The 57,008-nt window shown below is 62.1% G+C and carries 51 protein-coding genes (1 of these 51 cut by a window edge); 19 read left to right on the top strand and 32 right to left on the bottom strand.

Annotated features, from left to right (window positions below; genetic code table 11):
- A protein-coding gene (locus G7A66_RS08265; RefSeq protein WP_174295203.1) for a hypothetical protein crosses the window boundary here: on the top strand, positions 1-7 show its 3' portion. Its footprint begins 206 nt before the window's first position; the window shows 7 of its 213 coding nt (coding positions 207-213); its start codon lies off the left edge, out of view; the stop codon is at positions 5-7.
- Here G7A66_RS08265 and dnaE read toward each other — a convergent pair.
- The 6 genes from dnaE to G7A66_RS08235 all read right to left on the bottom strand — a co-directional run bounded on the left by dnaE (position 4) and on the right by G7A66_RS08235 (position 6,738).
- Positions 4-3,477: a DNA polymerase III subunit alpha gene (gene dnaE, locus G7A66_RS08260; RefSeq protein WP_174295202.1), complete on the bottom strand. Its 3,474-nt coding sequence runs from the start codon at positions 3,475-3,477 to the stop codon at positions 4-6. The two genes, G7A66_RS08265 and dnaE, sit on opposite strands and share 4 nt — an antisense overlap.
- An 81-nt stretch (positions 3,478-3,558) precedes the next feature.
- On the bottom strand, positions 3,559-3,924 hold the full coding sequence (locus G7A66_RS08255) for a hypothetical protein (RefSeq protein ID WP_174295201.1): 366 nt from the start codon (positions 3,922-3,924) through the stop codon (positions 3,559-3,561).
- Positions 3,917-4,420 carry a glutathione peroxidase gene (locus G7A66_RS08250; protein ID WP_174295200.1) on the bottom strand — a complete coding sequence of 168 codons (504 nt, stop codon included), beginning with the start codon at positions 4,418-4,420 and terminating at the stop codon, positions 3,917-3,919. The genes G7A66_RS08255 and G7A66_RS08250 overlap by 8 nt, the downstream gene beginning before the upstream one ends.
- A gap of 39 nt (positions 4,421-4,459) precedes the next feature.
- The gene (locus G7A66_RS08245; RefSeq protein WP_174295199.1) at positions 4,460-4,738 is read right to left on the bottom strand and encodes a hypothetical protein; all 279 of its coding nucleotides are present in this window, start codon (positions 4,736-4,738) and stop codon (positions 4,460-4,462) included.
- 61 nt (positions 4,739-4,799) lie between these two features.
- Positions 4,800-5,504, bottom strand: a complete 705-nt coding sequence (locus G7A66_RS08240; RefSeq protein WP_174295198.1) for an ABC transporter ATP-binding protein — start codon at positions 5,502-5,504, stop codon at positions 4,800-4,802.
- Complete coding sequence (locus G7A66_RS08235; protein ID WP_174295197.1) at positions 5,497-6,738, bottom strand: lipoprotein-releasing ABC transporter permease subunit; 1,242 nt, start codon at positions 6,736-6,738, stop codon at positions 5,497-5,499. Before G7A66_RS08235 ends, G7A66_RS08240 begins: the two co-directional genes overlap by 8 nt.
- Before the next feature lie 231 nt (positions 6,739-6,969).
- On the opposite strand from G7A66_RS08235, the gene purF reads away from it, so the two are divergent.
- From purF to G7A66_RS08220, 3 genes are all read left to right on the top strand, one after another.
- A complete protein-coding gene (purF, locus tag G7A66_RS08230) occupies positions 6,970-8,442 on the top strand; it encodes an amidophosphoribosyltransferase (RefSeq protein WP_174295196.1) in 1,473 nt (490 codons plus the stop codon).
- Positions 8,443-8,451: 9 nt separating this feature from the next.
- Positions 8,452-9,165 (top strand): SDR family NAD(P)-dependent oxidoreductase, encoded by a 714-nt coding sequence (locus G7A66_RS08225; protein WP_174295228.1) that lies wholly within the window; start codon positions 8,452-8,454, stop codon positions 9,163-9,165.
- A 100-nt stretch (positions 9,166-9,265) separates the two neighbouring features.
- Positions 9,266-9,649 (top strand): PilZ domain-containing protein, encoded by a 384-nt coding sequence (locus tag G7A66_RS08220; RefSeq protein WP_174295195.1) that lies wholly within the window; start codon positions 9,266-9,268, stop codon positions 9,647-9,649.
- A gap of 26 nt (positions 9,650-9,675) precedes the next feature.
- On the opposite strand, the gene G7A66_RS08215 is transcribed toward G7A66_RS08220, so the two are convergent.
- From G7A66_RS08215 to G7A66_RS08205, 3 genes are all read right to left on the bottom strand, one after another.
- On the bottom strand, positions 9,676-10,872 hold the full coding sequence (locus G7A66_RS08215) for a serine hydrolase domain-containing protein (protein ID WP_174295194.1): 1,197 nt from the start codon (positions 10,870-10,872) through the stop codon (positions 9,676-9,678).
- A gap of 27 nt (positions 10,873-10,899) precedes the next feature.
- Positions 10,900-12,213, bottom strand: coding sequence for an SAM-dependent methyltransferase (locus tag G7A66_RS08210; protein ID WP_174295193.1), 1,314 nt, complete (start codon positions 12,211-12,213; stop codon positions 10,900-10,902).
- A 67-nt stretch (positions 12,214-12,280) separates the two neighbouring features.
- On the bottom strand, positions 12,281-13,717 hold the full coding sequence (locus tag G7A66_RS08205) for a cryptochrome/photolyase family protein (protein ID WP_174295192.1): 1,437 nt from the start codon (positions 13,715-13,717) through the stop codon (positions 12,281-12,283).
- Between the two features lie 133 nt (positions 13,718-13,850).
- Here G7A66_RS08205 and G7A66_RS08200 point away from each other — a divergent pair, with 133 nt between their 5' ends.
- Positions 13,851-14,513, top strand: coding sequence for a phosphatase PAP2 family protein (locus G7A66_RS08200; protein WP_174295191.1), 663 nt, complete (start codon positions 13,851-13,853; stop codon positions 14,511-14,513).
- On the opposite strand, the gene G7A66_RS08195 is transcribed toward G7A66_RS08200, so the two are convergent.
- From G7A66_RS08195 to G7A66_RS08185, 3 genes are read right to left on the bottom strand one after another with little or no spacing between them, the layout of a single operon-like run.
- Positions 14,470-15,381 (bottom strand): metal-dependent hydrolase, encoded by a 912-nt coding sequence (locus G7A66_RS08195; protein ID WP_174295190.1) that lies wholly within the window; start codon positions 15,379-15,381, stop codon positions 14,470-14,472. The genes G7A66_RS08200 and G7A66_RS08195 overlap by 44 nt on opposite strands.
- Before the next feature lie 23 nt (positions 15,382-15,404).
- Positions 15,405-16,451: a 2-oxoacid:ferredoxin oxidoreductase subunit beta gene (locus G7A66_RS08190; RefSeq protein ID WP_174295189.1), complete on the bottom strand. Its 1,047-nt coding sequence runs from the start codon at positions 16,449-16,451 to the stop codon at positions 15,405-15,407.
- On the bottom strand, positions 16,448-18,406 hold the full coding sequence (locus G7A66_RS08185; RefSeq protein WP_174295227.1) for a 2-oxoacid:acceptor oxidoreductase subunit alpha: 1,959 nt from the start codon (positions 18,404-18,406) through the stop codon (positions 16,448-16,450). Before G7A66_RS08185 ends, G7A66_RS08190 begins: the two co-directional genes overlap by 4 nt.
- A 194-nt stretch (positions 18,407-18,600) precedes the next feature.
- Here G7A66_RS08185 and G7A66_RS08180 point away from each other — a divergent pair, with 194 nt between their 5' ends.
- A complete protein-coding gene (locus G7A66_RS08180) occupies positions 18,601-19,557 on the top strand; it encodes an alpha/beta hydrolase (RefSeq protein WP_174295188.1) in 957 nt (318 codons plus the stop codon).
- Positions 19,554-20,027: an RNA pyrophosphohydrolase gene (locus G7A66_RS08175; protein WP_174295187.1), complete on the top strand. Its 474-nt coding sequence runs from the start codon at positions 19,554-19,556 to the stop codon at positions 20,025-20,027. Before G7A66_RS08180 ends, G7A66_RS08175 begins: the two co-directional genes overlap by 4 nt.
- A 30-nt stretch (positions 20,028-20,057) precedes the next feature.
- Here the strand turns inward: G7A66_RS08175 and G7A66_RS08170 are convergent, their stop codons facing one another.
- The 5 genes from G7A66_RS08170 to G7A66_RS08150 all read right to left on the bottom strand — a co-directional run bounded on the left by G7A66_RS08170 (position 20,058) and on the right by G7A66_RS08150 (position 25,656).
- Positions 20,058-20,561, bottom strand: a complete 504-nt coding sequence (locus tag G7A66_RS08170) for a hypothetical protein (protein WP_232366748.1) — start codon at positions 20,559-20,561, stop codon at positions 20,058-20,060.
- A 58-nt stretch (positions 20,562-20,619) separates the two neighbouring features.
- Positions 20,620-21,801: an RsmB/NOP family class I SAM-dependent RNA methyltransferase gene (locus G7A66_RS08165; protein WP_174295185.1), complete on the bottom strand. Its 1,182-nt coding sequence runs from the start codon at positions 21,799-21,801 to the stop codon at positions 20,620-20,622.
- A 21-nt stretch (positions 21,802-21,822) separates the two neighbouring features.
- Positions 21,823-23,277 (bottom strand): IMP dehydrogenase, encoded by a 1,455-nt coding sequence (guaB, locus tag G7A66_RS08160; RefSeq protein ID WP_174295184.1) that lies wholly within the window; start codon positions 23,275-23,277, stop codon positions 21,823-21,825.
- Between the two features lie 101 nt (positions 23,278-23,378).
- Entirely contained in the window at positions 23,379-24,791 is a 1,413-nt protein-coding gene (locus G7A66_RS08155; protein ID WP_174295183.1) for a M28 family metallopeptidase, read from the bottom strand.
- A 109-nt stretch (positions 24,792-24,900) separates the two neighbouring features.
- Positions 24,901-25,656: a 3-hydroxybutyrate dehydrogenase gene (locus G7A66_RS08150; RefSeq protein WP_174295182.1), complete on the bottom strand. Its 756-nt coding sequence runs from the start codon at positions 25,654-25,656 to the stop codon at positions 24,901-24,903.
- A gap of 128 nt (positions 25,657-25,784) precedes the next feature.
- On the opposite strand from G7A66_RS08150, the gene ypfJ reads away from it, so the two are divergent.
- A complete protein-coding gene (ypfJ, locus tag G7A66_RS08145) occupies positions 25,785-26,651 on the top strand; it encodes a KPN_02809 family neutral zinc metallopeptidase (protein WP_174295181.1) in 867 nt (288 codons plus the stop codon).
- An 81-nt stretch (positions 26,652-26,732) separates the two neighbouring features.
- On the opposite strand, the gene sdhA is transcribed toward ypfJ, so the two are convergent.
- Genes sdhA through sdhC form a run of 3 tightly spaced genes read right to left on the bottom strand, consistent with a single transcriptional unit; the run spans position 26,733 to position 29,440 of the window.
- A complete protein-coding gene (gene sdhA, locus G7A66_RS08140; protein WP_174295180.1) occupies positions 26,733-28,601 on the bottom strand; it encodes a succinate dehydrogenase flavoprotein subunit in 1,869 nt (622 codons plus the stop codon).
- On the bottom strand, positions 28,601-29,017 hold the full coding sequence (sdhD, locus tag G7A66_RS08135) for a succinate dehydrogenase, hydrophobic membrane anchor protein (RefSeq protein ID WP_174295179.1): 417 nt from the start codon (positions 29,015-29,017) through the stop codon (positions 28,601-28,603). The genes sdhA and sdhD overlap by 1 nt, the downstream gene beginning before the upstream one ends.
- 42 nt (positions 29,018-29,059) lie before the next feature.
- Entirely contained in the window at positions 29,060-29,440 is a 381-nt protein-coding gene (gene sdhC, locus G7A66_RS08130; protein WP_174295178.1) for a succinate dehydrogenase, cytochrome b556 subunit, read from the bottom strand.
- Between the two features lie 148 nt (positions 29,441-29,588).
- On the opposite strand from sdhC, the gene G7A66_RS08125 reads away from it, so the two are divergent.
- Genes G7A66_RS08125 through G7A66_RS08115 form a run of 3 tightly spaced genes read left to right on the top strand, consistent with a single transcriptional unit; the run spans position 29,589 to position 31,870 of the window.
- Positions 29,589-30,299, top strand: a complete 711-nt coding sequence (locus G7A66_RS08125; protein WP_174295177.1) for an SDR family NAD(P)-dependent oxidoreductase — start codon at positions 29,589-29,591, stop codon at positions 30,297-30,299.
- A 6-nt stretch (positions 30,300-30,305) separates the two neighbouring features.
- Positions 30,306-31,211, top strand: a complete 906-nt coding sequence (locus G7A66_RS08120) for a 50S ribosomal protein L11 methyltransferase (protein ID WP_174295176.1) — start codon at positions 30,306-30,308, stop codon at positions 31,209-31,211.
- Positions 31,184-31,870 (top strand): TIGR02117 family protein, encoded by a 687-nt coding sequence (locus G7A66_RS08115; RefSeq protein WP_332310520.1) that lies wholly within the window; start codon positions 31,184-31,186, stop codon positions 31,868-31,870. The genes G7A66_RS08120 and G7A66_RS08115 overlap by 28 nt, the downstream gene beginning before the upstream one ends.
- Here G7A66_RS08115 and ligA read toward each other — a convergent pair.
- From ligA to proB, 4 genes are all read right to left on the bottom strand, one after another.
- Positions 31,867-33,948, bottom strand: coding sequence for an NAD-dependent DNA ligase LigA (gene ligA, locus G7A66_RS08110; RefSeq protein WP_174295175.1), 2,082 nt, complete (start codon positions 33,946-33,948; stop codon positions 31,867-31,869). The genes G7A66_RS08115 and ligA overlap by 4 nt on opposite strands.
- Positions 33,945-35,609 (bottom strand): DNA repair protein RecN, encoded by a 1,665-nt coding sequence (gene recN / locus G7A66_RS08105; RefSeq protein ID WP_174295174.1) that lies wholly within the window; start codon positions 35,607-35,609, stop codon positions 33,945-33,947. The genes ligA and recN overlap by 4 nt, the downstream gene beginning before the upstream one ends.
- Positions 35,610-35,697: 88 nt before the next feature.
- Complete coding sequence (locus G7A66_RS08100) at positions 35,698-36,537, bottom strand: outer membrane protein assembly factor BamD (RefSeq protein ID WP_174295173.1); 840 nt, start codon at positions 36,535-36,537, stop codon at positions 35,698-35,700.
- 72 nt (positions 36,538-36,609) lie between these two features.
- Positions 36,610-37,773 (bottom strand): glutamate 5-kinase, encoded by a 1,164-nt coding sequence (gene proB, locus G7A66_RS08095; RefSeq protein ID WP_174295172.1) that lies wholly within the window; start codon positions 37,771-37,773, stop codon positions 36,610-36,612.
- Between proB and G7A66_RS08090 the strand changes: the two genes are divergently transcribed.
- Positions 37,664-38,848, top strand: coding sequence for a pyrroline-5-carboxylate reductase family protein (locus tag G7A66_RS08090; RefSeq protein ID WP_332310519.1), 1,185 nt, complete (start codon positions 37,664-37,666; stop codon positions 38,846-38,848). The genes proB and G7A66_RS08090 overlap by 110 nt on opposite strands.
- 39 nt (positions 38,849-38,887) lie before the next feature.
- Complete coding sequence (locus tag G7A66_RS08085) at positions 38,888-40,156, top strand: glutamate-5-semialdehyde dehydrogenase (protein WP_174295171.1); 1,269 nt, start codon at positions 38,888-38,890, stop codon at positions 40,154-40,156.
- Positions 40,157-40,231: 75 nt separating this feature from the next.
- Here the strand turns inward: G7A66_RS08085 and lepA are convergent, their stop codons facing one another.
- The 3 genes from lepA to G7A66_RS08070 all read right to left on the bottom strand — a co-directional run bounded on the left by lepA (position 40,232) and on the right by G7A66_RS08070 (position 47,009).
- Positions 40,232-42,049 carry a translation elongation factor 4 gene (gene lepA, locus G7A66_RS08080; RefSeq protein ID WP_174295170.1) on the bottom strand — a complete coding sequence of 606 codons (1,818 nt, stop codon included), beginning with the start codon at positions 42,047-42,049 and terminating at the stop codon, positions 40,232-40,234.
- Between the two features lie 129 nt (positions 42,050-42,178).
- A complete protein-coding gene (locus tag G7A66_RS08075) occupies positions 42,179-44,401 on the bottom strand; it encodes a putative bifunctional diguanylate cyclase/phosphodiesterase (protein WP_174295169.1) in 2,223 nt (740 codons plus the stop codon).
- 37 nt (positions 44,402-44,438) lie between these two features.
- Positions 44,439-47,009, bottom strand: a complete 2,571-nt coding sequence (locus G7A66_RS08070) for an EAL domain-containing protein (RefSeq protein WP_232366746.1) — start codon at positions 47,007-47,009, stop codon at positions 44,439-44,441.
- A 385-nt stretch (positions 47,010-47,394) separates the two neighbouring features.
- Between G7A66_RS08070 and G7A66_RS08065 the strand changes: the two genes are divergently transcribed.
- Complete coding sequence (locus tag G7A66_RS08065; protein WP_174295168.1) at positions 47,395-48,711, top strand: FAD-dependent oxidoreductase; 1,317 nt, start codon at positions 47,395-47,397, stop codon at positions 48,709-48,711.
- Between the two features lie 35 nt (positions 48,712-48,746).
- Here the strand turns inward: G7A66_RS08065 and dnaN are convergent, their stop codons facing one another.
- The 4 genes from dnaN to G7A66_RS08045 form a co-directional block, all read right to left on the bottom strand.
- Positions 48,747-49,871, bottom strand: coding sequence for a DNA polymerase III subunit beta (gene dnaN / locus G7A66_RS08060; RefSeq protein ID WP_174295167.1), 1,125 nt, complete (start codon positions 49,869-49,871; stop codon positions 48,747-48,749).
- 179 nt (positions 49,872-50,050) lie between these two features.
- Positions 50,051-50,803, bottom strand: a complete 753-nt coding sequence (gene fabG / locus G7A66_RS08055; RefSeq protein WP_174295166.1) for a 3-oxoacyl-[acyl-carrier-protein] reductase — start codon at positions 50,801-50,803, stop codon at positions 50,051-50,053.
- A gap of 24 nt (positions 50,804-50,827) precedes the next feature.
- Positions 50,828-51,763, bottom strand: coding sequence for an ACP S-malonyltransferase (fabD, locus tag G7A66_RS08050; protein ID WP_174295165.1), 936 nt, complete (start codon positions 51,761-51,763; stop codon positions 50,828-50,830).
- A gap of 36 nt (positions 51,764-51,799) precedes the next feature.
- Positions 51,800-52,630 carry an LD-carboxypeptidase gene (locus tag G7A66_RS08045; protein ID WP_232366745.1) on the bottom strand — a complete coding sequence of 277 codons (831 nt, stop codon included), beginning with the start codon at positions 52,628-52,630 and terminating at the stop codon, positions 51,800-51,802.
- Between the two features lie 78 nt (positions 52,631-52,708).
- Here G7A66_RS08045 and G7A66_RS08040 point away from each other — a divergent pair, with 78 nt between their 5' ends.
- The gene (locus G7A66_RS08040) at positions 52,709-54,178 is read left to right on the top strand and encodes a glutamate ligase domain-containing protein (protein WP_232366744.1); all 1,470 of its coding nucleotides are present in this window, start codon (positions 52,709-52,711) and stop codon (positions 54,176-54,178) included.
- Complete coding sequence (locus tag G7A66_RS08035; protein WP_174295162.1) at positions 54,175-54,450, top strand: hypothetical protein; 276 nt, start codon at positions 54,175-54,177, stop codon at positions 54,448-54,450. The genes G7A66_RS08040 and G7A66_RS08035 overlap by 4 nt, the downstream gene beginning before the upstream one ends.
- Before the next feature lie 19 nt (positions 54,451-54,469).
- Here the strand turns inward: G7A66_RS08035 and G7A66_RS08030 are convergent, their stop codons facing one another.
- The gene (locus G7A66_RS08030) at positions 54,470-55,417 is read right to left on the bottom strand and encodes a DUF808 domain-containing protein (protein WP_174295161.1); all 948 of its coding nucleotides are present in this window, start codon (positions 55,415-55,417) and stop codon (positions 54,470-54,472) included.
- Between the two features lie 220 nt (positions 55,418-55,637).
- Between G7A66_RS08030 and rpsF the strand changes: the two genes are divergently transcribed.
- From rpsF to rplI, 3 genes are read left to right on the top strand one after another with little or no spacing between them, the layout of a single operon-like run.
- A complete protein-coding gene (rpsF, locus tag G7A66_RS08025; protein ID WP_174295160.1) occupies positions 55,638-56,003 on the top strand; it encodes a 30S ribosomal protein S6 in 366 nt (121 codons plus the stop codon).
- On the top strand, positions 56,003-56,227 hold the full coding sequence (rpsR, locus tag G7A66_RS08020) for a 30S ribosomal protein S18 (RefSeq protein ID WP_170004691.1): 225 nt from the start codon (positions 56,003-56,005) through the stop codon (positions 56,225-56,227). The genes rpsF and rpsR overlap by 1 nt, the downstream gene beginning before the upstream one ends.
- A 13-nt stretch (positions 56,228-56,240) precedes the next feature.
- Positions 56,241-56,867: a 50S ribosomal protein L9 gene (gene rplI / locus G7A66_RS08015; RefSeq protein WP_174295159.1), complete on the top strand. Its 627-nt coding sequence runs from the start codon at positions 56,241-56,243 to the stop codon at positions 56,865-56,867.
- The last annotated feature ends 141 nt before the right edge of the window (positions 56,868-57,008 follow it).

The following is a 57,008-nucleotide window of genomic DNA, read 5'->3' as shown; positions in this document are numbered from 1 at the left end:
CGATTAGGCGACGAGGCGCAGATGGGCGGGTCCACGCTTGGTTGACAGCGAGACATTCTCCAGCCCGTCAATCTCGACCAGCCGTTCGGCCAGTTCTCCATCCAGGGCATAATCGCTGCCGAGGCGGAGGCTCGGTCGTTCTCCGCCGCTGGCTTGCAAGGTGATCGTCACTTCGCCCATGCCGGGGGTTCCTGGTGCAAGCGCGTCGCGCAGAGCCAGCAAAGCCGCTTCGTTGCGAACCTCCATCGTCAGCGCCATGCGCGATCTGCTCTTCACATCCTCCAGCGGACGGGCACCACGAACGGTGATGCGCGGCGGTTCGTCGGGGCTTGGGCTGTCGAGTTCTACATTAAGCAATACGCACACGCCTTCCGCCGCCCATTTCTGGAACTGTTCTACCAACCCTTCCTCAAAACAGGCGGCGCTGAACTGTCCGGACTGGTCGGAGAACTCCGCCCGGATGAAGTCGGCACCGCGACGCGTCTGGCCACGCTTCACGCTTTCGACCATCGCCGCCATGACGGCGGGTGCCCTGCCCCCCGGCGCGCCGCCTTCCATCAGGCTGGCATAGCTGCGGGCACCGTTTGCCGATGCGACCACGCGATATTGCTGCACGGGATGGGCGGAAAAGAAGAAGCCGAAGGTCTCCCGCTCGCGGTCCATCCGTTCGGGCCGGGTCCATTCCGGCGTGTCTTTCAGCCGCAGGGCCGCGTCCTGCTTGTCGTCACCGCCGAACAGAGCCACCTGCCCGCTGTTGCGCTCCCGCTCGGCAGCGTCGGCGACGGCGAGTAGCATCTCGACATTCTCGAAGACCTTGGCGCGGTTCGGCTCAAGCCGGTCGAAAGCGCCTGCACAGGCCAGCGCCTCCATCTGGCGGCGGTTCATCGATCCTGCCGGCAATCTTTCGCATAATTGCTCGAGGTTTTCGAACCATCCTGCCGCCTCGCGCTCGCCGACGATACTCTCCATCGCCTTTTCGCCGACATTCCGCAGCCCTGCCAGCGCATAGCGCACGGCATAGCCTTCATCCGTCTGTTCGACGGTAAACTCCGCCTCACTGCGATTGATATCGGGAGGCGTGACTTCGATCCCGGCCCGCCGGGCATCGTCGACGAAAATCGCCAGTTTCTCCGACTGGTGCATGTCGAAACACATGGATGCGGCGTAGAATTCGTGCGGGTAATGCGTTTTCAGCCAAGCCGTCTGATAGGCGAGCAGGGCGTAGGCAGCGGCGTGCGACTTGTTGAAGCCGTAGCCTGCGAACTTGTCGATCAAATCGAAAAGTTCGTTCGCCTGCTTTGCCTCGATGTTCGAAACTTGGCGGCAGCCGTCGACGAAGCGCTGGCGCTGCGCATCCATCTCGGCCTGAACCTTCTTGCCCATGGCGCGGCGCAGAAGGTCGGCATCGCCCAGCGAATAACCCGCCAGGATCTGCGCCGCCTGCATCACCTGTTCCTGATAGACGAAGATGCCGTAGGTTTCCGCCAGAACGCCTTCCAGTCTGCCGTGCGGATAGGCGATCTCGACCTCGCCATTCTTGCGTTTGCCGAACAGCGGAATGTTGTCCATCGGCCCGGGCCGGTAGAGCGACACGAGCGCGATGATGTCCCCAAAATTGGTCGGCTTCACCGCTGCAAGCGTGCGGCGCATGCCTTCGGATTCAAGCTGGAAAACGCCGACCGTGTCGCCCCGCTGCAGCAATGCGAAGACGGTCTCGTCCTCCATCGGCAGGTTCGAAAGGTCGATCGGGATGCCGCGCTTTTCCAGCAGATCCACCGCCTTGCGCAGGACCGACAGGGTCTTGAGGCCCAGGAAATCGAATTTCACGAGGCCCGAGGTCTCGACATATTTCATGTCGAACTGAGTGACCGGCATGTCAGATCGCGGATCACGGTACAGCGGCACCAGCTTCGCCAGCGGCCTATCGCCGATGACGACGCCCGCCGCATGTGTGCTGGAATTACGGGGGAAGCCTTCAAGCTGCATGGCAAGGTCGACAAGCCGCTTCACGTCATTGTCATTGTCATATTCGCGCTTGAATTCCGCCGAACCGTTCAGCGTCCGCATCAGCGTCCACGGATCGGTCGGATGGTTCGGGATCATCTTGCAGATACGGTCGACATGGCCGTAGCCCATCTGCAGGATGCGCCCGCAGTCGCGCAGCACGGCGCGCGCCTTCATCTTGCCAAAGGTGATGATCTGCGCAACGTGATCGTCGCCATATTTCTTCTGCACGTAGCGAATGACCTCGCCCCGGCGGGTTTCGCAGAAATCGATGTCGAAGTCCGGCATGGAAACGCGTTCGGGGTTGAGGAAGCGTTCGAACAGCAGCCCCAGCCTGATCGGGTCGAGATCGGTGATGGTGAGCGCCCATGCCACCAAACTGCCTGCACCCGAACCACGGCCCGGGCCGACCGGAATGCCGTTGTCCTTGGCCCATTTGATGAAATCGGCAACGATCAGGAAGTACCCTGGAAAGCCCATGCCGGTAATCACGTCGACCTCGAACGCCAGGCGCTCGTCATAAACCTTCCGCTCCTTGGCGCTCAGTTCACCGTATGGGGCAAGCCGCGCCTCCAGCCCTGCCCGGGCATCCTCGGCCAGCATCCGCGCTTCGCCTTCCAGATCGCCAGCGAGGCTTGGCAGAATGGGTGCGCGGCTGGGCGGCGCGAAGGCGCAGCGCCGGGCGATGGTCAGCGTGTTTTCGATGGCCTCGGGCAGATCGTCGAACGCTTCGACCATGACATCGGCGGTCTTGACGTAGCTTTCGGGATTGGAGCGGACGCGGTCGTCGGCATCGATCTGGCTGGAATTCGCGATGCAGAGCATGGCATCGTGCGCGGCATGGAAATGCGCCTCCGCGAAATTGGCCGGATTGGTGGCGACCAGCGGAAGATCGCGGGCGTAGGCGAGGTCGACCAGCGCTTCCTCCGCCCTGTCCTGCACCGGATTGTCGCGGCGTGATAGTTCAACATAGAAATTGCCGGGGAACAGCTTCTGCAAGCGGTCGCACATGGCCTCCGCATCCTTGCGCTGACCTTCAGCGAAAAGGCGGGACATAGCCCCTTCGCTGCCTCCACTCAGCGCGATCAGCCCGTCGGTTCGGCCATCGAGATCGGCAAGTGCTACATGTGGTTCGAACTCAAGCGGGCGGTCGAGATGCGCCTTGCTCACCAGGTGGCAGAGGTTGTCATAGCCGGCCTCGTCCTGTGCATAGAGCGGCAGGTAATCGACCTGCTTGCCCGCAGCGTCACGCGCCACGCCCAGCAACGTGCCGATGATCGGCTGCACGCCTTCCTTGAAGCAGGCGGCGGCGAAAGCGACTACGCCGTACAGGCCGTTGCGGTCGCAGATGGCCACGGCGGGAAAACCGCGCTTTTTTGCCAGTTTTGCGATGTCCTTCGGGTCAATCGCGCCTTCCAGCATCGAATAGGACGACAAGATGCGAAGGGGGACGAAAGGAGCGTGTCTGGCCATTCGCACAAAGTAGGGAATTGCAGGCGAAGGGCAATCCGGCAGACGCCACCGGGCTTCCGGTTTGCACAGGTCTGTCGACAGTTACGGAAGCTTGTCGTCCTGCCGCATGGATCCTTCAGCATCGATCTTCGCTGCCGCCATCTTGGCGCGCGTGTCGCGAATGGTCGTGAACGCGCCCCAGGCGACAAGCAGGGCCAGGAACAGCCAGACCCAGAGCGGAATATTGCGCCCTGCTATGGCGAGATAAAGATAGGCTGAAACAAAGAAGAAACCGGCCAGCATCGCCGGGGCGACGGTGGACTGCCCTGCCCGTGCGCGGCGCACCAGCCAAGCAATTGACAGAAGGAAAAACGGTATCGCGCCGATGTAGATCGCGCCGAAGATCCAGGGATTGACGCCGTATTCGGTGCCAAGCGACAGGAACCAGGCTTGCGCACCCTCAATCATCTGATCGACCCGATGCCTTCAGTTCTCGCTCGATATCTCCAGTGATCGACTCCGGCTTGTCTGCAGGCCCGTAACGCCGCACGACTTTCCCGCCTCGCCCGATGAGGAACTTGGTGAAGTTCCACTTGATGCGCTTGCTCCCGAGCAGGCCCGGCGCCTCCGCCTTCATCCAGGCGAACAGCGGGTCGGCTCCGTCTCCATTGACGTCGATTTTCGCCATTAGCGGAAAGCTGGTGTCGTAATTCACCCGGCAGAACTCGGCGATCTCGTCGGCATCGCCAGGTTCCTGTCCGCCGAACTGGTTGCAGGGGAACGCGAGCACCGTGAAGTCGGCATCGCCGAAGCGCCGCTGCAACTGCTCCAGACCCTCGTACTGCTTGGTAAAGCCGCATTGGCTGGCCGTGTTTACGGCCAGGACTACCTTGCCCGCATAGTCGGAAAGACTGCGGCTGGTGCCGTCCGGCAGCCTGGCGGAAAAATCAGCGATGCTCGTCATGGCGCGGATCCGATCGTGGGCCGGGCAAAGCGCCCTTGCCTACTTTAGCGGAAAGTCGTCCCGCGACGCCAGCGCCATGATCTCGGCATTGCCCAGCTTGTGGTCGCCCGCTTTCTGGATCACATATTTCCGGCGCTCTTCTTCCGGCATGGACGCGACCTGCGCAACGAGTTCCGCCAAGGATCCCCGGCGAAGGCCCTTCATGGAATCAAAAATTCCTTGCCCGTCATGTGCAATATGCAGGGAAGCGCGGTCGTCCCACTGGACGCCCTCACGAAAAGTGTCGTCGGCACTGTAGGTACTGGGATGGTCGGTCATGTAGATGGTTCCCGAAATTTGGTTCTTTCCTCATCAACCGCGGCGACCGCCCTGCGGTTCCTTATTCGAGCAAACCTTCGTGCAGGCGCACTACCCGGTCCATTCGGGCAGCGAGCCCTTCGTTATGCGTGGCAACGAGCGCGGAACTACCCTCTTCCCGCACCAGTTCGAGGAACTGCGCCAGGACGCGATCCGAAGTCTTTTCGTCCAAATTGCCGGTAGGTTCGTCAGCCAGCACCAGCTTGGGCCGGTTGGCAACGGCGCGGGCCACAGCAACGCGTTGCTGCTCCCCACCTGATAACTGGCTTGGACGGTGATCCAGCCGGTGTTCAAGCCCCAGAGCACCGAGAACGGATGCGGCGCGCTCTTCTGCCGCCGCGCGCGGTTTGCCTGCGACAAGCTGCGGGAGAACGACGTTTTCCAGCGCATTGAAATCGGGCAGCAGATGATGGAACTGGTATACGAAGCCAAGATGATTGCGCCGCAATGCGGTTCGCCCGTCAGACGGCAATTTGCCCGCCTCAACGCCCGCAATTTCGAGCCCGCCGCCGAAGCCGCCTTCCAGCAGACCCACCGCCTGCAGCATCGTCGACTTGCCCGACCCCGACGGGCCGAGCAATGCGACGATTTCTCCCTGCGCCATGTCGAGATTAACGCCGCGCAAGACATCGATGCGGACGCCGCCCTGCTCGAAGGAGCGCGTCAGATTGCGCAGGCGCACCACGGGTTCTCCGCTCGTCCGGCTGGCCGTGCTTACATCATTCATAGCGAAGAACCTGGACGGGATCGGTGCTTGCCGCCTTCATCGCGGGGTAGAGCGTGGCGAGGAACGACAGGCCGAGCGCAAGTACGCTGATGCCGATAATTTCGGCAGGATCGGTCTTGGACGGCAGTTCGGAAAGGAACCGGACCTGCGGATCCCACAGATTCTGCCCGGTCACCGCCCCGATGGCGCCGACGATATTCTGCCGGAAGAACAACACGAGGAAGCCGAGAGCGAGGCCCGCAACAGTTCCAACAGCGCCGATCACGAAACCGGTGGTGACGAAAATCTTGAGCAGGCTACGCCTCGACGCACCCATTGTCCGCATGATGGCTATATCCCGTGTCTTGGCGCGAACCAGCATGACAAGGCTCGACAGGATGTTGAATGCAGCCACCAGAACGATGATCGACAGGGCAAAGAACATCGCGACACGTTCCACCTCGAGCGCTTCGAAGATCGTTGAATTGATGACCTTCCAGCTGGACACCTGCGCTCTTCCCGCAAGCTGCGCGGTTACCGGCGCCAGAATTTCGTCGACATTGTCGGCATCCTCGGTCGTCACTTCTATGGTGCCGATCTGGTCGCCGATCAGCAGCAGTGTCTGCGCATCGGGGATGGGCATGACCACGAAAGCCTGATCGTAATCGTAAACGCCGACCTCGAAAATGGCCGCGATGCGATAGCCGACCTGACGCGGCACCGTTCCGAATGGGGTCGATCGCCCTTGCGGGTTGATCACCGTCACGGTGCTGCCCACCGCCGCCCCGATGTTTTCCGCCAGCCGCGCCCCGATGGCCACCGTGCCGGATCCGGGCTCAACCTCGCTCAAATCACCCGCGACGACATTCTCTTCGAGTTGGTCGATGTCTTCAGCGGTATTGCCCCGCACGATCACCGCTTCTGCGCGTCCGTTGAAGGTGATCAGCAGCGGCTGTTCGATCAGCGGGCTGGCGCTGGTGACGCCGGGTGTGCTCCGGATGTCCTCCAGCACGCCTTCCCAATTGTCGATCCGCCCTGCGTAGCCCTGCACGATCGCATGACCGTTCAGGCCAACGATCTTGTCGAGCAATTCGGCACGAAAACCGTTCATCACGCTCATCACGATGACCAGCATCGCAACGCTGAGCATGACCACGCCCACGCTGATTCCCGCAACCAGGGCGATGAATGCCTCGCCCTTGCCGGGCAGCATGTATCGTTTGGCAATCGTCCATTCGAAAGGGGAAAGGATCAAGGCTGCGGGACTTTTCGGTTTGGAATACGTCAGATGCGCGGATGCGCGGCGTGCGAGAAGCATCTAGGCAAGCTTTGCTAACTCCGCAAACAAATGTTCTTCGTAAGCGCGCTGCCCCGAGGCGATTCATACATGCTCCAGTCACCACGACGGTTGTAATTGAACCGCAACATCGCCATTGCGCACGGCATGGTTTAAACCGCCGGCAGGCAGGCACCACAGGCACCCCGTATGAATCTTACCAATCCTTTCCTGGACCTGGATGGAGACAAGCTTCGCGAAGAGTGCGGAGTGTTCGGTGCCATCAACGCCGCCGACGCTTCGGCAGTCGCGGCGCTTGGCCTGCATGCGCTGCAGCACCGGGGGCAGGAAGCGGCGGGCATCATCAGCTATGACGGGACGGAGTTCTTCGCCCGTCGCGGGCTGGGCCATGTCGCCGATAATTTTTCTTCCAGCGAAGCCATAGCGGAAATGCCCGGCTTCATGGCGGCGGGGCATGTCCGCTATTCCACCACCGGCGGATCGGGTTTGCGGAACATCCAACCGCTATATGCCGATCTCGCTGCCGGCGGTTTCGCGGTTGCGCATAATGGCAACATATCGAATGCGAAGATGCTGCGCGACGATCTGGTGAAGCGGGGCGCGATCTTCCAGTCGACCTCCGACACCGAGGTCATCATCCATCTTGTCGCGACCAGCCGCTATCCCACGCTGATCGACAGGCTGACCGATGCCCTGCGCATGGTCGAAGGGGCCTATTCGCTCATCGTCATGACGCCGGAAGGCATGATTGCCTGCCGCGATCCGCTCGGCATCAGGCCACTGGTAATGGGCCGGTTGGGCGATGCCGTGCTGTTTGCCAGCGAGACGGTCGCCTTCGATGTCACCGGTGCGGAATTCGTCCGGCAGGTCGATCCGGGCGAAGTCGTGCGCGTGAACTTCGACGGAGAGATCGGATCACTACGCCCGTTCGGCAACAATCCGTCACGACCTTGCATCTTCGAACATGTCTATTTCAGCCGCCCCGACAGCGTTTTCGACGGGCGCAGCGTCTACTCCGCCCGCAAAGCCATCGGTGCACAGCTTGCCATCGAAAGCCCGGCGGATGTGGACCTCGTCATCCCTGTTCCCGACAGCGGCGTGCCTGCGGCGATCGGTTACGCCCAGCAATCGGGCATTCCGTTCGAACTCGGCATCATCCGCTCGCATTATGTCGGGCGCACCTTCATCCAGCCGTCGGACAGCATTCGCCATTCCAGCGTGAAGCGGAAGCACAACGCCAATCGCGGATTGGTCGAAGGCAAGCGCATCGTACTGATCGACGACTCAATCGTGCGCGGGACCACCAGCATGAAGATTGTCGAGATGATGCGCGATGCGGGCGCAAGCGAAGTGCATTTCCGCGTCGCCAGCCCGCCTACGGCGCACAGCTGCTTCTACGGCGTCGATACGCCTGAAAGGTCGAAACTGCTGGCTGCCCGCATGGAAGTGGAGCCCATGCGCGAATTCATCAAGGCCGACAGTCTTGCCTTCGTTTCCATCGACGGGCTCTACCGCGCCGTCGGATCGAAGCCGCGCAACAAGGCTTGCCCGCAATTTTGCGATGCCTGCTTTACCGGCGACTATCCGACCTCGCTGACCGATCTTCACGCCCGGCACGAAGCGGCCGCGCAACTGTCCTTCCCTGTTCACAAGGTTGCATAATTGTCTGGAATGGAAACGCTGAACGGCAAGCTTGCGCTTGTGACCGGGGCTAGCAGAGGAATCGGGGCCGCGACGGCGATGGCGCTGGCGAAGAGGGGCGCGCATGTCGTGCTGACCGGACGCGACGTGAAGGCGCTTGAAAAGGTGGAGGACGAAATTCACGGTTCTGGCGGCGCGTCGACGATCGCGCCTGTCGATCTGGGGGAGCCCGATGGGATTGCCCGCCTGGCCAGCGCGATCGCGGGGCGCTGGGACCGGCTGGATGCGCTTGTTATCTCCGCCGCATACCTGCCGACCCTGACGCCGGTTACCCAGGTCGAACCGAAGCAGTTCGGCCAAGCCATCACGACGAACATCCTTGCGACACAGGCGTTGCTCGCCGCGTTCGATCCCGTGTTGAAGCGCGCCGATGTTGGCCGAGTGATCGGCCTCACCAGCAGCGTGGCGACCGAGCCGCGCGCCTATTGGTCGGCATATGCCGCAACCAAAGCGGCGTTCGAGACCTTGCTGGACTGCTACGCGCAGGAGGTCGAGCGGATCAGCGAGGTGAAAGTCGCCATTGTCGATCCCGGCGCGACCCGCACTTCCATGCGTGCCAAGGCCTATCCCGGTGAAGACCCCAAGACGGTGAAGCCCGCTGAAATCGTGGGTGAACGCATTGCCAATCTGCTGACGGAGGATTTCTCCACCGGTCACCGCGAGCGGGTTGTTAATTCCTCTTAACCCTGGCGCGTAACTCGCCGGTAAGCAGCATGCGTCATCACTTGCAAAGCCTGTCGCGAAGGGTGAGCGAAAGGCTGTTTGCAAGCTGGAGGGATTACGCATGCAGGATGCATATGGGGATTACGGCAACCGTGAAGGTCTCGCCGTTCAGGACAGCTACCAAACCGCAGCCCAGGAAGACCGCTGCTCCCCGCGAACAAGGCTGACGATCCCCGGCCAGCTTCGCGCGTCGGGCGGACGCGCGTTCCAGACGGTCGTGCATGACCTTTCCATCTCGGGTTTTTCAGCTGCGGCGATCAACCGGATGCATGTCGGCCAGATGTGCTGGCTTACCATGCCAGGCCTGCAATCGCTGCAATGCGAAGTCGTCTGGTGGGAAAACTGCATCGTCGGCTGCGCCTTCGCCGAACTGCTCAGCCCGATCGTGCACGACAACGTGCTGGCCCGATATCAGGTCGGCACGGTCTATCGCAGCGTCAGCTGAACTGCCGATTTGAGCCGCAGGATAGCCTAAGGCGCGGTTGCTCCAATCCGCAAGGCGAGGTCCTGCAGGGCTTTGCGCGCCGTACTGTCGGTTGCCCCTTCCCAGTTGCTGACGACGGCGATGACGATATCCTGCTCCGGCAAGACCGTTATGAACTGCCCGAAGATACCCCGTGCGCCCCACGAGGACTCGGGATAAGTCCACCACTGATATCCATAGCCCGCACCATCGTCGGAAAATCTGACCTGCGGAGCGGTTGCTGCGGCAAACCAGCCCTCCGGCACCTGATCGCCTCCGCCCTCGAGGGCGAATTGCCCGAAGCGCGCATAATCCGCCAGCCTGAGCGACAGGCAGCATCCGCCGATATTCCGTCCTTCCTGCTCGACCATCCAGAACATGTCGCCGGCAAAACCCGCAGGGTCGACGATATTATCCTTGGCATATTCGGCCAGGCTGGTGCCGGTCGCTCGTTCGACCAGGACGCCCAGCAGATTGGTCTCGCCGGTCTTGTAGACCCACTTCTCACCCGCGGGGGCTTCGCGCGGCAAGGTGCGGAGCTGGTTGACGATCTGGTCTTCGCCGGGCGCGGCCGGATAGGTGCCCATGCGGGCGACGTCGCTGTTCGGGTCGGTGTAATCCTCGTTCCAGCGAATGCCTGACGTCATCGTGGCAAGCTGGCGCACCGTCACGTCCTCGTAAGGCGTGCCTCGCATCTCCGGGATATATATTGCGACACTGTCATCGAGGCTGGTGATAGAATCATCGCGAATCGCAGCACCCAGCAGCGTGGAGGTAAAGCTCTTCGCAACGGAAAAGCTGGTCCAGCGCTGTTCGGGGCCGAAGCCTGGGGTATAATCTTCGAAGCGGACCTTGCCGTCCTGCAGGATCATCACACCTGCCGCATTGGTCTCCGCCATGAAAGCACGCAGATCTGCTTGCAGTTCAGCTGGCAAGGCGTCGCCCGGCGGCAACGGGCGCGGTGACGGCGCAGCTTCGACCTCATGACCGGGGAACCAGCGCTCCATGCCAGGGAACCGGTCCTGCCTTTCCGCGTCGGACCAGAACAGCACGTTCTGATCGGCAGGCGTGACACTGGCGGGCGGCATGGACATGCGGACGGCATTGCTGGACGCAGCGCCCGGCGGCATATCCGTGACGGCCGCGCAACTTGCCAGCAGACTGCCGATGATCGCGGCGCCAATGCCCTTCACAATGCCTCTCATGATCCGTTCCCCCTTTTTTACCCCTGATCATTCCCTGACCAGCGTGACTTGATGCACATTAATGCCGCCGCCGCGGAATCCGCCTTCGCAATATTGCAGATAATAGCGCCACAGACGGACGAAAACATCGTCGAACTCCGTCGGCAGACGCTTTTCCGCGACGGCAGCATCAAAATTCTCACGCCAGATCGCCAGCGTTTCGGCATAGTCTAGCCCGAAATCATGCTGGCTTTCCCAGCGCAGCCCGCGTTCTTCGGCCAGTCGCCGGAACTCGCTGGTTCGCACCAGCAATCCGCCGGGGAAGACGTAAGCCTGGATGAAATCGGCGCTGGAGGCGTAAGCATCGAACAGGTTTTCATGCATCGAGATGTACTGGATCGCGGCTTTTCCGCCCGGCTTCAGATTGTCGGATATGCAATCCATGAAAGTCGGCCAGTACTCCCGGCCCAGCGCCTCCACCATCTCCACACTGATAATGGCATCGTACTGCCCCGAAACATCGCGGTAGTCACATTTCAAGAAATCGGGATTGCTTGCGCCCGCCTCGCGCTTTTCGCACGCGAAGCCGAGCTGCTCGTCAGAAAGGCTGATCGCATCAACCTCTACCCCGCTCATTGCGGCAGCATTGGCCAGCATGCCCCAGCCGCAGCCAATCTCCAGCAGACTGTCGCCGGGCTGCGCCTCCACCCGGTTCAACATGGCGGTAACCTTCGCAAGCTGCGCATAGTCGAGCTCGCTCAGCATTTGCTGCATCTGGCTCGGCGCGGCATCCGTGCCGAACATGGCGCTGGAATAGACCATGCTCTGACCCAGCCATTCACGGTAGAAATCGTTGCCGAGATCGTAATGGGCGTGGATGTTCCGAGCCGATCCCGAGCGGGTATTGCGGTTGAGCCAATGAGCAAACCTCAGGGCCAGCCGCCACGGCCCGCTGGCCCTGCCGGTATCACCCAGCGTCTCGCCATTGGCGATGAACAGGGCGAACAGGGCAACCATATCGTCAGCCTCCCATTCGCCGGCTGCCCAGGCCTGATACCAGCCGATCGAACCTGCCGTGGCGAGGCGCACCAGCGCACGCCAGTCGTGCAGAGTGACAGTAACGACGAACCCCGGGTTGCGCCCGCCCAGCACCCGCGTGGTTCCGTCGGGCAGATGCCCGTGGATCGCGCCTTCCTCGATCCCCTTGTCGAGCCGGTCAAGGATGCGGTGAAATCCTGGCGCAAGCCTGCGGGCGAGCCAGCCGGACCCTCCGGCAAAACGAGTCCCGCTGCCGACCAGCGCCTGCGGGCTTGCAGTCCGCACGCGTCCCTTCGTCTCCGCAATCTTGTCCGCCCCGATCATGCCGCGTCCTATGGCCTCAGACCGGCCCGCGAGCAAGATGCCAGACTTTTGAAAAGCAGCCTTGCAGTCAATCTTCCTTCATCTCTCGATAGGCCTGCAGCGCCCGTTCACGCGCTTCCCGGTGTCCGATGAGCTTTGCCGGATATTCGTCAGGTCGATGTTCATCATCCGGATCGTGGATCTGATCGTCCGGTAAACCGGCGAGTTCAGGCACCCATTCGCGGATGTAATTGCCCGCATCGAACTTCTCGCTCTGACTGAGCGGCGCCATGATGCGGGGGAACATGTTGGAATCCACACCCGTTCCGGCAACCCATTGCCAATTACAGCCATTCGAGGCGTAGTCGCCATCGACCAGCGTGTCCCAGAACCACCGCTCGCCATGCCGCCAGTCGATCAGCAGATGCTTGATCAGAAAGCTGGCGGTGATCATGCGAACGCGGTTGTGCATCCAGCCGAGCGCCCACAGTTGGCGCATGCCGGCATCGACGATGGGGTAGCCTGTCTGCCCGCGCTTCCAGGCTTCCAGCTCGGCTTCGATCATGTGCCCGCGATTGGGATTGCGCCACAGCGACCTGTCGAAACTGTCACGGTAGGACTCTTCGGAATAGCTCGGAAACTGGTAAATCAGATTTTGCGCGAAATCGCGCCAGAGCAGTTCCTTCTCGAACGTTGCCCACCCATTGCCGCGCCGCCCCTTCAATTCATGCCAGACCTGCACCGGCGAAATTTCCCCCCAGTGGAGATGAGGCGAAAGGCGCGACGATCCGTCCTCGGACGGCAGATTGCGCCTGTCGTCATAGCGGGCGACATCGTCCTCAAAGCATTTCAGCCTGTCGTGCGCCGCCGCTTCGCCGATCTGCCAGAATCCTGCCATGTCCTGCGCCCAGTCTGGCTTTGTTGGCAACAGCTTCCAGTCTGCCAGCGCGTCGCTTTCCGGCCATTTCTCCGGCGCCCCGATACTGCCGGGCTGCGGCAGGGCGTCCCGCGGAGGAAATTGGTCCAGCACGGCTTTGGAAAACGGCGTGTAGATCTTGTACGGATTGCCTGATCCGGTCTGCGCGGTGCCCGGCGGTAGCAGGTAATTGCCATCGTGCAGGCAGAACCGGCACACCGGCTCTTCGGCGCCTGCCCCAATATCATGCAATGCCTCGGCGAGTTCTTCCTCGGCATCCCGCCACCAGGGTTCATAATGCCGGATCGCATGAATTGCCGTCGCGCCCGTCTCCTGCGCGATGCCCACGAGGACCTGCACGGCGTCACCCCTGCGCAGCACGAGCTTCGAACCTGCAGCTGCGAATGCCGTGCCGAGGCTATCCAGCGAATGATGCAACCACCAGCGATGCGCGCCGCCGAAGGCACGATTTCCCGGCCTCTCATCGTCAAGGACATAGACCGGAATGACAGGACCAGCCTGTCCAGCGGCATAAAGCGCGGGTTGATCGGCAAGGCGCAAATCGCGCCTCAGCCAGACGATCTGGGGGGCGGGTTCATCGCTGCTCAAGGGAAATCTCCGGTTTCATCGCTTGCGTTCGGAACAGGTGGACGAGGCGAGCGGTTCCTTCAACGATGGATGTTCAGCACAAGCGTTACCCGGCCCAGCAACTGGTTTTCGGATCGTGAAGCGGGGCTGGCCCATGGCTGCCAGGGTAGCTCTCATCTGCTGGGCCGGTTTCGCGATGCTGGCTGTGCTCGCCTTCGGCGGGCAGACGCTGAGCATTCTGGATGGCGCCGGACTTGCCTATTGGCGCGGCGGGGATGGCTCCCCCTGGCAGTCGCACCCCCGCATGCTAGAGGCCGTGCGCGACAATACGGCACTGGGCGGAGTGACAGTGCGACTGCTTTTTGCTGCAGTCCTTGCCTCGACGTTCATCGCCCTTGGGCGCAAGAAGATCGCGGTTGTTTATGCAGCCACCGTTCTGGGCGGATGGGGCATCGGCTATGCGTTGAAGCTGCTGTTTTCGAGGGTGCGCCCCGACATCGTTCCACATTTGATTCATGCAGAAGGTTTCAGCTTCCCGAGCGGCCACGCGTTCAATTCGGCGACGGTCTTCATCGCGGCAGCCTTCGCGCTTTCGGCACATAATCGCCAGCTCCGGCCGACTCTGTTGTGCGCTGCGATCTTCGTCGCCGCGCTCGTCGGCTTCAGCCGTGTCTGGCTTGGCGTGCATTACCCGAGCGACGTTCTGGCCGGCTTTCTGGGCGGCGCGGCTTGCGCCTTCATGGCCGCGCCCTTCCTGGATCGCGCCGCCGATGCTAGCGAATCCCGGGGCAGGCTCCCGGCGGCAGGGAAACTGTGAACCGGTCGCGAGCAAGCGGATCGTAGAAACGTGCATCGCGCAGCCGCAACACGCCGTCCGCACCGGATTCGACGAACGGCGCCTGCGACCAGAAGAGGAATGCGCGCACATCGGGATCGCGAGCCGCGGCACCGTCTAGATTGCAGGCGGCAAGCGGCACGCCGGGCAAAGCTTGTCCTTCAACCGCATACAACCCAGCGCCGCCCGTCACCATTTCTCGCTGCCAGAAAGCGAGCGGCACTGGCTTGGCGATGATGGTTGCAGCGCCTGTGGGGGCATCCTGCACCGCCGTCTCGCTTCGCGCAGTAATCAGCGCATTCACGCCGATATAGGCCGCTGCGCCAGCAAGCGCCACGCGGGCGGGTTTACGCCAGTCGCTGCCGGTCTTGCGCTCGCGCCGCAGCGAGAACCAGACCGCCAGCCCCATCCCCAGCCAGAGCCAGACATCGATGATGAAGAGAATATCCCCGTGGAACCAGCGGCTGGAAAACGGCTCCAGCAGGCGGATGCCATAGACGTTCAGCCAGTCGAGAGCCGGATGGGTGAGGCAGGCAGCAAAAGACAGCGCCCACAGCCAGCCAAAATGGACCGGCAGCCGTCCTGCAGGCCGCTTGCCGCGTTTCGCCTGCCAGCGGTCGAAGCCATAGAGCAGCGCCGCCAGGAGAACAGGCAGAACGATCCAGGCGAGCGGCCCATGCGTAAGCCCGCGCCGCATGGCGAGGCTTTGCACTCCGTAGATGGTACAGGCAGCGTCGATGTCGGGCAGGTTCGCCCCGATGATCAACGCCGGCATGGCAAGGCCGGTGCGCCGCTTCAGCCCCGCCTGCCCCATCAGCGCGCCGACGAGGCCATGCGTCAGATTGTCCATAGCTCAGCGCGCTTGTGCAGCGATCAGATCGGGTCGGCTGCCGTGCCGTCCACCGTCCAGGTCTGCCCCTTCGCCAGCAGCTTGGCGAGGCTTGCTACCTTTCCTTCGCTGGCGCGGCGCCTTTCTTCGGCGACAGCGGCCTCGAAGGTAGGCCGCGGATCGTCATAGAGCACGCCCAAAGGCATTGGGAAGGGTCCGAAGGGCAGTTCGGCGAGCATATGGGCGATGATGCGATTGGTCACGTCGTGGACCACCACGCCAGCCGCCTGCCAGTCGTCATCCTCGACAGTGACAACCTTCAGGCCCGGACCCGCAGCGTCGAGAGCCAATCCCTTGACGCCGCCGGTCTTTTCCGACCCGAACAGCATGGGTTCGCCGTTCTCAAGCCATAGCTGCCGTTCCTCGGCACCCTTCGGCGCGGCAAAGTCGTCGAACACATCCTTGTTGTAGACGATGCAGTTCTGAAAGATCTCGATGAAGGCTGCGCCCTTGTGGGCGTGAGCTGCAACCAGCACGTCGGGTAGTTTCTTCGACACGTCAAACCCGCGGGCAACGAAGCGCGCACCCGATCCCAATGCAAAGGCGCAGGGGTTGGCAGGATGATCGACCGAACCGAGCGGGCTGGACGGACTGCGCGTCCCCTCGCGGCTGGTGGGCGACGCCTGCCCCTTGGTAAGGCCGTAAATCTCGTTGTTGAACAGCATGATCTGCATGTCCACATTCCGCCGCAGCACGTGCATCATGTGGTTGCCGCCGATGGACAGCCCGTCGCCGTCGCCCGTGACCAGCCACACGTCCAGATCCGGATTGGCGAGCTTGGCCCCGGTCGCCACCGCCGGTGCGCGGCCGTGGATCGTGTGGAAACCGTAGCTTTCGATGTAATAGGGGAACCGGCTCGAACAGCCGATGCCCGAAATGAACACGGTGTTGGCAGGATCGGCACCGATCTGCGGCAGGGTGCGCTGCACCGCCTTCAGAATGGCATAGTCGCCGCACCCGGGACACCAGCGTACTTCCTGGTCGGTTTCCCAATCCTTCAACGTGGTTTCGATCTTTACAGGAGCGTTCATGGGTTCATCGCCTCGGGGCTGGGAAGCTGCGTATCGTTGACGGGCACTTCGCCGCCTTCATTGCCGTCGATACCGTCGGAATACTTGCCGATCGCCGCTTCCAGTTCGGTGATGGAGAACGGCTGACCGCTCGTCTTGGTAAGCGGCCGGGCGTCCACCAGATATTGGTCGCGCAGAACGGTCTTGAATTGTCCGGTGTTCATTTCCGGCACCAGTACATTATCGTAGCTGCGCAGCAGATCGCCGAGGTTGGCAGGCAGCGGCCAGATATGACGAACGTGAATATGGCTCACGTCCATACCGGCCCGACGTGCCCTGCCGACAGCCTGGTGGATAGGCCCGAAGGTCGATCCCCAGCCGACTACCGCAAGCTTGCCCGACGTGGAGCCCAGCGCGACTTCCTGATCGGGTACGGTAACGCCGGAAATCTTTTCCGCACGTGCATCCGTCATCGCCTGATGATTGGCGGGGGAATAGTCGATGTGGCCGGTGCCCTGCGCCTTCTCGATACCGCCTATCCGGTGCATCAGGCCGGGTGTGCCGGGCTTGATCCACGGGCGTTTGCCGTTTTCATCGCGGGCGTAGGGCAGCAGTTCCTCACCTGCATTCTTCTCCTGCAGGAAGGTCGCGGGAAACGGCTCGAATTCAGCAGGATCCGGCACTTTCCACGGCTCCGCCGCATTGGCGATATAGCCATCCGTCAGCAGCATCACCGGAGTCATATATTGCACCGCGATGCGGCACGCTTCGATCGCGCATTCGAACGCGTCGGAGGGGCTGCGGGCTGCGATCACCGGCATCGGCGCATCGCCATTCCGGCCATAGACGGCCTGGTACAGATCGCTCTGCTCGGTCTTGGTCGGCAGGCCGGTGCTGGGGCCGCCGCGCTGTGAATTGACGATGACCAATGGCAGTTCGGTCATGATGGCGAGGCCCATCGCCTCGGTCTTCAAAGCAATACCGGGACCGGAGGACGAGGTGACGCCAAGTTGACCGGCATAGGACGCGCCGATCGCAGCACAGATCGCGGCGATCTCGTCCTCGGCCTGAAAGGTGGTGACGCCGAATTCCTTCAGGCGCGACAAATGGTGCAGGATCGCGCTCGCCGGGGTGATCGGATAGCCGCCGAAGAACATCGGCAGTTCGGCCAGCTGCGCACCGGCAACAAGGCCGAGCGAAATCGATTCCGCACCCGTTACGGTCTTGTAAAGGCCCGGCGCGCTTTCGACCGGCGGAACATGCACCTGCTTCAGAGGACCAGCGAGCTCCGCAGTCTCGCCATAGGCGTGACCGGCATCCAGCGCGGCGATATTCGCCTCCGCAATGTCGGGCTTGCTGCGAAACTTTTCCTTCAACCACTGGTGAATCGGTTCGCGCGGACGATCGAACATCCAAAGGGCAAGCCCCAGCGTCCACATGTTCTTCGACCGCAGCGCATCCTTGCGCCCGAGGCCGAAGGGCTTCACTGCCTCAACCGTCAGTTCGGAGATGTCGAAGGCCAGCAGATCCCATTTTGCAAGACTGCCATCTTCCAGCGGATTGCTGTCGTATTTTGCCTTGTCGAGGTTGCGCTTCGTGAACTCGCCCGTGTCCGCAATGATCAGCCCCCCCGGCTTCAGCGCGTCGAGGTTCACCTTCAGCGCCGCAGGGTTCATCGCGACAAGTACGTCGGGTGCGTCACCTGCCGTGTTGATGCGGCGGCTGCCGAAATTGATCTGGAAGGCCGAAACGCCGAACAAGGTGCCCTGCGGCGCCCGAATTTCCGCCGGAAAGTCAGGAAAGGTCGCAAGGTCGTTGCCAGCGAGCGCGGTGGACAGGGTGAACTGCCCGCCGGTCAACTGCATGCCGTCGCCGCTGTCGCCGGCGAAGCGAACGGTCACCGCATCGGGCGCTGAATCTTGCGATATATTCTGACCGGATGCATCCGGACGAGCTTCGGCAGCCTGGCTTGCCATGAAAATTCCTTGTCGTTCGCTGACCTTGTTCGGCAGCGCCATCAATAATGCGAATGCATACTTAGGCATCGCACCTATGCACGGCCACCCTGCGCCGCAATGAAGTTTTTCTCGGCCCCTTGCAAAATGTCGAGTGACAAAGATCACCCGCACCCTCTAGCTTGCCGCCCTTAACCATGGGAGTGCACGCGCGAATGTCCGATGAACAAGTCTTTGTCCGCGAGGATGTGCGCGCTTTTCTCCAGTTTCTCGAGGCTGCCGGGCGCCCGCCTTTGTCGGAGATGAGCCTCGAGGAAGCGCGCGCCTCCATGATGGCGACGCAGCATATTGCCGAGCGGGACGCGCGCGACCTTCCTGTCATTCGCGACCTGTCGTGCCCCGGACCTGCCGGTGACATTCCGCTTCGCCTTTACGATGCGGTGGCGGATCGGTCCGGCCCTTGCCCGGTCATCATGTTCTATCACGGCGGCGGTTTCGTCATTGGCGATATCGAGACTCATCACCGGCTCTGCACGCAGATCGCCGCTGAACTGGAACTGCCGGTCGTCTCGGTCGATTACCGGCTTGCGCCAGAAAACCCCTTTCCCGCAGCGCCTGACGATTGTGAGGCTGCGACGCGCTGGGTGGCGGATAGCCCGTCCGAGCTGCAATTGCAGGTCTCGGGGCTGATCCCCATGGGCGACAGTGCCGGCGGAAACCTCGCCATTGTGACGACGCAATCCCTGCTCGAGCAACCGGCGGCGGCGCCAGTGGTGATGCAGGTGCCGATCTATCCGCTGGCGGACGATATCAGCGTCACGCAATCCTTTGCCGATTTCGGCGAAGGCTATCTGCTCACCCGCGATGCCATGCAGTTTTTCACACGGTGCTACGCTCCGGCAGAGGGCGATCGCCGCAACACGCCGATACTGGCCGATCACGCCCCGACTCCCCCGACGATCGTGGCGACCGCCAGCCTCGACCCATTGCGCGATTCGGGGCGGAACTATGCCTGCGCATTGATCCAATCCGGCGTGGACGTTATCTATCTGGAAATGCGCGGGAACATTCATGGGTTCGTCAATCTTCGCAAGGCAATGCCGAGCGCGCATGACGACATGCAGGCGATCTTCGCGGCGATGAAACTGATGCTGGAGCGGCACGCAAGATGAGCGAACTCGGTTACCGCCCGTGCGTCGGCGTCATGCTGGTCAATGCCGATGGCCGCGCCTTCGTCGGCCGCCGCATCGACAATCGTGAAGGTGACTGGTGGCAGATGCCGCAGGGCGGCGTCGACGAAGGGGAAGATCTGAAAGAGGCCGCGTTGCGCGAATTGCACGAGGAAACCGGAGTTACTCCCGACAAGGTCACCATCCTGCGCAAGATGGATGAAGACATAGCCTATGATCTGCCCGAAGAATTGCAGGGCAAACTTTGGGGAGGTCGCTACCGTGGGCAGCGTCAGACCTGGTACCTGGCGCGATTCACCGGCGAGGACAGCGACATCGACCTCAACGCGCACGAACACCCCGAGTTCTGCGAATGGCAGTGGCTCGACCCCGAACAGCTGCCCGAGATGATCATCCCTTTCAAGAAGCGGGTGTATCGCAGCGTCCTCGAAGCATTCCGCGACATTGTTTGAGCATTCTGCCCGGACGATGAAGGCAGCGACTCAGTTCTGAATGATGATGGGATCGGGCAGCAGGCTCTCTGCCGTGACCATGCGCGGCTGCGCCCCTGTCTCGAGCCGCTCCGCCAGCGCCAGGGTTTCGGGACAGTTTGCCCCGCAATGCGATTCCAGCCGTGCCAGATTGCTGCGCGCCTTCTCTATCGCGCCCTTCTCGATCAATGCCTCGCCCTCGCCCGCAATTGCAGCGAAATTCCGGGGATCGCGAGCCTGAACCTCGCGGTAATATCGTATGGCCTTGCCCTGCAATTCCTGACGCCTCGCCGCATAGGCAAGATCCAGCAGGATCGGTGTATAGGCCGGGTCCACGGCGAAGGCCGCTTCGAACGCGTCCACGGCTTCCTGCGGCTCGCCGGCTTCCAGCGCGGCGCGCCCTTCGGCGATAAGCACGGCTGCGCGCGGATCGGCCTCGGGCTCGGCCCCTTGCCCGACGCTCGCATTCACCGCGATCAGCAGCGACAGGGCAGCGGCAATCGGGGCGTAACGCATGAGCTTGTCCTTCAGGTCTGATGGCGCGGGGGAGTTGGGTGAGGCCATTGGGACAAAGCTAACATGGCGAACATAGACATGCGATGAAAAATCCGTCCGTCCCGTCATGATATGGCGTCAGCCGTGTGCCGCCACCATGCATGCGGCCAAGAGGCAGTTCCGGCCGGGCAATCGTCCAGTCCTGATGCCTGCCGAGGAACGCTGCAACACGGTCGGATCCTTCAATGTCCAGCAGCGAACAGGTGATGTAGGTAATCCGCCCGCCCGGCCGGACCAGATCTGCAGCGATTTCCAGAAGCCTGTCCTGCGTATCGGCAAAGGCCAGCAATTGTTCGCGGTCGATGCGCCAGCGCGCTTCGGGGTTCCGCCGCCAGGTACCGGTGCCGGAGCAAGGCGCATCGACCAACACGCCGTCGGCCTTGCCGAGATGCGCGCCAAGTGCTTCGCGCTCCTTGCCGGGGTCGAGCAGCAGGGTCTCCACCATACCCGCACCTGCCCGCTCTGCACGGGGCAGAAGGCGGGAGAGGCGACCGAGGTCGGTGTCGCTCGCGATCAGCATGCCACGGTTCTGCATCGCGGCAGCCAGCGCCAGGGTCTTGCCGCCCGCGCCTGCACACAAATCGACTATGTGCTCGCCCGGCGCTGCCTGCATGGCGGAGCAGGCGATCTGGCTGCCGTGATCCTGAATTTCAATGAGGCCCTCGCGGTAGGCGTCCCATTGTTCGACCGACGTGCCTGCCGGCAGGCGCAGCGCGGCTGGCAGGTTCAACCGCTCGGCCGCGGCCGGCAGATCGAGCGCGTCCGGCTCCGCCTTGAGTGAATTCACGCGCAGATCCAGCGGTGCGCGGTCCAGCAGCGAGGTTGCTTCCTGCCCCGCAACGCCTGAGAGTTCCAGCCATTCGCGCAGCCATTCGGGCCCAATGCCGCCATCTGCCGGAACCTCGCGCTTGCCGATGGGGGGCGGGCCGTGCGGCGAACCGTCGAACAGCTCGGTCACGGCCTCGTCAATCGCAGCGAGGCGCAGCATGGCCGCACGCCCGGTACGCGGAACCGGTCCGCACGCCCGAATGGCGCGATAGACCAGTTCGCGCACAGCCCGGCGGTCCTTCGATCCGGCATAGCGACGGGCGCGGAAATAGTCCGCGATGATGCGATCCGCCGGCGCGCCGTTGTTCCGGGCCGCGTCCACGATCATGTCGAGCAACTCTATCGCGGCCTGCACCCGCGCGGCAGGCCTCACGACTGCACCCCTGCAAGGCTGTCAGCGCGTCGGATAATTCGGTGCCTCACGCGTGATCGCAACGTCGTGCACATGGCTTTCGGACAGGCCCGCCCCCGTGATCCGAACGAATTGCGCCCGCTCGCGAAGGTCCTTCAACGTCGCGGAACCGGTATAGCCCATCGCTGCTTTCACCCCGCCGACCAGCTGATGAACGACATCCTTCGCAGGCCCCTTGTAAGGCACCTGGCCTTCGATCCCTTCCGGCACCAGTTTCAGCTGCGAAACGTCCTGCTGGAAATAGCGGTCGGCGCTGCCCCGTGCCATCGCGCCGACACTGCCCATACCGCGATAGCTCTTGTAGCTGCGCCCTTGGTACAAAAAGGTCTCGCCCGGCGCTTCCTCGGTCCCGGCCAGAATTGACCCGATCATGACGCATGACGCACCGGCGGCAAGCGCCTTGGCGGCATCGCCGCTGGTCCGGAGACCACCGTCAGCAATGATCGGAACACCGAATTTCGCCGCTTCCTTCGCGCTGTCCATGATGGCCGTCAATTGCGGCACACCAACGCCGGCGACGACGCGCGTGGTGCAGATGGAACCCGGCCCGATCCCGACCTTCACTGCGTCGGCACCTGCGTCGATCAGCGAACGCGTCGCTTCAGCGGTTGCAACGTTACCGGCGACGATCTGTACAGAATTGGAGAGCTTCTTGGCCGCTTCCACCGCGCGGGCGACGTCCCGATTATGGCCATGCGCAGTGTCGATGATGACAACGTCCACCTCAGCCTCGATCAGCGCTCGCGTGCGTTCCAGGCCCTTCTCGCCAACCGTCGTCGCCGCAGCCACGCGCAGGCGGCCCGTCGCGTCCTTGGTCGCGCGCGGATAGGTGACCGCCTTCTCGATGTCCTTCACCGTGATGAGGCCGATGCAGCGGTAATCCTGATCCACCACGATCAGCTTCTCGATACGGCGCTGGTGCAACAGGCGGCGCGCTTCTTCCTGCCCGGTGCCGAGCGGGACCGTGGCGAGATTTTCGCTCGTCATCAATTCGCGTACCGGCTGGTGGGGATTGTCGGCAAAGCGGACATCGCGATTGGTCAGGATGCCCGCAAGCCGCCCGCCGCGATCGACAACCGGAATGCCGCTGATGCGGTGCTGCGCCATGATGGCTTGCGCCTCGCCCAGCGTGGCATCGGGGCCGATGGTGATGGGGTTGACGACCATGCCGCTTTCGAACCGCTTCACCGCGCGCACGGCCGCGCATTGCTCCTCGATTTCCAGATTGCGGTGCAAGACGCCGATGCCGCCCATCTGCGCCATCACGATCGCCATGTCGGCTTCCGTCACCGTGTCCATCGCTGCGGAGGCGATGGGAATGTTGAGGGCGATCTCGCGCGTCAGGAAGGTGCTGGTATCCGCCATGCTGGGCAGGATGTCGCTTTCGGCCGGACGCAGCAGAACGTCGTCAAAGGTAAGGCCGATCGGGATATCCATGGTGCCGCTTTCTGTCTGCGCGTATCTGGGGGATTCGTGCCCGTCCCTTAACCGTGCAGCCTGCATATCGCTAGGGGGCAATCGCCTGCGACGCGGACCGGTCAGTCTCCTGTCGCCACTGGCCATTGATCCGGATCTGCGAAATGGCGGACCAAGGCTTCGTGCAGCAGCAGATCCTGCGCCGCGCCGCCAAGTTCCAGGCCTTCCGCCTCATCGGACGGGCTGTGGTAATGCTGATCGATATAGTCGCGCAGGACGGCACTGTCCCCGAAAGCGCTGGTCACCATGACAGCCGGAACGCCGCCCTGCAGCAACGCCCAGCCATCCTGCCTCTTGAGGTATTCGCTGGCAAAATCATCATTGCCCGGCTGACGCCCAGCTTTGACGATCAGGCTCGCGATTACATCGTCGAGCGGAGTCATGCCCTTGCCAATCACTGCAACAGGCGCATCGCGCGGCGCACCTGCCACCGTATCCAGATTGAATGCCGCGACGATGGTGTCGAGCGGTACCGGCGGGTCGCGCAAAAAGGCGCGGGCGCCGAGCAAGCCCCATTCCTCGGCCGTGGTGGCAAGAAAATACACGTCTCGTTCCAGCGGTGGCCCGCTGGCAAGCTTGCGTGCGAGTTCCGTCAGCACAGCAAGGCCGCTGGCATTGTCTATGGCGCCGTTGCAGATCTGGTCGGTCGGCGACTGCGGCGCGCATATGCCGAAATGGTCCCAATGGGCGAGCACCAGAACCGCGCCTTTTTCAGGATCCTTGCCAGGCAGGCGAGCTATCAGATTATGTGTAAGTACATCAGCCGGGGCAGACACGGCCTCCAGCGTCACTGTCGCTCCGGTTTGCTGCGGCCTGAAACCGGGGGACTTGGCAGCCGATTGCCAGCGCCGCCACCTTTCAGGGCCCACAATCCGTGCCATGGCTCCTGCCGAGACGAAACCGTCCAGTCGGTCCTCGCCTTCTCCATCCAGCCGGTATGCGCCTTCGTTCCGCATCTCGGCAATCTGAGCGAGAGCAGGTTTGTCGGCCACTACCGACAGCACGGCGACGGCTCCGCCATCGAACAGCGCCTGGCGCTGTTCAAGGCTGCCAGCATGGTCGGCCAGCATCACGGCCACCCTGCCGGCCAGCGCGCCTGCCGGAAACTCCGCCGTCTGCCCTACAAACAGGACGCGCGCATCGCTGGTGAGACCGCGAAGGCCGCTGGTAAAAATGCGGACCTCGTCCTCGCAAACCTCGACATAGCGCCTGTTACGGCGGAAATTCGCCGTGCTGACCTCAGGTTTCGCAAGGTTGAGCCTGACGGGTGCGAACCACGGATTCGCCGGATCGTTCGTTCCGGATCTCAACCCGATGGACTGCCACTCTCGGGCAAGATAACTCAGGGTCTTCGCCTCGCCCGGTGTGCCGGGCCTGCGCCCTTCGAAAGCATCGCTGGCAAGTGTGCCGATATGCCGCGCAAGGGCTGCTTCATCCTTGCTTTCCGCTGACGCAGTCTGCGAAGCTGGCGTCATTCGCCCTGTACGATCCGGCGCGGCGGTGCAGGCGCCGAGAGCAGCCGCAAGCGCTCCCGCAGTCAGCAGGCGAACAGCTGATCGGCTGGCCGGAATTCTGGTGAAATGCCTATTCAGCGGTCCACCCGCCATCGATGCTGTAGTTCGATCCTGTAATGTTGCCCGCTTCTTCCCGGCACAGGAAGGCCGCCAGTGCGCCAACCTCTTCAGGCTGCACGAAACGCTTGGTCGGCTGCTTGGCGAGCAGCACATCGTTGATGACTTCATCTCTGCTGAGCCCGCGACTTTTCATCGTGTCGGGTATCTGCCCCTCCACCAGCGGCGTCCAGACGTAGCCGGGACTGATGCAATTCACCGTCACGCCGGACTGCGCCACTTCCAGAGCAACCGTCTTCGTCAGCCCGGCAAGCCCGTGCTTGGCGGCGACATAGGCGCTCTTGAATGGCGATGCCGCCAGGGAATGTGCGCTGGCCGTGTTGATGATCCTGCCCCAGTTTTCCCGCTTCATGTGCGGAATTGCGAGCCGTGTCGTGTGAAACGCCGCCGTGAGATTGAGCGCGATGATCGCGTCCCATTTCGCCGGGGCAAAATCCTCCACGGGTGCGACATGCTGCATGCCTGCATTGTTGACGAGGATGTCGATTTCGCCTGCCTGTTCCATCAGGCTTTCCGCTCCCTCGCAGGTCATCAGGTCGGCGTCGATGTGCCGTGCGTCCATCTCGTCGCACAGGGTAGCGATAGAGGCCTCATCCCCGAAGCCGTTCAGGACGACTATCGCACCCTCCTTGTGAAGGGCGCGCGCGATAGCGAGGCCGATGCCCGAGGTGGAACCGGTGACGAGGGCGGTGCGCCCGGAAAGGAACATATGGCACTCCAGAAGGTTCGGACTTGAACGGCTAAGGAACGCCGCATTGCCTTGCTATGTTCCTTCGGTGAAAAAAATGCAAATGGCGCTGCCCGGCCTAAGCGAAACAGGGCGGACAGGGGGAAATCATGAGGCTAAATCCGTTCAATCCCGGCAGTGTAAACGTCAGGCGCGGCGGCGGAGGCCGCTTTCCCGGTGGCGGAGGCGGCAAGATCGGCTGCGGAACGCTGGTGATCGCCTTGATCGGTGCAGTCGTGTTCGGCCTCGACCCGATGCAGACCATCGGCATGGTCGAAGGAACGCAAACTGCGCCGCCTGCGCGGCAGGTCAGCAACGAGAGCGCGGCGGAGATTTGCGACGACAACAGCTATTCGGTGGAAAGCTGCAATGCCCTGGGATCGCTGAACGAAACATGGCAACCTTTATTCCAGCAGGCGGGCATTTCCTTCTCGCAACCGACCCTCACCTTTCTCGGCGGAGGGACCGAGAACACGGGCTGCGGCAGGGCGTCGAGCGCAATGGGCCCGTTCTATTGCCCGGCTGACCAGGGCATCTATATCGACACGGCCTTTTACGACCAGTTGAGCCGGGAAATGGGAGCGAGAGGCGATTTCGCGCGGTACTACGTCATGGCACACGAATATGGTCATCATGTTCAGAACCTGACCGGCCTCGCCGACCAGATTCGCAGCGCTCAGTCGCAGCAGCCACAGGCTGCCAACCAGCTGCAGGTCCGAATGGAACTGCAGGCCGATTGCTACGCCGGCGTATGGGCCGGACGTAATCGCAATCTGATCGAACCGGGCGATCTGGAGGAAGGGCTTACCGCCGCCAGCGCGATCGGCGACGATACCTTGCAGCGGGGCGCGGGACGCCGGGTCGATCCGGAAAGCTTCACGCACGGATCCAGCGAGCAGCGAATGCGCTGGCTGCGGGTCGGATTGCAGACCGGTGACGAAGATCAATGCGACACCTTCGCCGATCTGCGTCAGTGAGCCGTCAGGATTGGTCATAAAAGAGGGGCGGAAAAGGCATCTGCCCTTCCCGCCCCATCTGTCTGTCGCCCGAAGGTCGGATCAGTAAACCCGCTTCTTGGGTTTGATATAGTCGATATCGTCCGTGAGCGTATATTCATGCACCGGGCGATAGTCGATCTTCACGTCACCGCCCTTGCCGCCCCAACCTTCGAACCACGCAACCGTGTGCTTCATCCAGTTCGCGTCATCGCGCTGAGGGAAGTCCTCATGAGCATGTGCGCCGCGGCTTTCCTTGCGATTTTCCGCCGAAGCCATGGTCACGACCGCCTGCGACATCAGATTGTCGAGTTCCAGCGTTTCGACAAGGTCGGAATTCCAGATCAGCGACTTGTCCGCAACGCTGACATCCTCAAGCTTCTTGTTCGTATCGCGCAGCAGCGACACGCCTTCGGCCATGAGCTTGCTGTCGCGGAAAACGGCGGCGTGGCGCTGCATCGTCTTCTGCATTTCGGCGCGGATCGCAGCCGTCGGCGTTCCGCCCTTGTTGAAACGGAAGTGGTCGAGCCTCTCGAGCGCCATGTCCGCGCTGTCCGATCGCAGCGAATCATGCGACGAATGCGGCTTGATCTGTTCCTTGAGGCGGTGACCGGTCGCACGGCCGAACACAACGAGATCGATCAGCGAATTGGAGCCTAGCCGGTTGGCGCCATGCACGGACACGCAGGCGGCCTCGCCCACGGCGAACAGGCCGGGGACCACCGTTTCAGGGTTACCATCCTTGCCGATGGTTACGACTTCGCCATGATAATTGGTCGGGATACCACCCATGTTGTAATGCACGGTCGGCGTCACCGGCAGCGGCTGGCGCGTCAGATCGACACCTGCGAAAATCTTGCCGCTTTCGGTGATGCCCGGAAGCCGGTCGGCAAGCACCTTGGGATCGATGTGATCGAGGTGCAGATAGATGTGGTCGTTTTCAGGCCCGACGCCGCGCCCTTCACGCATTTCCAGCGCCATGGAGCGCGACACGACATCGCGGCTGGCGAGGTCCTTGGCCGACGGGGCATAGCGTTCCATGAAACGCTCGCCTTCGGAGTTGGTCAGATAACCGCCCTCGCCGCGCGCGCCTTCGGTAATGAGGACGCCCGCGCCGTAGATGCCGGTCGGATGAAACTGGACGAACTCCATGTCCTGCAGCGGCAAACCGGCGCGCAGGACCATGCCGCCGCCGTCGCCGGTGCAGGTATGGGCGCTCGTCGCCGTATAATAGCAGCGGCCGTAGCCGCCGGTTGCCAGCACGACCGAATGCGCGCGGAAACGGTGAATGGACCCATCGTCCATGCAAAGCGCGATGACACCACGGCAACGCCCGTCCTCCATGATGAGGTCGATGGCAAAATATTCGATGAAGAAGTCGGCATCGTACTTCAGGCTCTGCTGATACAGGGCATGCAGCATGGCGTGGCCGGTGCGGTCGGCCGCGGCGCAGGTGCGCTGCACCGGCGGGCCTTCGCCCATATTCTGCATATGGCCGCCGAAGGGACGCTGGTAGATGGTCCCATTCTCATTGCGCGAAAACGGCACACCGGCATGTTCAAGCTCGTAAACGGCCTGCGGGGCTTCGCGCACAAGATATTCGATGGCGTCCTGATCGCCTAGCCAGTCGGAGCCCTTCACCGTGTCGAACATGTGCCACGACCAGTGATCCGGCGTGTTGTTGCCAAGGCTCGCCGCAATACCGCCCTGCGCCGCAACGGTATGGGAGCGGGTGGGAAAAACCTTCGAGATATTCGCTGTCTTCAATCCGGCTTCGGCACTGCCCATGGTCGCACGCAGACCGGAACCGCCAGCGCCGACCACGACAACGTCATAGGTGTGATCCACGATGGCATAGGCTGGTTGATTGGTGCCGCCGTTCTTGAAATCCTTGGGTGTGGTGTCGGGTGTCTGGGGGGACGGGTTAGCCATTAGAGAGTTCCTGCAAGCGCGATGCGGGCAATGCTGAACAGGCCGAAACCGGCACCCGCGATGATAGCGATGTTGAGCAGCGCCTTCGCTGCGAATTTGTTGCCGGCATCATCGACATAGTCTTCGATCAGGACGGAGAGACCGAGCCGAGCGTGCCAGAAGGTGGACACGATCAGCAAAGCGAGGGCGAATGCTGGCAGCAGATCGGATAGCCAGGCGTGGACGGTCAGATAGGAATAGTCCGGCAGCAGGATGAACGAGATCAGCAGGAACGACACGGCCATCAGATTGCCGATGGCGGTGAAGCGTTGTTGCAGCCAGTGGCCCGCCCCTTCATGCGCGGCGCCGAGACCGCGGACATTGCCGATCGCCGTGCCCTTGGCACCGGCATTCTGGAGCGGAGTATTCCTGTCCATCATCTTTTCCTTAAGTCAGATCGTTCGCAATGCGGCCGCGTTTCAGGTCAGCAGGATCGCTATCCAGAACAGGATCGTGAGGGCGACACCTATGATCGGCGTGGCGACGGACCACCTGCGGTTTGTATCGAGTTCATAACCCGCACCCAGATCGAGGACGAAGTGCCGGATGCCCGACGACATGTGATTGAAGAACGCCCATGACAGCAGGACCAGCACTATGATGCCGATGGGCGATCCCATAATTGCAAGAAAATCCGCATAGGCAAGCGGACCGGATGCGAGCGAACCAAGCCACCAAAGAAGAATGCCGAACCCGACTGTGGCCATGCCGTCGCCGGTCGCCCTGTGCAGGATGGAAACCAGCATGTGCGGGCCCCATTTCCAGATCGAAAGATGCGGGGAGAGCGGGCGTCCTGCCATCGTTGAAATCCTGCCTGTCGATTGCTTGCGCGAAGTCGTCGCTTGTGGGCCTCTTAGCGCAATGGACATATGAGGCAAGCTGCAGCTTTCAAGCGTTCTACCCCGAGAATGCTCGACATCAGACGTCAAAATCCCGATGGTGCGCGACATGAAAACAATCCTTCTTACCGGATCGAGCCGCGGGATCGGTGCTGCCAGCCGCAAGGCGCTGGAGGCACGCGGCGCCACAGTCATCGGCCATGCGACGACGCGGGTAGATCAGCAAACCGTAGCGGCAGATTTCACCAAGGCAGATGCGCCCGACCATCTCTGGACCACCGCCCTCGCCCGAGCCGAAGGACAAGTGGACGTACTGGTCAGCAACGCCGGACTGTTCCGCCCCAACCCCATCGATGCGCCGGACGCAGACTGGCTGGATGCTTGGGAAGAAACGCTGCGGATCAATCTTACCGCCAGCGCCCGCCTCTGCCGACTCGCGATCCGCCACTGGCAGGACCGCGGCATTGCTGGCCGCATCGTCCACGTGGCAAGCCGGGCCGGTCATCGCGGCGATTCGCCTTCGCATTGGCATTATGCGGCCTCCAAGGGCGGAATGCTCGCCCTGCACAAGACCATTGCCCGCGCCTATGCGAGCGAAAACATTACCAGCTTCGCCGTAGCGCCGGGGTTCACGGACACGGCGATGGCCGGCGATTACCTCGAAAGCAGGGGAGGACCGGCCCTCTTGGCGGACATTCCTCTTGGCCGCGTGGCCGAACCGGAGGAAGTTGCCAGCATCATCACCTATTGCGCGCTCGATGCGCCTGGCAGCATGACCGGCGCAACGCTGGATGTGAACGGCGCCAGCTATGTTCGTTGATGCGGCATGAGCTGGAAGATCGTCGCTCACGCTGAAAAGAGAGCGGTTCAGGCCGCCCTGCTGCGGCATGAAGACCTGGAAGATTGGGACGCGGAAATCGTACTCTCCGGGCACGAGCGCGCCGAGGATACACCGCAGGAATGGATCTTGGAAGCCTATCTGCCGCGCAAGCCGCGTCGGGGAGACCTGGCGTTGATCGCGAACCTGTTCGACGATGCGGCGCCTGAAATCACCAGCGAAGCCATTGCGGATCAGGATTGGGTGACTCTCAGCCAGCAGGCGACCCCGCCGATCCACGCTGGCCGTTTCGTGGTGCGGACCCCCGATTACCCTGCCAGCGAGCAGCCCGGTGCTGTCGAATTCATCATTCCCGCAAGTCAGGCGTTTGGCACCGGGCAGCACGAGACGACCGCAGGCTGTCTCACCATGCTCGACCAAATGAAGCGGAACGGCATTGTCGCCCGCAATTTGATCGACATCGGGACCGGCACCGGTCTGCTCGGTTTCGCGGCGATGTCCCTGTGGTCACGGGCCCTTTCCACCGCCAGCGATATCGATCCGATTTGCGAGGGCGTCGTGCGCGACAATGCGGCGCTGAACGGCGTCACGCTTGGCTCAGGGGCAAGCGCGATGTTGATGGTGACTGCTCCCGGCCTAGACCATTCCGCCCTTCAGGTCCGCGCGCCATATGATCTGGTCATCGCAAATATTCTTGCCGGTCCGCTGGTCGAACTTGCTCCCGACATTGCCGACGCAACAGCGCCTTCCGGCAATGTCCTGCTTGCGGGCCTTTTGCAGACGCAGGAGATGACGGTGCGCAGGGCCTATCGCCGTGCCGGGTTCCGGCTGGCAGCGCGTCTCGTCAAAGGTGATTGGTCGATCCTGTGGCTGCGAAAACGCAACCTGCCCTGATTGCGGTGCTGAAGGGGCTGCGATGGGCCGCCTTGGCGGTGGTCGGCGCGATCATGCTGTTCCTGCTGGCGGCATGGATCGGATCTTCCATTCCGCGCAATCCTGACTGGCGAGAATCGACAAGCGGCGTCGAGATCATGGTCGAAACCAACGGCGTGCATACGGCCATCGTCATGCCGCTGGTCAACCGTCACAAGGACTGGCGGGAGGATTTCCCTGCCTCCGACCTACAGACGCCCGGCCGCCCTTATACCCATCTGTCCATCAGCTGGGGCGAGCGTGAAGTTTTCCTCAATACTCCGCAATGGACCGATCTGCGCCTTGTGACCGCGTTCAACGCACTCACGGGCGGTGAAGGCCTGCTGCATGCGGCGCATTACGTCAGACCTGCTCAAGGACCTGACAACCGCTCCATGCGCATCAGCGAAGAAGAATACCGGCAACTGGTCCGACGCATCGAGATGCAGGTGAGACCCGATGCACTGCGCGTGGTTCATCCCGGATATGCGGATTACGACGTGTTCTACGACGCGCCCGGCACATACCACATCGCCAACAGCTGCAATCAATGGACCAGCGACACTTTGGCCGCTGCGGGGATCAGGACGGGATTGTGGACGCCGTTCGCAGGCGGTGTGATGAAGTGGGTGCCGCGCTAGGGGCTTGGCTTGCCGCTCGCTTCGGCCACCATGGCGACCCACTCTGCCTCCTCCATCGTGGCGATGCCGAGTTCCTGCGCTTTCTTCAGCTTGGACCCTGCGCCCGGTCCGGCCACCACCAGATCGGTTTTCGCGCTGACGGTCCCGGCCGCTTTCGCGCCCAGCTTCTCAGCCTGCGCCTTTGCCTCGTCGCGGCTGATCGTTTCCAGCTTGCCGGTGAAAACGACGGTCTTGCCCGAGACGGCGCTTTCCAGGGTGGTGATCTCGAAACGCGGCGGATCGAGTTCGTCCAGCAGGTCGTCCCAGACGGCGACATTGTGATCTTCGTGGAAAAAATCGCCCAGCGCCTTCACCACGACCGGGCCGACGCCGTCGATTGCAGTGAGGGCAGCGATCGCGTCCTCATCTCCTGCCTGCGCCTTCTGCGCCGCTTCGCGCAGTGCTGGCAAAGTGTGCAAATGCCGCAGCAGGTCGCGCGCGGTGACGATGCCGACATGACGGATACCGAGGCCGAAGAGGAGCCGTGCCGCGTCGGGCCGCCGGCGTTCTTCCACAGATGTTAACAGCCTGTCCACAGATTTGTCCTGCCAGCCCTCGAGCGCGAGAATATCGGCGCGCCGAGCCTTCAGGCGGAAGATGTCAGCCGGGCTCTCGAGCCATCCGAGGGCGAAGAACTGGTCTATTGTCTTTTCGCCCAGGCCATCGATGTCGAGTGCGCCTCTGCTGACGAAATGCTTCAGCCGTTCCGTGCGCTGGGCAGGACAGACGAGTCCTCCGGTGCAGCGAACATCGACCTCTCCTTCTTCAGCCACGGCTTCGCTGCCGCATTCGGGGCAGTGATCGGGGAAGTCGAACGCCCGGCGATCAGCATCGGGGCTGAGATTGGCGACGAGTTGCGGAATGACATCGCCTGCCCGCTGCACCTGCACCCTGTCACCCGGCCGTACGCCGAGGCGCTCGATCTCGTCCCTGTTGTGCAGAGTCACATTCGTGACCGTAACCCCGCCCACCAGCACTGGCGCTAGCCTGCCGACCGGAGTCAGCTTGCCCGTGCGACCGACCTGTATGTCGATGGCCTCGAGCGTCGTCTCCGCGCGCTCAGCCGGGAATTTGCGGGCGAGCGCCCAACGCGGGGCTTTTGCCACGAAGCCGAGCCGTTCCTGCCAGTCCAGCCGGTCGACCTTGAAGACGACGCCGTCGATCTCGTAACCGAGCGAGGCGCGGCGCTCACCGATGCCCGCGAATGCCTCCAGCATCTCCTGCGTCCCGGAGCACAGGGTAAGATCGGGCGAGACCGGGAAACCCCAATCCCTGATTGCCTGCATCGTCGCATATTGCGTTGCGGCAGGCACCTCGCTCGCTGCACCCCAGCCATGCGCCCAAAAACGCAAGGGGCGTTTCGCCGTGACCGCCGCATCCTTCTGCCGAAGCGACCCGGCGGCAGCGTTGCGCGGATTGGCGAAGATCTTCTCTCCCGCTGCCTGCTGCGCTTCATTCATCGCGGCAAAAGCGGCCGTTTCCATGTAAACTTCGCCGCGAACCTCGAAAACATCGGGAACATCACCTTCGATCTGCTGGGGAATGTCAGCGATAGACGCGACATTGGCCGTGACATTCTCACCCACCTGTCCATCACCGCGCGTGGCAGCCATGACCAGCCGTCCTTTTTCATAGCGCAACGAGCAGGAAAGACCGTCGATCTTGTCCTCGGCCGTGAAGGAAATCGGTTCATCTTCATCGAGGGCGAGGAACCGCCGCACTCTTGCGACGAATTCCAGTACTTCCTCGTCGGAAAAGGCGTTATCGAGGCTCATCATCCGCACTTCATGCGGCACCTTGGAGAGAGGCGAAGCGACGACATCATGGCCCACCGCGACCGACGGCGAATCGGTGCGGACCAGATGCGGGAAAGCCTTCTCCAGCGCCTCGTTTCGGCGGGTCAGCGCATCATATTCCTGGTCGCTGATCTCCGGCGCATCTTCGGCGTGGTAGAGCCGGTTGTGATGCGCGATCTGCCGCGCCAGCCGCATCAATTCGTTGGCGGCCTCCGCTTCGCTCAGATCGTCCATTTCACTCATGCCCGTTCGAGCAGCCGGTCCGCCTGGGCCCGGGCTTCCGTCGTGATTTCCGCACCGGAAAGCATCCGGGCGATCTCCTCCTTGCGTCCCGCAGCGTCCAGCGCAGCGACGGACGTTCGCGTCACCGTGCCGGAGGAGGATTTGGCGATGAAATAATGCTCTGTCCCGCGCGCGGCCACTTGCGGGCTGTGGGTGACGGCCAGCAATTGCCCGCCGGATGCCAACCGCGCCAGCCGTTCGCCAATCGCGCTTGCCACGGCACCGCCGACACCGCGGTCGATTTCGTCAAAAATCACCGTCGCAGCCCCGCCCTGCTCCGCCAGAGCAACCTTCAGGGCAAGAATGAAGCGCGACAATTCACCGCCGCTGGCAATCTTGCCGAGCGGCGCGAAATCGGCGCCGGGATTGGTGGCAATCAGAAATTCCACCGTGTCCATGCCATCCGGCCCCCAGCGTCCGGGCGGCAGTTCGGCAACATCGGTTCGGAAACGAGCCGCGTCGAGCTTCAGCGGGGCCAGTTCCGCCGCCACCGCCTTGTCCAGCCGCCTGGCTGCCGCGACGCGCTTCTCGTGAAGCCTTGCGGCCTTGCCTCGATAAGCCTCATGAGCGGAATGTGCCGCCTGCTCCAGCGTGCCCAGCCCCGCCTCGCCGCTTTCGATGGCGTCGAGCTTCGCCCGCATTTCGCGCATCTGTGCGGGCAGATCGTCTACCTGGCAATCGTGCTTCCGAGCCAGGGCGCGCAATTCGAAAAGTCTTGTCTCGATCCGGTCCAGTTCAGCCGGCTCGAACTCCAGCGCCTCTGCCGCCGCCGACAGCTTTTCCTCAGCCTCTCCCGCTTCGATCACTGCCCGGTCGAGCGCTGCGAGCGCTTCGGCGAGCAGAGCATGTTCCGGAGCAATCCGGTCCAGCCGCCGCGCGGCACCACGCATCGTGGCGAGCGCCGAGTCGGAGCCGTCCCAGAGATGCCGCAAGTCTTCCAGATCGCCGGAGAGTTTCTCACCCTTCTGCATGTCGGCGCGGCGCAGGGCGAGCGTCTCTTCTTCGCCCTCCACCGGCTCCAGCCTGGTCAATTCCTCCAGATGCGCGAGCAGAAGGTCCTGATCGGCGCGGGCCTGATCCATTTCCGCCCGCGCGGCGTCGAGCGCTGCCTGCGCGCCGCGCCATTGACGATAAGCGGCCTCCACATGCGTGACATCGGAACCTGCAAAACGGTCAAGCAGGATGCGATGGCCGCGCGGGTTGACCAGGCCGCGGTCGTCATGCTGGCCATGCAGCTCCACCAATGCGCCCGCCATGTCGCGGAGCAGGGCGACTCCGACCGGCTGATCGTTCACGAACGCCTTGCTGCCGCCATCCGCCTTCAATTGACGCCGCAGGATGATCGGCTCGCCCGGCTCGACCTCGATGTCCGCCTCCTCCAGCACGGAGGCGATTGCCGGTGGCAAGATGTCGAAATCGAAACTGGCGGTAACGCTCGCCTTCTCCGCGCCTGCTCTCACCAGGCCGGTTTCTGCCCGGTTGCCGAGGACCAGACCAAGCGCGTCCAGCAGGATGGATTTGCCCGCACCCGTTTCGCCGGTCAGCACGCCCAACCCACGCGTGAAGGCAAGGTCGAGCGCCTCGATCAGGACTATGTTGCGGATGGAAAGCCGGGTGAGCATCGCTGCCGCTGTCTAGCGCAGCTTCAGGCGCGCGTCACCGTTTGTTGTCGAGGCATCTGTCAGGATGCGCGAGAGCATGGACCGACGGTCAGCCGCCGATCAGGCTTGGCGCTTCGTCCTGAACAAGATCATAGGCCTTCTCGTACCACTCATTGCCAGGGTAATTAGTACCGAGCACAGCGGCATACTTCTTCGCTTCGGACGGAATGCCGAGCGCGAGGCTGGTCTCCGTCAGGCGATACAGCGCTTCCGGCGCATGGCTCGTGGTCTGAAAATTGTCGATCACGTTCTGGAAGCGAATCTGCGCCGCTGTCCAGCGACCGGCCCGCTCGTAATAGCGGCCGATTTCCATTTCCTTGCCCGCCAGATGATCCTCGACAAGGTCCAGCTTCAGACGCGCGTCGGCAGCGTATTCCGTCGTCGGAAAACGGCGATCGACTTCGCGAAGCGCCGTTCGCGCCTGATCCGTCACACGCTGGTCGCGGGTCACGTCGCTGATCTGCTCGTAGTAGGACAGAGCAATCAGGTAATAGGCGTAGGGCGCATCCTTGTTGCCGGGATGGATCGACAGGAAGCGCTGCGCACTCTGGATCGCCTTGTTGTAATCGCGGCCGGAATAATAAGCGAAGGCGCTCATCAACTGTGCGCGGCGAGCCCAAGGCGAATAGGGATGCTGGCGCTCGACCTCGTCGAACAGGGCGGCAGCGAGCGGAGCATTACCAGTATCGAGACGGCGCTTGGCCTCGCTGTAGAGCGTTTCCACGTCACGCGCGACGTAGGCCGTATCGCGCTCCGCCGAACCTGAACTGCACCCGCCGAGCAGCAGGGAAACAGCTGCCAGGCTCAGCGCGGTGCGCCCCGCCGTCGTACGGAATGCGGCGACACGGCTGAACAACGGGCGGGAGGAGAAACGCGATGTGATCTGCATGCGCCGCCTATAGCCCTGCCCACGCTGAACGCAAAGTGAAGTTGCGTCGGACTCTCGCCCGAAATTTGCCGCTCAGGGAAGCCCGCCCTCGTTCTTCATGAACCCCTCGGGCGCCTGCCATGTCAGATGCTTCTCTTCCAGCAATACAAGGTTTTCAGGACGCACCAGTTCGGCATGCGTCTTGTAGCCGAGCAACTGTTCGGCTCCGACATCCAGATTATTGATCAGTGTGCGGGCTTCTTCGGAAGTATATTCGGTCAGGCCGCGGGCAAGTTCCTTCCCCTCACGGTCGTAGATATGCAGCACGTCACCGCGCGTATAGTCGCCATCGAGCGAAAGAACGTCCTGGCGCCGAACGCCCGACCCGTCGCCCAGCGAGCTCGCCGCATCATCCGATATCACGATGCTTCCTGCCATTTGCAGGCGATCTGCAAGCCAGGTGGTCCAGACCGAACCGGGATTTTCGAAAGCCGTGCATCTGGTGCAGCGGCGAGTGCCGCGAATGATGGAAACCAGCGGGTTTTCCGCCTCGCCATTCGCGATATAGGTGGTGCAACCCGCATTCTGGGCCATGTTCGCAGCCTTCAGCTTCGTCAGCATACCGCCGGTGCCGAGAGTGCTTTTCCCCGTCGTGGCATCAAGATATTCGCTCACATCCGACACTTCCTCCACCAGCCTGGCGCCGGGTTCGTCAGGATGGCGATCGTAAAGTCCGTCGACTTCGGTGAGGATCACGAAATCGTCCGCTTCGACCATCTGCGCGATCTTGGCGGCCAGACGGTCGTTGTCGCCAACGCGGATCTCTTCCGTCGTGATGGTGTCGTTCTCGTTCACGATCGGCACGATTTCTGACCGCAACAGGCGGTGAATGGTGTTCTTGGTGTTCAGAAAACGGCGATGGTCCTCGAAATCGCCAAGCGTCAGAAGGATCTGCGCGATGTCATAGCCATATTCATGCGCGATCTGCTTGTAGGCGTTCAGCAGCAGGGGCATCCCGCAAGCGGCGGCGGCCTGCTTGTCGGCAAGCCCCGCATCTTCTGGGGTTGATCCCACGATGTTCAGACCCAGCGCGACCGAACCCGAGCTGCAGATGATGACCTCATAGCCATCGTTCCTGAGCGTCGCGATGTCGGATAGCAGGCGTTGCAGAAATCCGAAACGGGGGGTCAGCAGCTCGGTATTGGCAAGCAGGCTTGAGCCGATCTTGACGACGAGACGCTTCTTCTTGTTCGGCACGCGAAATCCTTTCTGGCGCGTAATCTGGCGCGGGCGGTTGCAATCGGGAAACGGTCATCTAGGTTTATATGGTGCAGCGCACAACCGCCAGACCGGGGTTTTGCCGAGGCTGCTGCGGTTGTCACAGCCTGTTCCGGACCTTTCGCCACGCCCCGTGCGTTTGGCTGGAAGGACCGGAAATCCAGGCTTTACGGCTTCGGTCGCGATCATGCTCGAGGAGCCTTTCGCGAACAGGTCGGCCGACAGGAAAAACAATTACAGGGGTAACGCCATCACAAACAAATTTCGAAAGATCCTGCTGATCGGCTGCGGAAAGATGGGGGGCGCTTTGCTCGGGCATTGGGCACGCGGCGACGACAGTTTCACAATCGCCGATCCCTTTCTCGAAACGGCGCCCGAAGGCGTTCGCCTGGTGTCGGGCCGCGAGCAACTGGATGGAGAGACTTTCGACACCGTCATCGTCGCGATCAAGCCGCAGCAGATCGACGAAGTGCTGCCCCTCTACGCCGAGAGCATCGCCGATGATGGCTACGTGATGTCGATAGCGGCGGGTGCGTCGATCCAGCGCCTGAAGAACGCCGCCGGGGATCGCCCCGTAATCCGCGTCATGCCAAACCTGCCTGCCGCCATCGGGCAATGCGTTGCGGGGCTTTGCGCCAGCGACGATGCAACACCTGAACAGGTCGCCCATGCCGATGCAATGATGCAGCGCGCGGGCACGTCCGTCACCGTGGATAGCGAGGATATGCTCGACCGGGTTACGGCAGTAGCCGGGTCCGGGCCGGGCTACGTGTTCGAGATCGCCCGCGCCTATGTCGCTGCGGCCATGGACCTGGGTTTCGAAGAGAAGGATGCCCGCGAGATGGTTCTCGGCACGATGGCCGGGACCGTGGCCATGGCGAAGGGCAGCGACCAGCCGCTGGAAGAGCTGCGAAATTCCGTCACCAGCAAGAACGGCACCACGCATGCCGGGCTACAGGCCCTGAACGGCGATGGCGATGGTGACGGCGAATTGTCGCGCCTGCTCGGTGACACGCTGCAAGCCGCATACGACCGGGCCGTGGAATTGCGCTAATCTCTGCGCACCGGCCAACACAAAGACGAAGGACAGACGATGAACGACATGACCGATCAGATCGACCCCGCCGCCCATGTTGCCGAGTTGGGACAGAAGGCGCGCGCCGCATCGAAGCAGTTGCTGACAGCCTCGACCGATGCCAAGAACAAGGCCTTGCGCGAAGCCGCCAACGCGCTGCGCAAGGCGATGCCCGCACTCCTCGAAGCCAATGCGCAGGATGTTGCCGGCGTCGCGGGCAAGAAGCCCGAAAGCTATATCGACCGGCTGAAGCTGGACGAAACCCGCGTGAACGGCATGGCCGACGCGCTGGACCAGATTGCCGACCTTCCCGACCCTGTCGGCAGGGTGCTGGCAGAGTTCGACAGGCCGAACGGGCTGAACATCGAACGGGTCGCCGTCCCCATCGGCGTGATCGGCATGATCTATGAATCGCGCCCGAATGTCGGCGCCGACGCCAGCGCGCTCTGCCTGAAATCCGGCAATGCGATCATCCTGAGGGGCGGTTCCGAGAGTCGGCATTCCACGCGAGAGATCGTCGCCTGCATGCAAGCCGGACTAAAGGCGGCAGGACTGCCGGAAGATGCTGTTCAGACCATCCGCACGACCTCGCGCGAGGCGGTGGCCGAATTGCTGCGGGCGGTCGACTATGTCGATCTGGTCATCCCGCGGGGCGGCCGCGGCCTGGTGGAACTCGTGCGCGATCAGGCCAAGGTGCCGACGCTGCTCCACCTCGACGGCAATGTGCACAGCTATGTGCATGAAGATGCCGATCTGGACAAAGCGATCACCGTCATTCGTAACGCAAAACTGCGCCGAACAGGCGTGTGCGGAGCGACCGAGAGCATCGTTATCGACCGGGCAGTGGCCAAGGACGTCGTGCCGCGCCTCGCCGAAGCAATGCCGGAATGTGAACTACGCGGCGATGCAGAGGCCGTGGCCATCGATTCGCGGCTGAAGCCCGCCGACGATGCCGATTGGGACACCGAATATCTCGACCCCATCGCTTCTATCAAGATCGTCGGCGGTCTGGATGAAGGTATCGCTTTCGTCGACCATCATTCCTCCGGCCACACCGACGCAATCCTGACCGAGAATAATGAAGCTGCGCGGCGCTTCCTGACCGCAATCGACAGCGCCGTGGTGATGCACAATGCATCTACCCAGTTTTCCGATGGCGGAGAATTCGGAATGGGCGCGGAAATCGGCATTGCGACCGGCAAGATGCATGCTCGCGGGCCGGTCGGTCTCGAGCAGCTGACAAGCTTCAAATATCTTGTGCATGGACAGGGTCAGACGCGGCCCTGATCCGTTGCAGGAAAAAGGGGCGGTGCCGTGTCGGCGCCGCCCCTTTTCGGATGGTTCAGCCAAGGTGCGAGAGTTCTACTCCTCGCCCATGCGCAACGCGGCAATAAAAGCTTCCTGCGGGATGCTGACATTGCCATATTCGCGCATCTTCGCCTTACCCTTCTTCTGCTTCTCCAGCAGCTTCTTCTTGCGGCTGATGTCGCCGCCATAACATTTCGCGGTCACGTCCTTGCGCATGGCGCTGATGGTTTCGCGCGCAATCACCTTGCCGCCGATCGCCGCCTGGATCGGTATCTTGAACAGGTGACGCGGGATCAGATCCTTCAGCCGCTCGCACATTCCCCGTCCGCGCGCCTCGGCGACATCGCGGTGAACGATCATGCTCAGCGCGTCGACCGGTTCGTTGTTGACGAGAATGCTCATCTTCACGAGGTCGCCTTCCCGCAGGCCGATCTGTTCGTAATCGAAGCTGGCATAGCCGCGACTGATGCTCTTCAGTCGGTCATAAAAGTCAAAGACGACCTCGTTGAGCGGCAATTCATAGGTAACCTGCGCCCTCCCGCCGACATAGGTCAAATCGATCTGAATGCCGCGGCGGTCCTGGCACAGCTTCAGAATGGCGCCGAGATACTCGTCCGGCGTGTAGATCGTCGCCTTGATCCACGGCTCCTCGATCATTTCGATCCGGTTCGGATCCGGGTAATCGGAAGGATTATGCAGTTCGATCTCGCGCGCGTCGTCCGTCTTCGATTTGCCGAGCTGGATGCGATAGACCACGGAAGGCGCGGTCGTGATGAGGTCGAGATCATACTCGCGGGTGAGGCGTTCCTGAATGATTTCCAGGTGCAGCAGCCCGAGGAAACCGGCGCGGAAACCGAACCCCAGAGCAGCGCTGCTTTCCATTTCGAAGCTGAAGCTGGCATCGTTGAGGCGCAATTTGCCTATGCTCTCGCGCAGCTTCTCGAAGTCCGCCGCATCTACGGGGAAAAGACCGCAGAACACGACCGGCTGCACTTCCTTGTAACCGGGCAGCGCCTTGTCCGCGCCGTTCTTCACCGTCGTGATCGTATCGCCGACACGGGCCTGTTCGACTTCCTTGATCTGCGCCGTGATGAACCCGATCTCGCCGGCTTGCAGCTGCGATAATTGTTCGATCTTGGGGTTCATGCAGCCGACGCGGTCGACCAGATGTTCGGTCCCGCCCTGCATGAACTTGACGTGCAATCCCTTGGTCAACGTGCCCGCTACGACCCGCACCAGGATCACTACACCCAGATAAGGGTCATACCAGCTGTCGACCAGCATCGCCTTCAGCGGCGCAGAGCGGTCGCCTTCCGGCGGCGGAATGCGAGCGACGACGGCTTCGAGCACTTCCTCGATGCCGATGCCGGATTTCGCGCTGGTCAGCACCGCTTCCGAAGCATCGATGCCGATGATGTCCTCGATCTCGGCCTTTACCTTCTCCGGTTCTGCTGCGGGAAGATCGATCTTGTTGATGATCGGCACGATCTCGTGGTCATGCTCGATCGACTGGTAGACATTGGCGAGGGTCTGCGCCTCGACTCCTTGTGCCGCGTCCACCACCAGGATCGCGCCCTCACAGGCGGCGAGGCTGCGGCTCACCTCATAGGCGAAATCGACGTGCCCCGGCGTGTCCATCAGGTTGAGCTGATAGGTTTCGCCGTTCTTGGCCGTATAGTTCAGGCGGACGGTCTGCGCCTTGATGGTGATCCCGCGCTCGCGCTCGATATCCATGTTATCGAGCACCTGCTCGCTCATCTCCCGGTCGGTCAGGCCACCGGTGAACTGGATCAGGCGGTCGGCCAAGGTGGATTTGCCGTGGTCGATATGCGCTATGATGCTGAAATTTCGGATTAAACTTAGGTCGGTCATGTCCACCGGTCGATCAGGGCCAAAGGGGGGCGCACGGCTGCTGCGAACGCTGTCGCCCCGCCCTTAGCCGCAAGCGTCGCGACTGTCAGCAATTAGAGTGCTGTCGCATCTGTCCGGAAGCGCAAACCGCTAGCGGGGCGAATGGCTCAACGACGATAGCTCGATCTGCAAAAACTTCGGCCGTCCCGACTGCGCCGAGCCAGCGCCTGAAGAATTAAGCGGATAGTGCCCACTCGGTAGGGCCGCCAGCGGCATGCCTGCGGCTGCAAGGGCGTAGGGGGAGATGCGATGGCGCGTACAGAGCCCTCCCGCACCGTCATTGACCAGAGGCGTCTCGAATTCCAGCCCCTGCGCGGCACCGTTTGACCTGCGTACCGTGCTGACGGCCAATTGTCCTTCGCCCATGTCGAGGACCAGTTGCGTTCCGGTGGGGACGTCGAGAATACCTTCGATCATGGCGCCCGTGCGGGACAGATTGCGGATCATCCCCTCGTAGCGATGATCCTCGTGGATGATGCCGACCTTGCGGTAAAGGGTTCGCCGGTCCGCCCGGTGTTTGGCCGGACCCCGGGGTTCGTAAGTAAGCCGCCCTTCTTCCAGCCGAGAAAGAACCTCCGCCTGGCACAAAGCGCTGGCGAACACGAATCCCTGGACGTGGCTGGCGCCGAGATTCGTCACCAATGACAATTCGTCGAGCGCTTCCACGCCTTCGGCCACTGTTTCCATGTCCAGCGCTTCGGCCAGGCTGACGATCGCGGTGATAATTGCGGCGTTGTTGTTATCCTCTTCCGTTGCGCCGCGAACGAAGCTCTGGTCGATCTTGATCTTGTCGAACGGAGCGTTCTTCAAATAGCCGAGCGAAGAATAGCCGGTGCCGAAATCATCCAGGGCCAGACGCACGCCGATCGCCTTCAAATCCCGGAACATGATCCGCGTCGCATGGGGATCGCCCAGGAAAATGCTCTCGGTAATCTCCAGTTCCAGACGATCCGGTGCAAGGCCGCTGGTCTTCAATGCACGTTCGACGATGCGGGGCAGATCGTCCGCCGCGAATTGCACTGCCGAGACATTAATGGCGACGCGCAGATCCCCGGGCCATGCGGCGGCATCGCGGCACCCCCGCATCAGCGCCCATTCGCCCAACTCGCGTATGATGCCGGTGTCTTCGGCGACAGGGATGAACTGCGCCGGGCTTATCCAGCCGCGTTCGGGATGGTTCCAGCGCATGAGCGCTTCGAACCCGCTGGCTGTGTGGTTGGCGGTCCTCACCAGCGGCTGGTAATGCAAATCGATCGTGTCGCTCGCCAATGCGTCTCGCAAATCTTCCTCGATCTGGCGACGCAGATTGGCTCCATCCTTCAATTCACTGGAATAGAAACGGAATTGGCCGCGCCCCCCGCCCTTGGCAGCATACAGCGCAAGGTCTGCGGCGCTGACCAGCTCCTCCGTCTCCAGCCCGTCATAAGGTGCGATGGCGATGCCCACCGATGTGCCGATGATGGCCCGGCTACCGTCGATGGAATAAGGCTGCGAAATCATCTGGATCACGCGCGAGCCGAGATCGCCCAAGGTTCCTCGGTCATCGATGTCGGGCAGCATGATCTGGAACTCGTCACCGCCCGGCCGGCCGATCTCGCCCTTGTTGCCGATGATGGTCTCGAGCCGCTGGGCGACCTGCTTCAGCAATTCGTCGCCCGCGGGATGGCCAAGGGTATCGTTGACCTGCTTGAAACGGTCGAGGTCGAGCATCATCAAGGCACAGCTTCGCTTCGCCGTGCGATAGGCGTTCAGCGTGGCGGTGAGGCGCCTGGTCATGCGGTGTCGGTTGGACAGGCCGGTCAGCGCGTCATACTGTGCCAGGCGAGATGCATCGATCTGCGTCTTACGCAGCGCAGTGATGTCGTTCGCGCTGCCCCGATAACCCTGGAAAACGCCCGCTGCGTTCAGAACCGGCTTACCTGATACCCGCCACCAGACCTCGTGCGACTGGGTTGCGACCCTCACCGGAAGATTGGCGATGGACTGGCGGGCGCTTAGCAGGAATGCGAGAGGGCGCTGCACCTCGTCAAGATCGCCATCGGGATCGAGGGTAAACAGCGAAGTCAGCTTCTGCCCCATGAGGTCGGCGTCGCCAGCGCCCAGTTGTTCCGCCGCGTTGCGCGACAGATAGGTCAAGTGCCCCTGTTCGTCTGTCGCCCAGAACCACCCGAGGCCGGTATTCTCGAAATCCTCCATCAAGGCGAGCCGTCGACGCAGGTCTGATCCGCCGGGTAGGGCAGATTGGTCGCCGCCGCTGTGGAACAGTTCCGGTGCGGAACGGCTGAACCTGGAGAAAAGGGTGTGCTTTGTCATGCTTCCAGCCTCCTTGCAGCCGATCTTCCGAGGCCGTTCATGCCGGTTTCCTCAACACAGACCGCGTTTCCTCGATCTGATCGGTCGTCATGGCGATTATTGCGCCAGACCGATCAAGCTCCAGAGGACGGAGGAATTCCACTCCCATCCTCTTGTCCTCTCCCCAGCGGCAGGTCGCGGTGACGACGTGCTTCTCAGTGAGCGCCATGCGAAAAATCGTGCCGACCGGTACGTTCCAGAGGCCTTCGACCAAAGCGCCGGTCGCCGAAATGTTGCGGATGGTGCCGTTGTAGAATTGCCCGCCATGTTCCAGCACGATCTTGCGGAGCATGGTGTTACGCTTGACCCGGGCCGATTGCGGGCCGCAGGCTTCAACCTTCAGCCCGCCCGCTAACTTCGCCAAAACCTCGTTGGCCGGCATGGGCTTGTTGAAGATGAAGCCCTGGATGTGGCTGCAGCCATAGCGGCGGATCAGGTCGAGTTCGTCCAGCGTCTCGACCCCTTCTGCGGTAGTGTCCATGCCCAGCGCCTGTGCAAGGCTGGTGATGGAGGCGATGATCGCGCCATTGCGGCTGCCCTTCTCCGTCGCTCCGCGGACGAAGCTCTGGTCGATCTTGATCTTGTCGAACGGAGCTTTCTTCAGATATCCGAGCGAGGAGTAGCCGGTGCCGAAATCGTCCAGCGCCAGGCGAACGCCCACCTTCTTGAGCGCTGCGAAGGTCACGTCGGTATTCCTGTCATCCGAAAGGAAGACGCTTTCGGTAATTTCCAGCTCAAGCCGGGATGGGTCCACTCCTGCATCCGCCAGCGCCGATGCAACCACGGAGGGAAGGTGAGGATTTGCAAATTGAAGCGCCGACACATTGACGGCGCAGCGCACCTCTTCCGGCCATTGCCCGAGATCGCGGCAGGCCGTCTGCAATGCCCATTCACCAATATTGATGATGAGGCCGCTATCCTCTGCGACCGGTACGAATTTGGCCGGCGACAGCCAGCCCTTTACCGGGTGATTCCAGCGCAGGAGAGCCTCGAACCCGGCTATGCGCTCCGTCTGGCTGTGAACGACAGGCTGGTAGAACAACTCCAGCCCGCCGTTCTGCAGGGCATCGCGCAGATCCTGCTCCATCTGGTTGCGTTCCTCGACCGCCGAATGCAGCGTGTCGGCGTAGAAATACAGGCGCCCGCGCCCGCCATCCTTGGCGGCGTAGAGTGCAAGGTCCGAATTGCGGATGAGTTCTTCAGCCGTGGTGCCATGTTCCGGGGCGATGGCGATGCCGACCGAAGCGCCAATCACCACCCGCTGCCCTTCGATCGAATAGGGCTGCGACAGGGAATGGATGATGTCCTGACCAAGCTGCTCGAGGCGTTCGCGTGACAGCCTTCCCGGTGTGATGATCTGGAACTCGTCGCCGCCAAGCCGTCCGACTTGCCCCGACTTCCCGATCGCACGCTCGAGGCGCTGCGACACCTGCTTCAGCAGTGCGTCCCCCGCGGGATGGCCCAATGTGTCGTTCACATTCTTGAAACGGTCGAGATCGAGCAGGAAAACCGCGCATTCCCTCTGCATGTCCTGCCGAGCTGCCAGAATGCGCTCCAGCGATTGCGCCATGTTCAGCCGGTTCGCGAGCCCGGTCAGCGAATCATATTGTGCGAGGCGTGTCGCTTTCTGCTGGCTGAGACGCTTTTCCGTAAGGTCGCTGCCGGACCCGCGAAACCCGCAGTAATTGGCAAAATCGTCGAAAACCGGACGCCCGCTTATCGCCCACCAGCGCTCTTCCTCGGCTGCGGCACGAACCGCCAGTTCATGAAATTGCGAACGAGCCGATAGATGGAATGAAACGGTGCGCTCACCCTCGCGGCTGTCGTCTCCCGTACTGAACAGGGACGTCAGATGCCGACCGAGAACATCATCAGGGCTCTTCCCGATCGTGGCTGCGGCCTTGGCGGAAAGATAAGTCAGATTGCCGCGGCGGTCCGTTTGCCAGAACCAGCCGTGACCCATATCCTCATAGTCGCGCAGAATATCGTCCGCGCGGTTCCTGATCCGTTCCTTCGCCTCCTCGACGATCGCCCGCTCGCGCGCCTGGATGAACTGGCCACGTGCAAGCACGGTAAAGACGGCGATCATGGCGATTGCGCTGCCCAGACTGGTCAAGGACGGCAGCAGCAGCACGAAAGGGAGCCAGAAGACCACCTTGGCGGCGAACATCAGCAATATGCGCCCGTTCAGGAGATAGGTCGCAATGCCGGTCAAAGACAGCAAGGTCGCCACGCCCCAGATCGGGTGCAGCCCCCCATCCACCATCCACATCGCGATGCAGGCTCCGCTCGCGAAGACAGGAGCGACCATGGCGAAGCTCACCATGACGAGGCGTTTGGACCTGGAAAACTGACGCTCGCGATCCATTCTCAGGAATTCGCCCGCGAGAAATGCCAGAAGGATCGACAGCAGTCCGACGATGATGGCCCTGATCGGCGGCAGGTCCAGATTGATCACGCCGAGAACCGCGTAGGTCGCCGCGAGGATCGGCCCCATACGTGTCCATCTTTTCGGGACGAGCAATTCGGGATCGTCATAGACACGGCTGTCGTCGACGCGGTCGCCCAATGGACTCGTTCCGCGGAGGGCGGATGCAGACCGACGTTCATGCTCGCGATCATCGGGTTCAACTGCGGCTGGTGCTTCCGCCGTGGGACCGCCTTGCGAGAGGTCCGTGCCGGCCTTTGCCGATGGCCTCGCGGTGCCGAAGGTTCTTGGATCTGCGATCCCTCGATTTACAACAGGCTCGGCGGGCTTTGGCTGCACACCGCGAGGATCGCCGTTATCCTTGAATCGGGAATGAAGAACCTCGCCCATCGCGGTGCCTTAGGCGCGCTGTCTTTGAAATTTGGTTAAATTCGCAGCAACCTCCTGCCTTTGTTCGATGCGCGAGAAGGTGCTTGAGATGCACCTTTTTTACAGCCATTCTCCTGCACCTATCAGGAGACAGGGAATGCCAGTGACCATTGCGATCGTCGGCTCCGGCCCGGCAGGCTACTATACTGCTGAAGCCGCGCAGAAGCAGTGGGGCGATGATGTGCAGGTCGACATCTTCGACAGAATGCCGGTTCCCTATGGCCTGATCCGCACCGGAGTGGCGCCCGATCATCAGTCGATCAAGGGTGTATCGCGGCGCTACGAAAAGACGGCGCTGTCGGAAAACATACGCTTTGTCGGCAATGTCGCGATCGGCACGGACATAGATATTTCCAAGCTGCGCGAACTCTACGACGCGGTCATACTCGCCACCGGAGCGCCTGATGACCGGAGACTTGGCTTAGCGGGCGAAGAACTCCACAATGTGTTCGGAAGCGCGGCTTTCGTCGGCTGGTACAATGGCCACCCGGCATTCGCAGGACTCGATCCCGATCTCTCGGTGCGAAATGCCGTCATCATCGGCATGGGTAATGTTGCGCTGGATGTCGCGCGCATCCTGGCCAAGAGCGAAGCGGAATTCGCCGGCAGCGACATAGTCGGGCACGCGCTCGACAGGCTGAAAGCGTCTCGTGTCGAGCGCATCACGATCCTTGGCAGGCGCGGCCCTCATGCGATTGCCATGACACCGAAGGAACTCGGCGAGCTAGGCCAGCTGGAGCGAGCGAGGCCGGTGGTCGATCCCGCCGACCTTCCTCCTGAAGGTAGCGATGACGCCCTTGAACCGGGACAGAAAAAGTCCGTAACTTTGATCCGCCAATTCGCGGAAGCCGAAGCGGATCGGAAGAAATCGGATATCGAGATCGTTTTCGATTTCTTCGCCAGCCCTGCCGAAATCGTCGGAAACGGAAAAGTGTCCGGCGTCCGGATCGAGCGAACTGCCTTTGCAGGAGGGCGCCTCGTCGGAACCGGCAATTTCTATTCCATTCCCGCTGATCTCGTAATCAGCTGCATCGGTTATCGAACAGCCCCGATCGAAGGTGTGCCTTTCGACGATCGGATGGGCCGCTTCGACAATGACGAGGGCCGCATTTCACCGGGTCTATACTGCGTCGGGTGGGCGCGGCGCGGGCCCACCGGAACGATCGGGACGAATCGCCCTGACGGCTATGCAATCATTGGCAAGATTGCAGCCGATCTGGGTTCAGGCGAGTTGCCGAAAGCAGGAAAGCCCGGGCGACCCGGCTTCGACCTCTTCGCTGCGGATACCGGTCTGGATATCGTCACTTTCCGCGACTGGCAACGCATTGAACAGGCGGAGGAAGCCGCCGCACGCGACGGCTCCCCTCGGGAGAAATTCGTCGACATTGCCGACATGATCGCGGCTCGTGACTGAGCTTATCGAAACGGGTCCGGTCTAAACCGCGCCGGTCAGACGCGCATTGGCATCAGGACGTAGAGTGCGGCGCTCTTGTCGTCCTGCCGGATCAGCGTCGGCGCACCGGCATCGGCCAGATGCAGTTCGACCGTATCGCTATCGATTTGCCCCAGGATGTCCTTCAGATAATTGGCGTTGAAGCCGATCTCGAAAGCTTCCGAGGCATATTGCGCAGGCACTTCTTCGGCTGCGGTGCCATTGTCGGGGCTCGTCACCGAAAGAACGACCTTGTCGGCTTCCAGGCCCATCTTGACGGCGCGGGTCTTCTCGGTCGCGATCGTGGCGACCCGGTCGACACCTTCGTAGAAACTTTTCGGATCCAGCTTGAGCAGCTTGTCATTGCCAGTGGGGATCACGCGGCTGTAATCAGGGAAGGTCCCGTCGATCAGCTTGGACGTGAGCACGACGCCGCCCTCCCCGCCCATGGTGAAGCGAATCTTGCTGGCCGAAAGGTCGATCTGGACATTGCCGTCCAGCGCTTCCTCGAGCAATTTCCGAAGTTCGGCCACTGCCTTGCGAGGAACGATAACGTCCGGCATGCCTTCCGCCCCATCGGGGCGCGGCAGGGTAAAGCGGGCAAGTCTGTGCCCGTCCGTGGCCGCCGCCTTCAGCACGGGGCGGTCTTCCTCCGACACATGCAGGAAGATACCGTTGAGATAGTAGCGGGTTTCTTCGGTCGAAATGGCGAAGCGGGTGCGATCGATCAGTTCGGCCAGCACCTTGGCGGGCAGTTCGAAGCTGGTCGGAAGGTCGCCTTCCACGATAACCGGGAAATCGTCACGCGGCAATGTCGGCAGCGAGAACCGGCTCCGGCCCGCCTTGACCGTCATGCGATTTTCCGCCGCTTCAAGGCTGACCTGGCTGCCTTCCGGCAGTTTGCGCGCGATGTCGAACAGCAGATGCGCGGAAACGGTGATCGCTCCCGGAGCATCAACGGATGCGGCCGCCATGTTCTCAACCACCTGCAGATCGAGGTCGGTTGCCATGACCTTTAATGCCCCCTCGCCCGCGTCGATCAGGACGTTTGACAGGATGGGGATCGTGTTGCGGCGTTCGACCACGGATTGCACATGTGACAGGCACCGCAGCAGCGTGGCGCGTTCGATTGTGGCCTTCATTACTTCCCCCTTATGCGCCCCCGGGGCCGGATTCGCCCACGGACGCCGGAATTTGTCGCACCATCCTTAGCGGGGGTGGCCGCTGGGGCAAGAACCATCACATGCCGGTGCCGATAGGCTGGGGATAAAACCGTGCATATCCCGGGCTGAAGGCGCGTTCGACCCGGCACAGGTCCGGTTCAGCCCAGCATCGCCATACCGCCGTTCACATGCAAGGTCTGCCCGGTGACGTAGCCAGCCTCGTCACTCGCGAGATAAGCGACCGCCGCGCCGATATCGCGGCCCTCGCCCATGCGGCCCATCGGGATCTTCGCATTCAACGCTTCCTTTTGCGTATCGGGCAATTCGTCGGTCATGGCGGTGCGGATGAAGCCTGGCGCCACGCAATTCACGGTCACGCCGCGTGTGGCCAGTTCCTGCGCCAGGCTCTTGGACATGCCGGTCAGCCCGGCCTTTGCGGCGGCGTAATTCATCTGGCCCGGATTACCCGTCGCACCCACGATGCTGGTGATAGAAACGATCCGCCCGAACCGCGCCTTCATCATGGGGCGGGCAGCGGCGCGCATGAGGCGGAAAGCGGCCTGCAGATTGATCTGCATAACCTGGTCCCACTCCTCGTCCTTCATTCGCATCGCCAGATTGTCGCGGGTGATGCCGGCATTGTTCACCAGAATCGAGATGCTGCCCAGCGTGTCGACTGTGGCGGGCACCAGATGCTCGACGCTGTCGCGGTTTGACAGATCGCAGGTAATCTCGACATGATCGCCGCCGAACTGGTCCTGCAACTCCTCGCGAAACGAGCGCAGCTTCGACGCATTCGAGCCGGACAGTGCAAGTCGCGCGCCCTGCTTTGCCAGTGCGCGCGCGATTTCGGACCCGATTCCGCCGCTCGCCCCGGTGACGAGCGCGGTCTTTCCGGTAAGGTCGAACATGATTTTACTCTCCCGCTTGAGGTTCTAAAGGTCGCGAGCCAGCGCCTCGATATGATCCATGGTCTGCACGCTGATGGTCTCGGCATCCTTGTCGATCCGACTGATCATCGGGCCAAGCACCTTTCCGCCGAGTTCGACGAATTGCTCTACACCGGCCGACCGCATGGCGATCACACTTTCGCGCCAGCGGACGCGGCCCGTCACCTGCTTCACCAGCAGATCGATTTCTTCGGTAGGATCGGTCACCTGCGCCGCCGTGACATTGGCATAGACCGGCAGCCGGAATGCGGCAGGCGGAACTCGCTCGAGCGCTGCCTGCATGGCATCTGCAGCAGGCTGCATCAGGCTGCAATGGAACGGAGCGGACACCGGCAGCATGACACCGCGCTTGATGCCGTGATCCTTCGCCATGGCGACGGCGCGCTCAATTGCTGAGATGTGGCCGGACAGCACGACCTGCGAGGGATCATTGTCGTTGGCAATCTCGCAAACTTCGCCTTCCGCCGCTGCATCCGCCAGGCCTTGCGCCTTTTGAACATCGGCACCCAGCAGCGCACACATGCCGCCGACGCCTACCGGCACCGCCGCCTGCATCGCCTGCCCGCGCAGCTTCAGCAGCCGCGCCGTGTCGGCAAGAGTGAATGCGCCGGCAGCGCAAAGGGCGGTATATTCGCCCAGCGAGTGCCCGGCGACTGCATCCGCCTTGTCCGCCAGCGCAATACCGCCGTCGATCTCCAGCACGCGCAGGACGGCAATTGAATTCGCCATGATTGCCGGCTGCGCGTTTTCGGTCAGCATCAGCGTTTCGTCAGGCCCCTCGCGCATGATCCGCGCCAGGTCGGTCCCGAGTGCGTCGTTCACTTCCTCGAACACCTCGCGCGCGATGCGGCTGGCAGCGGCGAGTTCGCTGCCCATGCCGACCTTCTGGCTGCCCTGACCCGGGAAAATAAACGCACGCATAATTGGCTCCTGTTCGCTTTTCGGCGGGTGAGCGGCCTATGACCTCGCCGGGGCTGCCGCAAGAGTAAAGGGCACGATCCTGTTGGCGGCATCATGCCCGATGTCGGCACTGCCGAGAAAGGGGATGCCGCTCTTTACGCACCAGTGCCGGGCGATGTCGATCGGCTCCAATCCGAACGGGCGATCGTTTTCAGGCACCGCACCGAAGCGGCCCACGCGCAGGCCCGCAACGCCTTGAAGATGCGCTGTCACATGAAAGAACAGGCGGTCGATGGCATAGAGATGCTCGCCCACTTCCTCGACCATTACCTCGACTCCGGCAAGATCGGGCATGAGCGGCGTGCCGCACAACATCGCCAGGGTCGTCAGATTGAAAGCGACCACCGGGTTGCCACCTCCGGCGGAAGTTTCGACACCTTCGCTGTCACCGGCAAACCAGCCGAGTGCCCGGCGCACCGCTTCCGCGCCCCCGCCCCGCCTCACGTCGACCGGCATCGGTCCGTGCACCGCCCTGCCAATGCCATGCCGCGCGAATGCCGCGTGCAGATAGCCGCAATCCGAATAGCCGAAGAAGGGCATGCGCAGGTCCATGGCCTGTAAATGCGCAACCGCATCGGGCGCAATCCTGTTGGACCCGTAGCCTCCCTTGGCGAACCACACCGCATCTGTCGCGCCATCGGTGGCACAATCCAGCAGCGCTGCCAGCCTCTCGCCGTCGTGGCCTGCGAAGTGACCGTCTTCGGAAAAGCACTGCTCGTGAAACGCGAGCACGAGGCCGGGAAATTCCCGCGCTGCAAGCTCCGTCACGGCGGCGGCCACTTCGCGGTCGATCGGGGTGGCAGGGGCGCAGATGGCGATGCGTGTCATGTGCCCTGCCCTAGCGCGCGGCACGATGAGCGTCACCATTCATTGCCAATCCATCACCCCTTGAATAGGCAGAGCGGTATGAGCGATAGCGAGACGACCCTGACAAGCCCTCCCGATCCAACCCGCGACCTGACGGGCCAACCGTGGTTCTTCTGCGGCATCGGCGGGTCGGGCATGCTGCCGCTGGCCCAGATCCTGAAGGCGCGCGGGGCCGAAGTCGCAGGATCAGACCGCAGTTTCGACCAGGGCCGCTCGCCGCAAAAGTTTGCAGCGCTGGAACGCCAGGGCTTCGAACTGCACCCGCAAGACGGCAGCGGAATAGTTGACAGGAGCCAGGTCCTGATCGCCTCCGCTGCGGTCGAGGACAGCGTACCCGAGGTCGCCCGCGCTAATGAACTCGGATGCCGCCGGTTGAGCCGCGCCGAACTGCTCGCCGCCCTGTTCAACGACAGCGACACCGCGATTGCGATCGGCGGGACCAGCGGAAAATCGACCGTGACGGCGATGCTTGGGTGGATACTCGCCGACAACGGCAAGGATCCGACCGTGATGAACGGCGCGGTGATGAAAAACTTCCAGACCGCGGATCATCCTTACGCCAGCGCCCGCATTGCGGAAGACATGGCGAAAGCTATGTTCGTCAGCGAGGTCGATGAAAGCGACGGCTCCATCGCGCTGTACCGGCCCGCGATCGGCGTACTTCTCAATGTCAGCCTCGACCACAAGAGCATGGACGAGTTGCGCGGCCTGTTCGGTGATTATCTGGCCGCATCCGATCACGCCGTCGTCAATGCGGACGATGACGAGGCCTTCCGCCTCATCCACCGCGCGCAGGAGGCGACGAGCTTCGGAGTGGAAAATGGCTGCGCGACCGTGCTGGCCGAAAGGGGCACTATCGTTGAAAAGCGTTCCTCCATTGAAGCCGATGTGACGGACCGCCGGGCAGGCACGAGCGCTCACCTCGTTCTCAACATGCCGGGCCGCCATAATCTCGCCAACGCAATGGCTGCCATAGCGTCGGCCGGGGTTGCGGGCGTGCCGCTGGCGGATGCCGTTGATTCACTCGCCCGCTTTGCAGGCCTGTCACGCCGGTTCGACGTCATCGGCACTACCCATTCGGCTATTACGATCATCGATGATTTCGGGCATAATCCTGAAAAATGCGCGGCAACGCTTCGCACTCTGCGCGCCCAGCCGGGGCGTGTGCTCGCCTTCTTCCAGCCCCACGGATACGGGCCATTGCGCCAGATGGGCGACGAACTGGCCGAAACCTTCGCCCGGGAACTGGAGACCGGCGACGTGGCCATCTTCTCCGACCCGGTCTATCATGGCGGCACCGTCGATCGCAGCGAAGGAAGCGAGCGGATCGTGCGCCTGGTCGAAAAGCACGCCGGAAATGGTGTGGAGGCGATCTATCTACCCGAACGCAAATCCGTGGCCGACCGGCTGATACAGATCGCGGGACCGGGCGACCGCATTGTGGTCATGGGCGCACGCGACGACACCTTGACGGACTTCGCGAAAGACCTTCTGGCCCGCCTTTCGTGAACGTCTACCAGCAGGCAAGACGCCACGCGTGGGCGATGATCGGCAATGTCCTGTTCGGCTGCCTGTTCATCGTCATCGTCGATCAGTTCTTCGGCCATTCGACGCTGGCATTCGCAGGGGTCATCGTAGTTCTCGTCGTCCTGAATCGCCGGATCTTGACGTTCAACTGCCCCCGCTGCGGCAGCAATCTTTTCTTCCGCAAGTACATCATGCTGCCGTGGCCTAACCGCCATTGCAGCCGCTGCGGGCTGGATCTTCCTAAAGCCGAATGATCAGTCCTACGAAAGGCGTTCAATGCGCCTCGCCCGTGAATTTCTCCATTACCGGGTGGAGCGTTAATGCCAGGATGAAGCCGAGCACCAACCCGACCAGTGCCGAGGCAATCGCATAGGTCAGCCAACCAAGAACTCCGCCGAGCGCGCCTGCCATCTCGGCGACACCATGCTGCAATCCTTCCACGAAATGCTCTGGACCGGCGAGTCCAAGCTCCGCCAGTCCGTGCAGGATTATCCCGCCGCCGACCCACAACATGGCGATAGTGCCTACGAAGGAGAGCAGCGTCAGCAGGTGCGGCATCGCTGCCACGAGAAAGCGCCCGAATTTCTGTGAAGCGGCGGAGCGCTTCTGCGCCAGGTGGAGGCCAAAATCGTCCATTTTAACGATGAGCGCGACCGCTCCGTAAACGACAACCGTTATCAGAATGCCGACTACGGCCAGAACGCCCGCGCGCGTGACCAGGGTTTCGGCCGATACTTCGTTCAGGGTAATGGCCATGATCTCGGCCGACAGGATCAGATCGGTGCGTATGGCGCCCGAAACGCGCTGTTCCTCGAAGGCGACCGGGTCATCGATCTCGTCACCCAAGGTCTTGCCGTGCTTTGCGCCGCCCAGCTTCTCCATTACCTTTTCCGCGCCCTCGTAGGACAGGTAGGCACCGCCCAGCATCAGGATAGGAGTGATCGCCCAAGGCAGGAAATAGCTGAGCAGGAGGGCGATCGGCAGCAGCACCAGCAGCTTGTTCTTGAAGCTGCCCTTTGTGATGCGCCAGATAATCGGCAATTCGCGTGCTGGCGAAAGCCCGGTGACGTAGGACGGCGTGACTGCGGCATCGTCGATAACCACGCCTGCCGCTTTCGTGCCCGCGCGCCCGGCAGCCACGCTGATATCATCAACCGACGCTGCCGCCGTGCGGGCGATGATCGACACGTCGTCAAGCAAGGCTACCAAACCACCCGGCACTTCATTCTCCCCGTTTCGCCGGCGTTGCGGCGCTTGAATGCGCGCCCTTTTGCGCAGGCGTGCACATGCTGGCAAGCCTTAAGGCGCGCTTGCCATCTCGCAGCAATCCGCTAAGGGACACGGCACTGCCGCCGTTGGTGCGCAGCCAAGAAAGCCGGAGGGGCCCCGCAATCCCGCGGATCAGCCAGCGATCGGCATTACAGTGTGAAGGAATTGGAGCATGCCTCTTTACGAGCATGTCTTTCTCGCGCGTCAGGATCTGAGCCAGGCTCAGGTCGATGCGCTGGCCTCGACAGCCACCGAAATTATCGAAGCGAATGACGGCAAGGTTACCAAGACGGAAACCTGGGGCCTGAAGAATCTCGCTTACAAGATCGACCGCAACCGCAAGGCGCATTTCGTGATGCTCAATATCGAGGGCCCCGGCGCCGTCGTTGAGGAACTCGAACGCCAGACGCGCATCAACGAAGACGTGATCCGCTACATGACGATCCGCGTTGACGAGCATGAAGACGGCCCGTCCGTGATGATGCGCAAGAACGACCGCGAACGTAAGCGTCGCAGCGACCGTGAGGAGCGTAACTGATGGCCCGTCCGTTTTTCCGCCGCCGCAAGTCGTGCCCCTTTTCGGGCAAGAATGCGCCCGCCATCGATTACAAGGACGTGCGCCTGCTGCAGGGCTTCATGTCCGAACGCGGCAAGATCGTTCCGTCGCGCATCACCGCAGTTTCGGCCAAGAAGCAGCGCGAACTCGCCAAGGCGATCAAACGTTCGCGCCACATCGGCCTCTTGCCCTACATCGTGAAGTAAGGAGGAAAGTTCCATGGATATCATCCTCCTGCAAAGGATCGAAAAGCTCGGCAGCATCGGCGACGTCGTCACGGTTCGTGACGGTTACGCCCGCAACTTCCTGCTTCCGCAGAAGAAGGCCTTGCGCGCCAACGAAGCCAACAAGAAGGTGTTCGAAGCCAACCGAGGCCGCCTTGAAGCCGAGAACGCCGAACGCCGCAGCGAAGCCGAAAAGCAGGGCGAAAACGTCGACGGGACCGAAATCGTCCTGATCCGCGCTTCGTCCAATACCGGCCAGCTGTACGGTTCCGTAAACGTCCGCGACATCGTGTCGGGTCTGGCCGAAAAGGGTCACGAGATCGACAAGAAGCAGGTCATCATGGGTAACCCGATCAAGTCGCTCGGCATCCATGAAGTCCGCATCGATCTTCACCCCGAAGTGCATGTGACTGTGAAAGCAAACGTTGCACGTTCCGAAGACGAAGCCGAACTGCAGAGCCAGGGCGTCGACGTCATGGCACAGATGTTCGAAGAAACCCGCGACCAGGCGGAAGGCTTCACGGAAGAACAGGATCGCACGCTCGAACCGGGCGAGATTCCTGCCGACATGCTGGAAGGCAATGACGAAGCCGAAGCGGCCGAGGGCGGCGAGAACGCCTGAGAATCTGTGCTTCTGACCAGATAAAGGGGCGTGTTCTGAAAGGAACGCGCCCCTTTTCTCTGCGCGGCGCAAACCTAAACCTCTGCGCCCTGCACCTTTCGCCAAGGTGCCACGATAATCTTTGAAATGTAGGAAAACGGG

It is taken from the genome of Alteripontixanthobacter muriae (assembly GCF_013336795.1).
Taxonomy (GTDB): Bacteria; Pseudomonadota; Alphaproteobacteria; order Sphingomonadales; family Sphingomonadaceae; genus Pseudopontixanthobacter; species Pseudopontixanthobacter muriae.
This window is presented reverse-complemented; position numbering and strand designations above follow the sequence as displayed.

Coding starts and splice junctions, on each gene's coding strand:
- dnaE (WP_174295202.1), bottom strand. CDS start 3,477: ATGGCCAGACACGCTCCTTTCGTCCCCCTTCGCATCTTGTCGTCCTAT.
- G7A66_RS08255 (WP_174295201.1), bottom strand. CDS start 3,924: ATGATTGAGGGTGCGCAAGCCTGGTTCCTGTCGCTTGGCACCGAATAC.
- G7A66_RS08250 (WP_174295200.1), bottom strand. CDS start 4,420: ATGACGAGCATCGCTGATTTTTCCGCCAGGCTGCCGGACGGCACCAGC.
- G7A66_RS08245 (WP_174295199.1), bottom strand. CDS start 4,738: ATGACCGACCATCCCAGTACCTACAGTGCCGACGACACTTTTCGTGAG.
- G7A66_RS08240 (WP_174295198.1), bottom strand. CDS start 5,504: ATGAATGATGTAAGCACGGCCAGCCGGACGAGCGGAGAACCCGTGGTG.
- purF (WP_174295196.1), top strand. CDS start 6,970: ATGAATCTTACCAATCCTTTCCTGGACCTGGATGGAGACAAGCTTCGC.
- G7A66_RS08225 (WP_174295228.1), top strand. CDS start 8,452: ATGGAAACGCTGAACGGCAAGCTTGCGCTTGTGACCGGGGCTAGCAGA.
- G7A66_RS08220 (WP_174295195.1), top strand. CDS start 9,266: ATGCAGGATGCATATGGGGATTACGGCAACCGTGAAGGTCTCGCCGTT.
- G7A66_RS08215 (WP_174295194.1), bottom strand. CDS start 10,872: ATGAGAGGCATTGTGAAGGGCATTGGCGCCGCGATCATCGGCAGTCTG.
- G7A66_RS08210 (WP_174295193.1), bottom strand. CDS start 12,213: ATGATCGGGGCGGACAAGATTGCGGAGACGAAGGGACGCGTGCGGACT.
- G7A66_RS08200 (WP_174295191.1), top strand. CDS start 13,851: ATGGCTGCCAGGGTAGCTCTCATCTGCTGGGCCGGTTTCGCGATGCTG.
- G7A66_RS08195 (WP_174295190.1), bottom strand. CDS start 15,381: ATGGACAATCTGACGCATGGCCTCGTCGGCGCGCTGATGGGGCAGGCG.
- G7A66_RS08190 (WP_174295189.1), bottom strand. CDS start 16,451: ATGAACGCTCCTGTAAAGATCGAAACCACGTTGAAGGATTGGGAAACC.
- G7A66_RS08185 (WP_174295227.1), bottom strand. CDS start 18,406: ATGGCAAGCCAGGCTGCCGAAGCTCGTCCGGATGCATCCGGTCAGAAT.
- G7A66_RS08180 (WP_174295188.1), top strand. CDS start 18,601: ATGTCCGATGAACAAGTCTTTGTCCGCGAGGATGTGCGCGCTTTTCTC.
- G7A66_RS08175 (WP_174295187.1), top strand. CDS start 19,554: ATGAGCGAACTCGGTTACCGCCCGTGCGTCGGCGTCATGCTGGTCAAT.
- G7A66_RS08170 (WP_232366748.1), bottom strand. CDS start 20,561: ATGCGTTACGCCCCGATTGCCGCTGCCCTGTCGCTGCTGATCGCGGTG.
- guaB (WP_174295184.1), bottom strand. CDS start 23,277: ATGGATATCCCGATCGGCCTTACCTTTGACGACGTTCTGCTGCGTCCG.
- G7A66_RS08155 (WP_174295183.1), bottom strand. CDS start 24,791: ATGACGCCAGCTTCGCAGACTGCGTCAGCGGAAAGCAAGGATGAAGCA.
- G7A66_RS08150 (WP_174295182.1), bottom strand. CDS start 25,656: ATGTTCCTTTCCGGGCGCACCGCCCTCGTCACCGGTTCCACCTCGGGC.
- ypfJ (WP_174295181.1), top strand. CDS start 25,785: ATGAGGCTAAATCCGTTCAATCCCGGCAGTGTAAACGTCAGGCGCGGC.
- sdhA (WP_174295180.1), bottom strand. CDS start 28,601: ATGGCTAACCCGTCCCCCCAGACACCCGACACCACACCCAAGGATTTC.
- sdhD (WP_174295179.1), bottom strand. CDS start 29,017: ATGGACAGGAATACTCCGCTCCAGAATGCCGGTGCCAAGGGCACGGCG.
- sdhC (WP_174295178.1), bottom strand. CDS start 29,440: ATGGCAGGACGCCCGCTCTCCCCGCATCTTTCGATCTGGAAATGGGGC.
- G7A66_RS08125 (WP_174295177.1), top strand. CDS start 29,589: ATGAAAACAATCCTTCTTACCGGATCGAGCCGCGGGATCGGTGCTGCC.
- G7A66_RS08120 (WP_174295176.1), top strand. CDS start 30,306: ATGAGCTGGAAGATCGTCGCTCACGCTGAAAAGAGAGCGGTTCAGGCC.
- ligA (WP_174295175.1), bottom strand. CDS start 33,948: ATGAGTGAAATGGACGATCTGAGCGAAGCGGAGGCCGCCAACGAATTG.
- recN (WP_174295174.1), bottom strand. CDS start 35,609: ATGCTCACCCGGCTTTCCATCCGCAACATAGTCCTGATCGAGGCGCTC.
- G7A66_RS08100 (WP_174295173.1), bottom strand. CDS start 36,537: ATGCAGATCACATCGCGTTTCTCCTCCCGCCCGTTGTTCAGCCGTGTC.
- G7A66_RS08090 (WP_332310519.1), top strand. CDS start 37,664: ATGTCGGATAGCAGGCGTTGCAGAAATCCGAAACGGGGGGTCAGCAGC.
- G7A66_RS08085 (WP_174295171.1), top strand. CDS start 38,888: ATGAACGACATGACCGATCAGATCGACCCCGCCGCCCATGTTGCCGAG.
- lepA (WP_174295170.1), bottom strand. CDS start 42,049: ATGACCGACCTAAGTTTAATCCGAAATTTCAGCATCATAGCGCATATC.
- G7A66_RS08075 (WP_174295169.1), bottom strand. CDS start 44,401: ATGACAAAGCACACCCTTTTCTCCAGGTTCAGCCGTTCCGCACCGGAA.
- G7A66_RS08065 (WP_174295168.1), top strand. CDS start 47,395: ATGCCAGTGACCATTGCGATCGTCGGCTCCGGCCCGGCAGGCTACTAT.
- dnaN (WP_174295167.1), bottom strand. CDS start 49,871: ATGAAGGCCACAATCGAACGCGCCACGCTGCTGCGGTGCCTGTCACAT.
- fabG (WP_174295166.1), bottom strand. CDS start 50,803: ATGTTCGACCTTACCGGAAAGACCGCGCTCGTCACCGGGGCGAGCGGC.
- fabD (WP_174295165.1), bottom strand. CDS start 51,763: ATGCGTGCGTTTATTTTCCCGGGTCAGGGCAGCCAGAAGGTCGGCATG.
- G7A66_RS08045 (WP_232366745.1), bottom strand. CDS start 52,630: ATGACACGCATCGCCATCTGCGCCCCTGCCACCCCGATCGACCGCGAA.
- G7A66_RS08040 (WP_232366744.1), top strand. CDS start 52,709: ATGAGCGATAGCGAGACGACCCTGACAAGCCCTCCCGATCCAACCCGC.
- rpsF (WP_174295160.1), top strand. CDS start 55,638: ATGCCTCTTTACGAGCATGTCTTTCTCGCGCGTCAGGATCTGAGCCAG.
- rpsR (WP_170004691.1), top strand. CDS start 56,003: ATGGCCCGTCCGTTTTTCCGCCGCCGCAAGTCGTGCCCCTTTTCGGGC.
- rplI (WP_174295159.1), top strand. CDS start 56,241: ATGGATATCATCCTCCTGCAAAGGATCGAAAAGCTCGGCAGCATCGGC.